Raw genomic sequence first — 46,860 nt, forward strand, 5'->3', positions numbered from 1 at the left:
GAGGCGGGCGAGCCGGCCTCGGCAACGGACACCGCCCGGGAGCAGGAGGACCGCTAGCCGGGCGGCCAACAAGGCGCAACAGCCTGTAAGGAGTGGATTGTGCGACTGACGACCAAGGGGCGTTACGCGGTAACGGCCATGGTGGACTTGGCCCTGCACGGCCAGGACGGCCCCGTGGCCCTCGCCGACATCGCCGAACGGCAGATGATCTCCCTGTCCTACCTGGAGCAGCTGTTCGGCCGCCTGCGCCGTACCGGCCTGGTGGAGAGTGTCCGGGGCCCCGGCGGCGGCTACCTGCTCGCCCGGCCCATGAACGAGACCACCGTCTCCGACATCATCCTGGCCGTGGACGAGCCCATCTCCGCCACCCAGTGCGGCGGCAACGAGGGCAAGATGTGCAAGGGCAACGAGCACTGCCTGACCCACTGGCTGTGGATGCGGCTGGGGGATCACATCTACGACTTCCTGGTGGCCGTGACCCTCGACCAGCTGGTGGAGGAGAATAAGGGGCGCACCAGCGTGGTGGAGGGGCCTGCCGGGACCCACATCAAGGCCCAGGCGCGGAGCTGAGTTGGGCGCCTACCTCGACCATAACGCCACCACCCCGCCCGACCCCGCCGTCCGGGAGGTGGTGGCCGACGGCCTTGCCGCGGGGTGGGGCAACCCCTCCTCCGTGCACGCTTGGGGCCGTCGGGCCCGCTCGCGCCTGGAGGAGGCCCGCGAGCGGGTGGCGGCGCTGGCGGGCTGCGCCCCCCGGGAGGTGACCTTCACCGGCGGGGCCACCGAGGCCAACAACGCGGTACTCAAGGGTTTCGCCGCGCGGGATCGCGGTGCCCGGACCCTGCTCGTGGGGGCCACTGAACACCCCTCCGTGCTGGAAACCGCCCGCTACCTCCGGGAGCAGGGCCAGCCGGTGGCCGAGGTCCCGGCGGACGGGGATGGCCGCATTACGCCCGAGGCCCTGCGGGACAGCCTGGAAGCGAACCAGCCGGTGGGCCTGGTCTCGGTGATGTGGGCCAACAACGAGACCGGTACCCTCCAGCCCATCCCCGAGCTGGCGGCGGCGTGCGCGGAGCACGGCGTACCCCTGCACACGGACGCCGTCCAGGCCGCCGGCAAGGCGCCGCTGGACTTCGCCGGCTCCGGGGCCGCCGCCATGAGCCTTTCGGCGCACAAGATCGGCGGCCCGCCCGGCGTGGGCGCCCTGGTACGGGATGCCCGCCGGCTGCCCCTCGATCCCCTCCTGCACGGCGGGGGACACGAGCGGGAGCGCCGCGCCGGCACCGAGAACCTGGCGGGGATCGCCGGTTTCGGCAAGGCCGCCGAACTCGCCCGGGAGCGGCTGGCGGGCTTCCCGGAGCACGCCCGGGGCCTGCGGGACCGCCTGGAGGCGGGCCTGCGCGAGTCCGGCGTCGCCGTGGAGGTGGTATCGGAAGCGGCGGAACGCCTGCCCAACACCAGCTGTCTTCTCTTGCCGGGGGTGGAGGCGGAGACCCTGCTCATGAACATGGACCTGGCGGGGTTCGCCGTCTCCAGCGGCTCCGCCTGCGCCAGCGGCAGCCTGAAGCCCTCGCCGGTGCTGCTGGCCATGGGCATCCCGCCGGAGCGGGCGCGCAGCTCGCTCCGGGTAAGCTGCGGCTGGACCACCAGCCAAGCCGAGTTGGAGGAGTTTCTGGAGGTCCTGGTGCCCCTGGTGCGGCGCCTCCAGGAGCGGACGACCCATCCCGCCTGAGGGCGGATGGCGAGCGGAGCTTGACCTAGCGGGGCGCAAGCCCCAAATCCTGATAGGCAGGGGGCCGCTTCCGGCCCCCGCGAGCCATGCAACCCAATTGGACGGAGGAGCTCCATGACCGCGTCCCTGACGATTACCGAGCGCGCCGCCGACCAGATCCAGAACCAGCTCGCCAAGCGCGGCAGCGGGATCGGGATCCGGGTCGGCGTCCGCAAGAGCGGCTGCTCCGGCTATATGTACAATCTGGAATACGTGGACGAGCCCAAGGCGGAGGATCTGCTCTACGAGGCCCACGGCGCCAAGGTCTTCGTGGATCCGGAGGTGGTATCCCTGATCGAGGGCACCGAGATGGACTACGTGAACGAGGGCCTGCAGGCCATGTTCCGCTTCAACAACCCCAACGTGACCGCCGAGTGCGGCTGCGGGGAGAGCTTCAGCGTCGGCTGAGGGCCCGGGGTCCGTCCTCGTCGGGAAAGGAGCGCGCCATGAAATGGACCGACACCCAGGATATCGCCGTGGAGCTGGCGGAGACCCAGCCCGATGTGGATCCCCAGTACATCACCTACGAGGAGCTTCGCGACCTGGTCACTCAGCTGGAGGGGTTCGACGACGATCCCAACCGGGTGGACGACCAGGAGCTCCAGGCCATCCAGCTCTCCTGGATCGACGAGGCGGCGCAGAACGAGCAGTGAGGAGGCGATCTTGAGCACAGCGGGCGCGCCATCCCGCGTGGTGGTGGCCATGTCCGGCGGCGTGGACTCCTCGGTAACCGCGGCCCTGCTCCTGGAGCAGGGCTTCGATGTTATCGGGGTGACCATGCGCCTGTGGGACGGCCCCGGCAACGAGGGCGGCTGCTGCAGCGTGGAGGACGCCGACGACGCGCGCCGGGTGGCCGACCGCCTGGGCATCCCGTTCTACGTCCTCAACTACGCCGAGCCCTTCCGCGAGAAGGTGGTGGACAACTTCGTGGACGAGTATCTGGCGGGCCGCACCCCCAACCCGTGCGCCCGCTGCAACCAGTTCATCAAGTTCGACCGGCTCCTCCAGCAGGTGCGCGACCTGGGCGCCGACTACTTGGCCACCGGCCACTACGCCCGCATCGACCGGGACGGCGAGCGCCCCCGGCTGCGCACCGGGCTCGACGGCGACAAGGACCAGTCCTACTTCCTCGCCGTGACCCCCGCCCCCGAGCTGGATTCCATCCTGTTCCCGGTGGGGGGGTACGATAAGCACCAGGTGCGCGAGCTCGCCGCCCGCTACGACCTGATCACCGCCGACAAGCCGGAGAGCCAGGACATCTGCTTCGTGTCCCGCTCGGCGGCCGAGTTCGTGGCCAGCCAGGGCGCCGGCCCCGGCCTGGAGCCGGGGGAGATCGTCGACCGGGCGGGCAATGTGCTCGGCGAGCACCGGGGCGCCGCCTACTACACGGTGGGCCAGCGCCGGGGCCTGCATCTGGCCGTGGGACGGCCCATGTACGTGGTGGAGGTGGACACGGCCGCCAACCGCGTGGTGGTGGGGGAGGCCGACGAGATCTTCCATGCCGCCATGGAGGTGGAGGGGCTGAATTGGTTCGGTGACCCCCTGCCCGAAGGGGGCCGGGAGGCGGAGGTGAAGGTCCGCTACGCCGGCAAGCCGGTGGCCGCCCGGGTGGAGCCCCTGGAGGGAGACCGGGCGCGGGTGACCTTCGCCGAGCCCGTGCGGGCCGTCACCCCGGGTCAGGTGGCCGCCTTCTACAGCGGCGACGAGGTGCTCGGGGGCGGCTGGATCGCGGAGGCAGCGGCGTGAGCGGCGAAAGCGCCCCCCTGACCTTCGTGCGCCCGTCCCCGGAGGACGCGGCGGAGCCCCGGCCCGGCACCGGCAACGTGCGCCGGGTGGCCACCTCCACCATGGGCTGCAAGGTGAACCAGTTCGAGACGGAGGCCATCCGCCAGGCCCTGCGCGGCGCGGACTACGAGCTGGTGCCCTTCGAGGCGGAGGCGGACCTCTACCTGGTGAACACCTGCACGGTCACCCGCGAGGCGGACCGCCAGGCCCGCCAGCTGGTGCGCCGCGCCCTGCGCCGCAACCCGGACGCCTTCATGGTGGTGGCGGGCTGCTACGCCCAGCGCGACCCCGAGGCGGTGGCCGCCATCCCCGGCGTGGACCTGGTGCTCGGCAACGGCGAGAAGGTGGACGCCCACGGCCTCATCCCCGACCTGGAGGCGGGGGACCTGCCGCAGGTGATGGTGGGTGACCCGGGCGACGGCGCCGCCGTGCCCGAGGGCCTGCTGACCCGCTTCGAGTCGCGCACCCGGGGCTTCCTGCAGGTGCAGCAGGGCTGTGACCAGTCCTGCACCTTCTGCATCATCTCCAGCGTGCGCGGCGGCAGCCGCTCGGTGCCGGTGCGCCACGTGGTGCGCCAGGTGGACCGCTGGGCCCAGGTGGGCACCCGGGAGTTCGTGGTCACCGGCGTGGACGTGGGCTCCTACGGCGCCGACCTGGAGGGCGGGGCGGACCTGGCGGGGCTGCTGGCGGCGGTCGCCGAGCGGGAGGGCGACTTCCGGCTGCGACTGTCCTCCCTGGACCCCAGCCACATCACCGACGAACTGATCGACCTGTTCCGTGAGGAGCCCAAGCTCTGCCCGCACGTGCACCTCTCCCTGCAGCACGGCGACGCCAAGGTGCTCAAGCAGATGAAGCGCCGCTACGGCCCGGATCTGGTGCGCGAGCGCATGGCCGCCCTGCGCGAGGCGGCGCCGGATCTGGTGCTGTCGGCGGACGTGCTGGTGGGCTTCCCCACCGAGACCGAGGCCGCCTTCGACAACGCCCTGGCGCTGGTGGAGGAGCTGGAGATCGCCTATCCGCACGTGTTCCCCTTCTCGCCGCGCCCCGAGACCCCCGGCGGGCGGATCCCGGAAAGCAAGCAGGTGCCGGCCCCGGAGCGCAAGGCGCGGGCCGCGCGCATGCGCGAGCTGGGGGCGGAGATCCGGACGCGCGTGCTGGCCCGGGCGGTGGGCCGGCCCCAGCGGGTTCTGGTGGAGGAGCCCGACCGCCACCATCCGGGATGGATGCGTGGCCGGGCCGCCACCTACCTGCCGGTGTTGCTTCCGGAAGGCCGGGCCGAGCCCGGGGAGCTCGTGGAGTGCGTGCCGGAAAGGGTGGAGGAGGAAACCCTGGTGGCCCCGGGTTGACCCTGCCGGGGCTCCGAATTGCCCACCCCCCGCGCCAGTGATAGTCTTGGCGCCTTCACCGAATACCCAGTTGATGCAACCGAAAAACCCGACGGGAGAAGGCATGGCCACCGAGCAGACCCTTTCCATCATCAAGCCGGACGCCGTAGGCAAGAACGTGATCGGGGAGATCCTCTCCCGCTTCGAGAGCAACGGCCTGCGCGTGAAGGCCATGAAGATGGTCCGCCTGACCACCGAGCAGGCCAAGGCCTTCTACGCCGTCCATGCCGACAAGCCCTTCTACAACGACTTGGTGGAGTTCATGATCTCCGGCCCGGTGGTGGTTTCCGTGCTGGAGGGCGACAACGCCATCGCCAAGAACCGCGAGCTGATGGGCGCCACCAACCCCAAGGAAGCGGACGCCGGAACCATCCGGGCGGACTACGCCACCAGCATCGACGCCAACGCGGTGCACGGCTCCGACAGCCCCGAGACGGCGGCCGAGGAAGTGGCTTTCTTCTTCAACCACCTGGAAGTGTTCGACCGCGACGCATGACCGCCACCGAGACCGTCAAGCAGGGCCCATCCCGGCGGCCGCCAACCGGCGGCCCGGTGGATCTCGTCGGCCTGGACCGCACTGGCCTGGAGGCCTTCTTCACCGAGTTGGGGGAGAAGCGCTTCCGGGCCCGGCAGGTGATGCAGTGGCTCCACCAGCGGGGCGTCTCGGACTTCGAGGCGATGACCGATCTCGGCAAGGGCCTGCGCGCCCGGCTGGGTGAGCAGGCCCGGGTGCTGGAGCCGGCGGTCCTGTCCGAGCAGCGCTCGGCCGACGGCACCATCAAGTGGCTGCTGGGCCTGGAGGACGGCAACGCGGTGGAGACCGTGTTCATCCCCGACGACGATCGCGGCACCCTGTGCATCTCCTCCCAGGCCGGCTGCCCGCTGGACTGCAAGTTCTGCGCAACGGGATACGGCGGTTTCCAGCGGAACCTGGCCCCGGGGGAGATCATCAGCCAGGTGCGCCATGCCCGGTCGGTAGTGGGCGACCGGCTCACCAACATCGTGTTCATGGGCATGGGCGAGCCGTTGCTCAACTACGACGCCGTTCTGCGTGCCATCCACCTGCTCATGGACGATTACGCCTACGGCCTGAGCCGCCGGCGCATCACGGTGTCCACGGTGGGGGTGGTGCCCAAGATCGCGGAGCTCGGCCGGGACACACCGGTGAACCTGGCCATTTCCCTGCACGCCGTCAGCGATGAGGTGCGGGACCGGATCGTGCCCATCAACCGCACCTATCCCCTGGAGCGCCTGCTCCAGGCGTGCCGGGACTATCCGCTTCCGGCGACCCGCCGGATCACCTTCGAGTACGTCATGCTCGACGGAGTCAACGACTCCCCCGCCGAGGCCCGCCGGCTGGTGGACCTGCTCGCCGGGATCCCCGCCAAGGTGAACCTCATCCCCTTCAATCCGTTCCCCCAGGCGGAGTTCCAGCGCTCTTCCCGGGAGGCCATCGACCGCTTCCGGGACATCCTTCTCGAGCGCGGCATGGTGGCGGTGACCCGCACCCCGCGCGGCGACGACATCGATGCCGCCTGCGGCCAGCTCCAGGGCCGGGACCGCGACGGTGGCGACTCCTCCCTGGGCGCCGAGGGGGCGTGAATTGATCCAGCTCGCCATGCGCGCTGCCCTCTACCCCACGGCCGTCGCCCTGCTTGCCCTGCTGCTTTCCGGTTGTGCCACCACCTCCTCGCGGGATTCAGGGCCGGAGGGGGAGCGCACCCGCAGCGAGATCTACCTGGAGCTGGGCATCGCCTACCTGCGGGACGGGCGGCCCCGTGACGCCCTGCGCAAGCTCGAGGACGCCCGCTCCCTGAACGACGACGACGCCCGCATCTATAACGGCCTAGCGCTGACCTACCAGAACCTCGGGTTCGACGACAAGGCCGAGGAGGCCTTCGAGGAGGCCGTCGACCTGGCTCCGGAGGACCCCCAGGTCCGCAACAACTACGGCGCCTTCCTGGCCCGCCTGGGGTCCTACGAACGGGCGGAGGAACAGTTCGAGGTGGCGCTCCAGGACCCTCTGTATTCCACGCCGGAAAACGCGTACTACAATCTCGGCTGGCTGGCCCGCGAGCAGGAGGATGCCGACCGGGCCGAGCGGATGCTGCGCACCGCCCTGCGCCTGCGGGCCGACTATCCGGCGGCCCGGATGGCTCTTGCGCGGCTGCTGCGGGAGCAGGGGGACCAAGAGCGAGCCCGGGAAGAGGTGGAGGAGCTCCTGGAACGGCGTCCCGAGCATCCCCGGGGCCACCTGCTGGCCGCCGAGCTGGCCCGGGAACGTGGCGACGAGGAACAGGCCGCGGAACACCTGAGGCGGGTGCTGGAGATCGCGCCGGATAGCGGCGTGGCCGAAGAGGCGCGCACCCGCCTCGAGCGTATGGGTGCCCTGGGCGACCGGGCCCGGGCTCGCTAAAAAAAGGGGGCAAGGAGGGGGAATGGCGAGCGAGGAGACGGAACAGGAAGCTTCGGGGTTCGGCGAGCAGCTCCGCCGGGCCCGGGAGACGGCGGGACGGACCCAGGCCGATATGGCCGAGGAGCTCCGCCTCACCGTGGAGCATATCCAGGCCCTGGAGGCGGAGGATTTCAGCCGCCTCCCGGGGGAAGCCTACATCCGTGGCTACCTGCGCAGCTACGCCGCCGTTGTGGGCCTGTCGCCCGACTCGGTGATCCAGGCCTTCGAGGCCCGTCAGGCCGGAGGGGACGCGCCCAGGGCGGAGAACGACACACCGATCATCCCGGAGCCCGAGCGGCCCATGATCGAGCACCCCTGGCGGGTGGTCTCCGTGAGCTTCCTGCTCCTGCTGCTGGTTGGGGGTACCACCTTCTGGTTCGTGGGGGACGGCATGGAGCCCGCCGAGGTCATGGACACCGACCCTGCGGAAGAGCAGGTGGCCGGAGCCGGGGAGGCCGCCTCCGGCCCGCCGGGGCCGCAAACCTCGGGCGAGGACGGCGAGGCGGAAACGCCCGCGGCGCAGGACCAGGCCGTGGCCGAGCGGGCCCCGGACGCCGCACCTCCTTCAAAGGAGGAGCTGCAGCGGGTGCTCGACGAGGAGGGATCCCGGGACTCCACCCCGGAAGGGCAAGGACCAGCCGAGGTCGCGAAGCCGGAGAGCGCTTCCGGCCCGCCGGAAGACTCCCGCTCCGCCGAGGTGGCCTCACGCGACGGGGATCCGCGCTTCCGGCGGTTGGACATGGAGGAGCCGGAGTCGCCGAGGCTGCCGCAGGACATGCAGCGGCTGCGGGTGCACACCTGGGCGGACAGCTGGATGGAGATCAAGGACGCCGAGGAGAACCTGCTCCTGCGGCGCCTGGTGGAGGCCGACGAAAACGTGCGTCTGTACGGCAAGGCGCCCTTCCAGTTAAAGGTGGGGAATGCGGCGGGGGTGCAGCTGTATTTCGACGGCGCCCCCCTGGCTCCCTTGGGCCGGCCGGGACAGGTGGTGACCACCCAGGTGGACGCCTCCTCGGCCACCATCCCCGAGTCCGAGGTGGGGCCGCCCCCGACCCTGGGAGAAGCGGATGACGGCGCGGGAACCGGTGGCCGGGGTGGCCCGGGCACCGGGAGCGGCGGGGCCGAGGCCCGGACATTCGCCGCTCCGGAGAATTAGCGGGGCCCGCCGGGATCGCGGGCCGGCCGGCGGAGTGGCCAGTAGCCCGGTCGGCCCCGGAATTTCGGGTTCATGGTGCATAAACAGCTCCGGACGGCCTGTCCGGAGAGGGAGCGTATAGGTATGTGGGGGATTCATCGCAGGAAGACGCGGCAGATCCACGTGGGCTCGGTGCCCATCGGCGGCGACGCGCCTATCGCGGTGCAGACTATGACCAACACCGACACCTGCGACGTGGAGGCCACCGTCGGCCAGATCGAGCAGGTGGCGGCCGCCGGTGCCGACATCGTCCGGGTCTCCGTGCCCGACAAGGACGCCGCCGAGGCCTTCGCCAAGATCCGCGCTCGTGTCCCCGATGTCCCCCTAATCGCCGACATCCACTTCGACTACCGGATCGCCCTCAAGGTGGCCGATATGGGGGTGGACTGCCTGCGCATCAATCCCGGCAACATCGGCAAGCGCGACCGGGTGGCGGCGGTGGTGGACGCCGCCAAGCACAACGGCATCCCCATCCGGGTGGGGGTCAATGCGGGGTCGCTGGAGAAGCATCTCCTGGAGAAGTACAGCGAGCCCAACGCCGACGCCATGGCGGAGTCGGCCCTGCGCCACCTGGAGATCCTGGAGTCCCACGACTTCCAGGACACCAAGATCAGCCTCAAGGCCTCGGACGTCTTCCTGGCCGTGGAGGCCTACCGCAAGCTCGCCACGCAAGTGGACTACCCCTTCCACCTGGGGATCACCGAGGCCGGCAGCCTGCGCATGGGCACGGTGCGGTCCTCGGTGGGGCTGGGCATGCTGCTGGCCGACGGCATCGGCGACACCCTGCGGGTGTCCCTGGCCGCCGACCCGGTGGAGGAAGTGAAGGTGGGCTTCGACATCCTCAAGAGCCTGCACCTGCGCCACCGCGGCGTGAACATCATCGCCTGCCCGAGCTGCTCGCGGCAGGAGTTCAACGTCATCGACACGGTGAACGAGCTGGAGGCCCGGCTGGAGGACGTCAACGAGAACCTCAACGTCTCCATCATCGGCTGCGTGGTGAACGGCGTGGGCGAGGCCAAGGAGGCCGACGTGGGCGTCACCGGCGGCGGCAAGAACCTGGTCTACATCGACGGCGAGCCCAGCTACAAGGTGGACAACGAGACCCTGGTGGACCGCGTGGAGCGCTCCGTGCGCGATTACGTGGCCAACCAGCGCCAGGAAGGTGAGGGCGAGGACGGCGCCTCCGCGTCGCCCGTGGAGGGCAGTGCCTAGTGGCCGAGAAGATCCGCCCCGTCCGGGGGATGAACGACATCCTTCCGGATGAAGCCGCCGCCTGGCAGCACCTGGAAACCGAGGCCCGCCGCGTCCTCGAGGCGTACGGCTACCGCGAGATCCGGTTCCCGCACGTGGAGCGGCTGGAGCTGTTCGCCCGTTCCATCGGTGAGGACACGGACATCGTCGAGAAGGAGATGTACACCTTCGAGGACACCGGCGGCGAGATCCTCGCGCTGCGGCCCGAGGGCACCGCTGGCTGCGTGCGCGCCGGGATCACCAACGGCCTGTTCCGCGGCCAGACCCACCGGCTCTATTACCTGGGCCCCATGTTCCGTCACGAGCGCCCGCAGAAGGGCCGCTACCGGCAGTTCCACCAGGTGGGCGTGGAGGCCTTCGGCCCGGCCACGCCCGACCTGGACGTGGAACAGATCCTCATGGCCCGTCGCCTGCTCCAGGACCTGGGCGTGGAAGGGCTTACCCTCCATCTCAACTCCCTGGGCAAGCCGGCGGACCGCCGTGTCTACCGGGAGGAGCTGGTGGGCTTCCTGGAGGCGCGCCGGGACAGCCTGTGCGAGACCTGCCAGGAGCGCATCCAGCGCAGCCCCATGCGGGTTCTGGACTGCAAGGTGCCCACCTGCCAGGAGGCGGTGGCCGAGGCCCCCGAGATCACCGATTTCCTGGGGGAGGAGAGCCGGGCCCACTTCGACCGGCTCCGCGCGCTGCTGGACGCGGCCGGGGTGCCCTACGAGCTCAATCCGCGCCTGGTGCGGGGCCTCGACTACTACACCGATACCGTCTACGAGTGGACCAGCGACCAGCTGGGCTCGCAGGCCACCGTGGTGGCCGGCGGCCGCTACGACGGTCTGGTGGAGGAGATCGGCGGACCCTCCACCCCGGCGGTGGGCTTCGCGCTCGGCATCGAGCGCCTGCTGGCGCTCGTGGCCCCCGAGCGGGTGCCGGAGCCCCATCCCTCCGTGTTCATCGCCCCCCTGGACGCCGCGGTGGAAACCGACGCCATGGCCCTGGCCGAGTCGCTGCGCGACCGGGGGGTCTCCGCCTGGTACCACTGCGGCGGGGGGAGCCTGAAGAGCCAGCTCAAGAAGGCCGACCGCTCCGGGGCCCGCCTGGCCCTGGTCCTGGGCGAGCAGGAGCAGGCCGAGGGCACCGTGCTGGTGCGCGATCTGGCCTCCGGGGAGCAGGAGGCCCTCGCCCGGCGCGAGGTGGAGGATCATGTCGTCCACCGCAGCAGCTAGTCGGGCCGCTAGCGGGGACCCGGTCCTGGCCCTCGACGGCCTGACCGTCAGCCTCGATTCCGCCGGGCGCCGCATCCCGGTGGACAACGTCTCCCTGGAGATGCGCCCCGGGGAGACCCTGTGCGTGGTCGGGGAGTCGGGCTGCGGCAAGTCCATGACGGCCCTGGCCTGCATGGGCCTGCTGCCGGAGGTGGCCCGGGTCCGGAGCGGGCACATCCGCTTCCAGGGCCGGGACCTGTCGGGGGCGGATGCCCGAACCTGGCGGCGCCTACGCGGCGACGCCATGGCCATGATCTTCCAGGAGCCCATGACCAGCCTGAATCCGGTTTTCCGGGTGGGTCGGCAGGTGGCCGAGCCCCTGCGGGTCCATCGTGGCCTGGGCAAGCGGGAGGCCCTGCGCCGCGCCGGGGACCTCCTCGAGCAGGTTGGGATCCCCGACCCGGGCGAGCGGCTGCGGGCGTACCCCGACGAGCTCTCCGGCGGCCAGCGCCAGCGGGTGATGATCGCCATGGCGCTGGCTTGCGACCCGAACCTGCTCATCGCCGACGAGCCCACCACCGCCCTGGACGTCACCATCCAGGCCCACATCCTCGAGCTGCTGGCCGACCTGCAGCGGGACCGGGGCATGGGGCTCATGTTCATCACCCACGACTTCGGGGTGGCGGAGGAGATCGCCGACCACATCGCCGTCATGTACGCCGGCCAGATCGTGGAGTACGGCCCCGCCGCTCAGGTGCTCAATAGCCCGCGCCACCCCTATACCGCCGGGCTCATGGAGGCCATCCCCGGACAGGAGGAGCCCCACGGGGCCCTGCCGGCCCTGGCCGGCAGGGTGCCCGAGCTGGGCCACTGGCCCCCCTACTGCCGCTTCGCGGAGCGGTGCCCGCTGGCCCGCGCGCGCTGCCGGGCCGGGCCCGTGACCCTGGAGGGCGGGGGCGGCCACCTCAGCCGCTGCCTGTTCTCCGACGAGGTCAGCCCGGAGATCTGGCATTGACGGGGCTTCTGGAGCTGGAGGGCCTGTCCAAGTCCTTCACCCAGCGCGGGCCCTGGGGTCGGGGTGGGACCACCTTCTGGGCCGTGCGCGACGTCCATCTCACCGTGGCTCCCGGCGAGACCGTGGGGCTGGTGGGGGAGTCGGGATGCGGCAAGTCCACCCTGGCGCGCATGGCCATGCGGCTCATGGAGCCCGATGGCGGCACCATCCGCTTCGCGGGCGAGGACATCACCCGCGCCGGGCGCAGCGGGCTGCAGCGCGCCCGGCGCGACCTGCAGATCGTCTTCCAGGACCCCTACGCCAGCCTCAACCCGCGCATGAGGGTGGGCCGGATCGTGGAGGAGGGCCTGAAGGTGCACGGCATCGGCGACGCCGCGGAACGGCGCCGTCGTGTGACCGAGGTGCTGGAGCGCTGCGGGCTCGGCGGGGAGGCCGCGGCCAAGTTCCCCCACCAGTTCTCCGGCGGCCAGCGCCAGCGCATCGGCATCGCCCGGGCGCTGGTCATGGAGCCGCGCCTGATGGTCTGCGACGAGCCGGTCTCCGCCCTGGACGTGTCCATCCAGGCGCAGATCCTCAATCTGCTCAAGGACCTGCAACGGGACTTCGGCCTCGCCTATCTGTTCATCAGCCACGACCTGCGGGTGGTGCGTTACCTGAGCGATCGGGTGGTGGTCATGTACGGAGGCCGGGTGGTGGAGGAGGGGCCCACCGAGACGCTGTTCGAACGCCCCGCCCACCCGTACACTCGGGGCCTGCTGGCGGCGATCCCCGGCGCCCACCGCGAACGGGAGCGCCGCATCCCCGCAGGGGCCGTGCGCGAGCAAGTCGGCGAGTGCCCCTTCTACAGCCGCTGCCCCGAAGCGCAGGACGCCTGCGCGGAATGGCCCTTCCAGGGCTACGACCTGGGGCAGGGGCAGGTGGCCGCCTGCCGGCGGGCCCGCTGAGACGACGGCGATACCGTACCGAACACCTCCGGGAGGAAGCGTTGGAAGAGAACCTGGATCTCGAGGAAGGGCGTCGCAAGGAGGCCCTCAAGGAGTTCGCCCACCGGCATCGGTGGGGGCTCATCGCCCTGGCCGTCGCCGTGGCCGTGGGGGTCGGTGCCGGGTACGGCTACTACCGGCACCAGAACGCCCAGCTCCTCGCGGCCTCGGAGACCTACGGCTCGGCCGTGGAGGCCCTGCGGGCCGGCCGGGAGGGGGATGCCCGCCAGGCCCTCGGCGACCTGATCGCCGAATACGGGGATACCCCCTACGCCGCTTTCGGTCGGGTGTACCGGGCCCGCCTCGAGCACCGGGACGGCCAGAGCGAACAGGCCCTGGCGACTCTGGCGCCCCTCGCGGAGTCCGGCGGTAAGCCCGCCGAGGTTCGGCAGGTCGCTGTGGAGGAGCGCGCCCGCATCCAGTGGGACCGGGGGAACCCCCAGGCGGCCCTCGACACCCTGGCCGCCCTGGAGGGGGAGGCCTTCCTGCCCAGCTATTTCCTCCTCAAGGGCGACCTGCTGGCCGCGCAGGGTGACCACGAGGCGGCCGCCCGGGCCTATCGCGAGGCCCGCCTGCGACCGGGATCCGGCCCCCTGGGGGAGACCATCCAGGGCCGGCTGGAGCAGCTGCCGGGCGCGGCCGGCGCCGCCGGGACGGAGGAGGAGGCCGGATGAGGGCAGCGCGCCTGTTCCCCGGGCTGGCCCTGGCCTTCGCACTGGCCCTGGCCCCGCCGACCGCATCGGGGCAGGAGCAGGAGGGGGCCGCCCCGACCGGCCTGACGCCCTACCGCTCCTGGGCCATGCCCCTGTTCAAGGACTGGAGCGTACGGCCCTACGCCGCCGCCCGGATGGCCGCGGCGGACGGCCTGGCCTTCATCGGCACCCGGGAGGGGCGCCTGTACGCGGTGGACGCCGAATCGGGCGGGATCCGCTGGGTGCGCGACCTCGGCGGCCGCGTCGCCGGCGGGACCACCCTGGGCGGGGACAACGAACGGGTGTACGTGGGCACCGACGAGGGCAAGGTCTGGGGGCTGCGCGCCGAGGACGGGGAAACCGTGTGGCGGACCGAGGTCTCCTCGGAGGTCATCACGGCCCCCCGGGTGGCCTCGGGGATGGTGTTCCTGCGCACCGCCGACGATTACCTGTGGGCCCTGCGCGCCGCGGACGGCGGCACGCGGTGGTCCTACAACGTGGAGGGCCGCAGCCTCGCCCTGCGCGGCGGGGCCCGCCCCGCCTACCGGGACGGGCTGGTCTTCACCGGCTTCTCCACCGGCGAGCTGGTGGCCCTGGAGGCCGGCGGGGGCCGGCCGAGCTGGCGGGAGCGCATCGCCACCTCCACCGGGCGCACGGAGCTGGAGCGCATGGTGGACGTGGATACGGCCCCGGTGGTGCGGGACGGCACGGTCTACACGGCCGCCTACCACGGCGCCGTGGTGGCCCTGGAGGCCGACAGCGGCCAGCAGCTCTGGCAGCGGAAGTTCTCCGTGTTCAACGACTTGGTGGTGGACGGCGAATCCGTGTTCATTACCACCGCCGATTCCAAGGTCCTGGCCCTGGACCGCACCAACGGCGGCACCCTCTGGACCCAGACGGACCTCCAGGACGCGGGCACGCTGTCGGCGCCGGTGCTGACTGAGCACGCCGTGGTGGTGGGGGACGCCCACGGGCGGGTCACTTGGTACCACCGGGACAGCGGGAAGGTACTCGCCCGGCGGGAGGTGGGCATCAGCGCGGTCAACAGCCCGCCCCTGCCCCTGGAGGGGGACGACCTGCTGGTGCTCACCGACCAGGGGACCCTCAATCGGCTGGAGCTGCGGTAGCCGGCCATGAAACCGATCGTCGCCCTCGTGGGCCGGCCCAACGTCGGCAAGTCCACCCTGTTCAACCGCCTGACCCGCACGCGGGACGCCCTGGTCTCCGACACCCCGGGCGTCACCCGGGACCGGATTTACGGCACCTGCGCCTACGGGGAGCGGGACTTCCTGCTGGTGGACACCGGCGGCCTGGAGACCGAGGCGGAGGGTGGCATCGAACTGCTCGCCGCCGAGCAGGCCCGGCAGGCCATCCGGGACGCCGAGCTGGTGGTCTTCCTGGTGGACGGACGCCTTGGCCTGCATCCCGAGGACGCGGCCATCGCCGAGGAGCTGCGCCGGATGCAGGTGCCGGTGCTGCTGGTGGTGAACAAGAGCGAGGACCTGGAGCCCACTACCGTGAGCGCGGAGTTCTACGCCCTCGGCCTCGGCGCCCCTCTGCCCGTGTCCGCCGCCGCCAACCAGGGCATGGGGCGCCTCGTGGACCTGGTGGAGGAGCGCCTGCCCCCCGCTCCCGAGGAGGAAGAGGAGCTCCCCGGCATCCGCATCGCCATGGTTGGGCGTCCCAACGTGGGCAAGTCCACCCTGGTCAACGCGCTGCTCGGCGAGCCGCGCATGATCACCTACGACCGCCCCGGAACCACCCGCGACGCCATCCACACGGTGCTGGAGCGCGACGGCCAGACCTACACCCTGATCGACACCGCCGGGGTGCGACGCCGCTCGCGCATCCACGAGACGCTGGAGAAGTTCTCCACCCTCAAGGCCATCCAGGCCATGGAGGCCGCCGACGTGGTCTTCCTGTTGGTGGATGCCCAGGAGGGCGTCACCGACCAGGACGCCCGCCTGGCGCGGCTGGTGCGCGACGCCGGGCGGGGCGTGGTGCTGGCGGTGAACAAATGGGACCACCTGGACGACCAGCAGAAGAAGCGCCTGCGCCGCACCCTGGACCTGAAGCTGGTGACCCCGCTGTACTACGCCCCCCTGCGCTACATCTCCGCCCTCTACGGCACCGGCGTGGGCCATCTCCTGGAGACGGCGGAGGCCATCTACGGCTCCTACACCAAGGAGCTGTCCACCGCCGAGCTGAACCGGGTTCTCAATGAGGCCACCGAGGCCCATCCACCGCCCGTGCGCGGCGGCTTCCGCCCCAAGCTGCGCTACGCCCACCAGGGCGCCAAGCGCCCCCCCACCGTGGTCATCCACGGTTCCCGCCCCAACACCCTGCCCGACAACTACCTCCGCTATCTGGAGCGCACCTTCCAGAAGCACTTCAAGCTGGAGGGCGTCCCTCTGCGCCTGCAGTTCCGCAAGCAGGAGAGCCCCTACAAGGGTCGGGCGCGCCACAAGGAGGCGCCCAAATCCGTTCGGAAGAAGAAGGCCCGGAAGGCCCGGAAGGGCTGAGCGCCCGGGAGGGTGATCGGGTATTCATCCCTCCGTGTCCGGGCTCCCGTTCAGGTGGCGCTCCTCCACCCGGCAATCCAGGCTGCCCTCGCCGAGCTGGACGTTGACCGTGTCGCCGGTCTCCGTCTCCTCCGCCCGGCGCAGGATCTGTCCGTCCCTGCGCGCCACGGCGTAGCCGCGGGCCAGGGTGCCCAGGGGGCTTACGGCCTCCAGCTCGCGGGCCAGGGACTGCAGGCGCTGGCGGCGGGCGGGCAAGGCGGTGTGGGTGGTGGCCCGGATCAGGCGCTGGCGGAGGTCGTCCGCCTGCTCGCGGTCGCGGGGCAGGCGGCGGGCCGGACCGGCGCGGTGGAGGCGGGCGACCAGGGCCTTCAGGTCGCGACGGCGCTCCCGCTGGCGGCGGGCCAGGGCCCGGGCCAGCCGCTGGCGGCCGGCGCGGTTGCGCTCGTGCAGGTCGCGCAGGCGGCGGCCCGGGTGGATCAAGCGCCGGCGCAGGTGGTCGAGGCCCTGGGCGCGGTCGCGCAGGCGGCGCTCCAGGGCGCGGGTGAGGCGCTCCCGCTCGGTGCCCAGCCCCCGCAGCAGGGCCGCGCGGTCCGGCGAGACCCGCTCGGCGGCGGCGGTGGGGGTGGGGGCGCGCAGGTCGGCGGCGAGGTCGGCGATGGTGTAGTCCACCTCGTGGCCCACGCCCACCACCACCGGGATGGCGCTGGCGCGGATGGCCCGGGCCACCTCCGGCTCGTTGAAGGACCACAGGTCCTCCAGGCTGCCGCCGCCGCGGGCGAGGATCAGCACGTCGCACTCGGCGCGCCGGTTGGCGGTGTCGAAGGCCTCCACAATGGCCGGGGCGGCCGCCTGACCCTGCACCGGGACGGGGTAGACCACTACCGGCAGGGCGGGGAAGCGGCGCCGCAGGGTGGTGAGTACGTCGCGGACCGCCGCGCCGCTGGCGGAGGTGATCACGCCCACCCGGCGCGGCAGGGCGGGCAGGGGCCGCTTGAGCTCGTCGGCGAACAGGCCCTCGGCGGACAGCTTGCGCTTGAGCTCTTCGAAGGCGCGCTGTAGGGCCCCCTCGCCGGCCTCCTCCATGTGTTCGACGATGAGCTGGAAGTCGCCGCGCGGGGCGTAGAGGCTGATCTGCGCCCGCACCAGCACGTGCATGCCGTCCTCGGGCCGGAACCGCAGCAGGCGGTTCTTGCCCTTGAACATGGCGCAGCGTACCTGCGCCTGCTCGTCCTTGAGGGTGAAGTACATGTGGCCGCTGGCCGGGCGGGCCACGTTGGAGAGCTCGCCCTCCACCCACAGCAGGGGGAAGTTCGCCTCCAGCAGGCCCCGGGCCTCGTGGTTGAGGCGGGTGACGGTGTAGACGGGGCGGTCCGACGCGGTCTCGGCGCCGTGCTGGGGTGCGTCCATGGAAGGTCCCTGACGGTGAGGAAAAAGGCCTAATGTAGCATGGGGAAACGCCCTAACGGCCAGATTGCCTGTAGCCCCTCTAGAAGCTAAAATAACTCGTTTCTCTCTACCCGCCGGTTGGATGGAGGCTGCCATGCGGCTCCGCGACGATACCGCCCTGACCTTTGACGACGTCCTGCTTCTGCCCGCCTACTCCGAAGTCCTGCCCCGCGACGTGGACCTGCGCTCCTCGGTGACCCGCGAGATCCGGCTCAACCTGCCCTTGGTCTCCGCGGCCATGGACACGGTTACCGAGGGGCGGGCGGCCATCGCCATCGCCCAGGAGGGCGGCATCGGCATCATCCATCGCAACATGACCGCCGCCGAGCAGGGCGCCGAGGTCCACAAGGTCAAGAAGTACGAAAGCGGGGTGATCAAGGATCCCATCACCATCGCGCCCGATGTGCCGCTCCACGAGGCGGTTCAAGTTATGCGCGAGCACCGGGTCTCCGGCATCCCGGTGACCCAGGGCGACCGCCTGGTGGGGATCCTCACCAACCGCGACCTGCGCTTCGAAGGCGGCCTGGACCGCCCGGTCTCCGAGCTGATGACCGGCGGCGAGGAGCTGGTGACCGTGCAGGAGGGCACCACCCTGGAGGAGGCCAAGCGCCTGCTCCACGAGCACCGCATCGAGAAGCTGCTGGTGGTCAACGGCGAGTTCCACCTGCGCGGCATGATCACCGTGAAGGACATCGAGAAGTCCACCGAGCACCCCCTGGCGGCCAAGGACGACCAGGGCCGCCTCCGCGCCGGCGCGGCGGTGGGCACGTCGCCCGAGACCGGCGAGCGGGTGGAGGCCCTGGTCTCCGCCGGGGTGGACCTGATCGTGGTGGACACCGCCCACGGCCATTCCAGCAAGGTCATGGAATGGGTCTCCTGGGTGAAGAAGCAGTATCCCCAGGTGCAGGTGGTAGCGGGCAACATCGCCACCGGCGACGCCGCCCGCGCCCTGGTGGAGGCCGGCGCCGACGGCGTCAAGGTGGGCATTGGCCCAGGCTCCATCTGCACCACCCGTGTGGTGGCGGGGGTGGGCGTCCCGCAGATCACCGCCATCTCCGAGGTGGCCAAGGCCCTGGAGGGCACCGACGTGCCCATGATCGCCGACGGCGGCATCCGCTTCTCCGGCGACGTGGCCAAGGCCGTCGCCGCCGGCGCCCATACCGTCATGGTGGGCAGCCTGCTGGCCGGCACCGAGGAGTCCCCCGGCGAGGTGGAGCTGTACCAGGGCCGCTCCTACAAGACCTACCGCGGCATGGGCTCCATCGGCGCCATGCAGGCGGGCTCCAAGGACCGCTACTTCCAGGGCGAGGTGGAGGACGCCAACAAGCTGGTTCCCGAGGGCGTGGAGGGCCGGGTGCCCTACAAGGGCCCCATGGTCAACGTCCTGCGCCAGCTGGTGGGCGGCCTGCGCTCCTCCATGGGCTACACCGGCTGCGCGGACATCCAGGAGATGCGGACCAAGCCGGAGTTCATCCAGATCACCGGCGCCGGCTTCCGGGAGGGCCACGTCCACGACGTGACCATCACCAAGGAATCGCCCAACTACCATACGGATTGAGGTAGGCCCAAAGCCGCCCGTAGGAGCGGCCGTCCCGGCCGCGACCATTCTGCCTTCGGGAATTGGCACGGGATTACCCGCCTTTGCGGCGGGTAATCCCGTGATCGCGACCGGGACGGTCGCTCCTACATTTCCGATTCGCGTCCTCCGGATCGCCCGGCGAAGCCGGGCTCCTACAACTCCTCGCCTGCAGGAAATCGAGCTTTCCGCCCATGACCGAGACCACCGACACCCTCCACCAGGAACGCATCCTCGTCCTGGACTTCGGCAGCCAGTACACCCAGCTCATCGCCCGCCGGGTGCGCGAGAGTCGGGTCTACTGCGAGATCCATCCTTTCAACGAGGGCCTCGAGGCCGTCCGCGCCTTCGCCCCCGCGGGGATCATCCTCTCCGGCGGGCCGGAGTCCGTTCTGGATTCCGACTCCCCCATGGTGGACGCCGGGATCTTCGAGCTGGGCGTGCCGGTGCTGGGGATCTGCTACGGCATGCAGCTCATGACCCACCTGCTGGGCGGCCGGGTGGAGGAGGCCGCCGAGCGCGAGTACGGCCGGGCCCTGCTGCACGTGGACGAGGCCATGGGGCCCCTCTCCGGCTTCGCGCCCGGGGAGGACACCGAGGTGTGGATGAGCCACGGCGACCGGATCGTGCAGCTGCCGGCGGGCTTCCGCAGCATCGGCCACACGGACAACTCGCCCTACGCCGCCATCGGCAATCCGGAGCGCGACCTGTACGCCCTGCAGTTCCACCCCGAGGTGGTGCACACCCCGCGCGGGGCGGAGGTGCTGGAGGGCTTCGTGCGCGGCGTGTGCGGCTGCCACGGCCAGTGGACCATGGGCTCCTTCATCGAGCTGGAGGCGGAGCGCATCCGGGAGCAGGTGGGGGCGGGCAAGGTGATCTCCGCCCTGTCCGGCGGTGTGGACTCGGCGGTGGCCTCGGTGCTCATCCATCGCGCCATCGGCGACCAGCTCACCTGCATCTTCGTCAACAACGGTCTGCTGCGGAAGGGCGAGGCGGAGCGGGTGCAGCGGGTGTTCCGCGAGTGGTACGAGATCCCGCTGCACTACGTGGACGCCTCCGACCGTTTCCTTGACCGCCTGGAGGGCGTCGAGGATCCGGAGGAGAAGCGCAAGATCATCGGCAACACCTTCATCGAGGTGTTCGAGGAGGAGCAGGCCAAGCTCGGCGGCGCCGACTTCCTCGCCCAGGGCACCCTGTATCCGGACGTGATCGAGTCCGTCTCCCCCAAGGGCGGGCCCAGCGCCACCATCAAGTCCCACCACAACGTGGGCGGTCTGCCGGAGCGCATGCAGCTGGAGCTGGTGGAGCCGCTGCGCGAGCTGTTCAAGGACGAGGTCCGCGAGCTGGGCCGCGAGCTCGGCATGCCGGAGGAGATGGTCAACCGCCAGCCCTTCCCGGGGCCGGGCCTGGCCATCCGCTGCCTGGGCGCCGTGGAGCGGGACAAGCTGGCGCCCCTGCGCGAGGCCGACGCCATCGTCCTGGAGGAGGTGAAGGAGGCCGGCCTCTACGAGCGCATCTGGCAGAGCTTCGCCGTGCTGCTTCCGGTGAAGAGCGTGGGAGTGATGGGCGACCAGCGTACCTACGAGAACGCCGTGTGCCTGCGGGCGGTGGAGTCCACCGACGGCATGACCGCGGACTGGGTGCAGCTGCCCTACGAGCTGCTCGGTCGCATCGCCAACCGCATCATCAACGAGGTGCCCGGCATCAACCGGGTGGTCTACGACGTCTCGTCCAAGCCGCCGGGGACCATCGAGTGGGAGTGATCCAACGCAAAAAGCCCCGCTGACCGGCGGGGCTTTTTTGCGGAAGATTGGGAAAAGAGGCTAGCGGGAGCGGATATTCGCCGCGACAGAGAGTGGGAGCCTCACCCGGTCGCGGCCGATGGCCGCTCCCACAAAGGGGCCCCGGCTAAGGGGCAACCTTTCGAAAGATCCATTGGAGCGGTGCTAGTTCAGGGTCTGCTGCACGGTGTAGCGTCCGTTCTCCATCTCGCCGACGAAGTAATCCATGGCCGGGTTATTCACCGGGACCTCGGAGTTGTCGTGGACCAGGCTCTGTTCCGGCACGTAGGCCATCTGCTCGGTATCGTCCACCAACAGGCTGTACCAGGGCTGGTGGCGCTGGGGCTCGGTGTCCTCCAGGCCTTCCAGCCAATCCTCCGCGCCCTGGAATTCCGGGTCCACATCGACGATGACGCCCCGGTATTGCGTGCCCTGGTTCCAGACGATCTGGCCGAGGGAGAACTTGGCTGCTTGCCCGATCATGGGTAGATCCTTCTAGGGACGTTTCCCTACCCATTTGGGGGCGCAAATCGGCATTTCAAGAGGGGGGTCCGAATTTCCCGGCGGGGCCGGCGAGCACCGCTCCGGACTCAGGCGGCGGGGATGGTGTCCAGCAGGCCCTCGGCGGCACGCAGGTAGCGGCCCCGGGCCAGCACCATCTGCCAGCGGCGCCCGCCAAGCTGCCGCCACAGCACCGCGGCGCGGATCCCGGCCAGAAGCAGCGCCCGCACCCGGGCCACGTTGCCGGGCTCGCGCAGCACCTGCTCGTCACCGCGCACCACGATCCGGGGGCCGAGGGTGCTGATGTGCTCGGCGTAGAGGTCGGCCAGGCGGCCGTGGACGTTGGCGTGGCCCGCGCCGAAGTGCTCGTAGGTGCGCCGGGCCTCCTCGATGTCCGCCCCCAGGGCCTCCAGGGCGCCGCGCTTCCGCGCGAGCTTGCGCTCGAGTACGGTCATGCCGATGACGTAGCGGGCGATCTCCATGTCCTGGCCCTGCTTGTTCTCCGCCCGCAATTGGTCGCGCATCGCTTCCAGGCCCAGACGCACGCCCAGCACGTCGCCGAACACCGCCTCCACCGATTCCGGGTCGGTGGCGAACACGCTGGCAACGTTGGCCTCGGCCGCGTGGGTGTGAACCAGTCCCCCCTCGCGGGCGATCTCCCGCACCAGGGCAGCCGCCTGAAACACGCCGGCCAGGGCCAGGGCCTGATTGGTCTGCCGATCTTCCACCTGCGTCGCTCCCCGTTGCTCGCCGTGCGTAGTCTACCCGAGGTTGGTGGGCAAAGAGAATGAGGGCTTTGAATCCGTGGGGACCGTCCCCAAATACGGGATCAGGAAGGCAGAATTCCCCCAAAGGAGACCCGCATGGCCGATTCCCTGCACATCCCCTGCCCGCAATGCGGCGCCGTGAACCGGATACCCGCCGACCGCCTGGGTCAGGGCCCGGTGTGCGGCCGCTGCAAGGCCGCCCTGGTTCCCGACAAACCGGTGGAGGTGACCGACGCCACCTTCCACCAGCAGGTGGAGCGCTGCGATCTGCCGGTGGTGGCGGACTTCTGGGCCGGCTGGTGCCAGCCCTGCCAGACCATGGCCCCGGTGGTGGACGCGGCGGCGCGCAACCTGCGCCCCGACGTGCGGGTGGTCAAGGTGGACACGGAGCGGAGCCAGCAGACCGCCGCACGCTTCGGCATCCGCAGCATCCCCACCATCATCCTGTTCCGCGGCGGCAAGGAGGTGGACCGGGTGTCGGGGGCCATGCAGGCCAACCAGTTCGAGCCCTGGATCCGGGAGCGGGTGGCCTAGTGACCGTACCGACCGACGATGCGGGGTGGATGGCGCGGTCCCTGGAGGAGGCGCGCGCCGCCGGGGCGCAGGGCGAGGTGCCGGTGGGGGCGGTGGTGGTCCGCGACGGGGAGCTTCTGGCGGCCGCCGGCAACGCCCCGGTGGGCAGCCGGGACCCCACCGGCCACGCCGAGACCCGCGCCCTTCGTGCGGCGGGAGCGGCGACGGATAACTACCGCCTGCCCGGCGCCACCCTCTACGTGACCCTGGAGCCGTGCCTGATGTGCGTGGGCGCCCTGGTCCACGCCCGTGTGGCGCGGGTGGTGTTCGGCGCCTTCGATCCCAAGAGCGGGGCCGCCGGAAGCGTGGTGGACGGCTTCGCGCTGCCGGGGCTAAACCACCGTCCGGAGGTATCCGGCGGCGTGCTGGAGGAGGAGTGCGGCGGACTGCTACGGGATTTCTTCCGGGCGCGGCGGGAAGGCTCCTAGAAGTGGCTTCCCGGTAGGAGCGCACTTCAGTGCGCGATTCCATCCGGGCCCGGATTGCTGCATTTAACGGGTCGCCCACTGAAGTGGGCTCCTACCGGCGGACGGTTACGGTCCGCTCTGCAGGCGGCCTCGATCCATGGCTTTACTCCCCGTGCTGGGTGGGGAGCCCCTTCCACCGCCCGAGTAGGCTGATGACCGCGCCCGCGATGATGACCCCGCCGAACATGGGCACGGGGGTCTTGGCCAGATCCTCCCCGAGCCACGCCCCCGCGGCCAGGAAGAGCAGGAAGGTCAGGCCCGCCGCCGCCACCAAGCCGCCCAGCAGAAGGGGAATGCGGATCATGCGGCGGGTGACCAGCAGGTACACCAGGTACAGGACGAAGTAGGGGACCACCGCGAAGCCGATCGCCATCCCCAGCAGATATCCAGCGTCATGGGCCATGCCGCACTCCTCCCCGCGCCAGGGACTCCCCCGCGGGAGCCCGACCAAAGGGGAACAAGGATACGGGGTTTGGTGGGCCAGGCCCAGGGTCCGCCACCCTCGCCTGATGGAACGGTGTCCCCGGGTGCCGTGTGGGAGCAGGTACCAGCCCCGACGTGCTGCAATGGGCTGTTCCGTCGCGGTCACTGACCGCTCCCACATGAGATGCCGGCTTGCGCTTATTGCCCGGGAATCCCCTCCGCCCGTTTCCGGGACGGGACGCTAGCGGTTCTCCCGCACGCCTTCGGTTGTTTCCATGATGTGCAATTCCCGGCCTGGCCCGGTCTAACGGGAAAGCGCCTTGAACGGCCTCCCGGGGCCGGAGTGGAGAAGCATCATGGGAAGCAACCTCGCCCGGAAGCTGATCGCCGACCACCTGGTGGACGGCACCATGAACCCCGGCGAGGAGATCGGCCTCGCCGTCGACCAGACCCTCACGCAGGACGCCACCGGGACCCTGGTCATGCTGGAGCTGGAGGCCATGGAGCTCGACCGGGCTCGCACGGAGCTGTCGGCCCAGTACGTGGACCACAACCTCCTGCAGACCGACTACCGGAATCCCGACGATCATCGCTTCCTGCGCAGCGCCTGCAACCGTTTCGGCGCTTGGTTCAGCCCGCCCGGAAACGGCGTCAGCCACCCAGTGCACATGGAGCGCTTCGGCGCGCCGGGCAAGAGCCTGCTGGGCTCCGACAGCCACACGCCCGCCGCCGGCTCCATGGGCATGCTGGCCATGGGCGCCGGCGGCCTGGAGGTTGCCCTGGCCATGGCCGGGCGTCCCTACTACACCCGCATGCCCAAGGTGGTGGGCGTGCGCCTAGAGGGGGTGCTGCCCGATTGGGTGAGCGCCAAGGACGTGGTCTTGGAGATGCTGCGCCGGTGGGGGGTGCGGGGTGGCCGGGGCCGGATCTTCGAGTACCACGGGCCCGGTCTGGCCGGCCTTTCCGCCATGGACCGCCACGTCATCGCCAACATGGGCACCGAGCTCGGCGCCACCACCACCGTCTTCCCCGCCGACGAGGCCGTGCGCGCCTTCCTGCACAGCCAGGGCCGCTCGGCGGACTTCCGGGAACTGCAGCCGGATCCGGACTGCACCTACGACGAGGAGGAGGTGATCGACCTCGGCGGGCTCGAGCCCCTGATCGCCTATCCGAGCAGTCCCGGCAACGTGGTGCGGGTGGCGGAAGTGGCCGGGGCGCCCATCTACCAGGCCATGATCGGCTCCTCCGCCAACCCTGGCCTGCGCGATTTCGCCGTGCCGGCCCTGATGGTGGACGGCCGGCACGTGGATCCGGGGGTGTCCTTCGACATCAACCCCACCTCCCGACAGATCACCGAGAACCTCATGGCCATGGGCCTGCTTGGCAAGCTCTTGCACGCCGGCGGGCGCATCCATCAGCCGGGCTGCAACGGCTGCATCGGCATGGGTCAGGCGCCCTCCACCCGGGGCATCAGCCTGCGCACGGTGCCGCGCAACTTCCCCGGCCGCTCCGGAACCGCCGACGACCGCGTCTACCTGTGCAGCCCGGAGACCGCCACGGCCTCGGCGCTCACCGGGCGCATCACCGACCCCCGGGAGCTGAACGCCACCTATCCGCCTTTCCGGGAGCCGGAGGGCCTCATCCTAAACACCTCCATGCTGGAGGCCCCGCCCGAGCAGACGGCGCCCTTTCCGCTGGTAAAGGGCCCCAACATCGCCTCTCTGCCGGAGCTGGAGCCGCTCCCGGATCCCCTGGAGGGACCGGTGCTGCTCAAGGTGGGGGATAACATCTCCACCGACGAGATCCTGCCCGCCGGCACCGAGGTGCTGCCGTACCGGAGCAACATCCCCGCCATCAGCAGCTTCGTCTTCCGGTACACGGATCCGGGGTACCCGGACCGGGCCTTTGGCTTCCGCCAGGAAGGGCATCCCCACTTCCTGGTGGCCGGGGAGAACTACGGCCAGGGCTCCAGCCGCGAGCACGCCGCCCTGGCCCCGCGCTACCTCGGTCTGCGGGCGGTGGTGGCCAAGAGCTTCGCCCGCATCCACGAGGAGAACCTGGCCAATTTCGGCATCCTCCCGCTGGTCTTCACCGACCCCGCGAACTACGACCGGATCCGGCAGGGGGACCTCCTGCGCCTGCAGGAGGCCCCCGAGGCCCTGGGGGGCGGTGAGGCGGTGGGTCTGGTGAACCGCACCCGGGACGAGTCCTACCGCCTACGCCACGACCTCAGCCCGCGCCAGGCGGACATGATCCAGCAGGGCAGCCTGATCAACCTGGTGCGGGAGGGAGAGCCGGGGCGGGGATGAAGGTGCCGGCACCCGCTTAGGGGCCCACGGCTACGGCTCGTCGCGGCTGATAGCCGCTCCCACAACAGGGCCGTTGGCTTCGATCGCTCCCTGGGGGAGCGGTCAGTGACCGCGACCCCGGAACCGCCAGGGGCAAGATCGGGAGAAGAGTCACTTCATCCGGCGGCGGTGTCCCCGATAAGGGCGATCAGGGGGGACGGGTAGACGCCCAGGAGTACGAGCAGAACCGCCAGCACTGCGACCACCATCCCACCCGCCCGGCTTCCCGCGGACACGGGGCGGGCCGCCTCCGCGGGCTCCAGGAACAGCACCCGTACCAGCCGCAGGTAGTAGAACAGCCCGATGGCGCTGCCCACCACCAGGGCGGCGAGCAGGCTCCACAGCGCGGCGCCCACCCCGGCAACGAACAGGTAGAATTTGCCGATGAAGCCCATGGTCAGCGGGATCCCGGCCAGGGAGAGCAGCATGAGGGTGAAGGCAAGGGCCAGGCCGGGTCGATGCCGGAACAGGCCGCGGAAGTCGTCGAAGGTCTCCAATGCCCGCCCTCCCACGCCCGCCGCGCCCACGGCGCCGAAGGCCCCGAGCATGGTGACGAAGTAGGCGGCCAGGTAGTAGGCGGTGGCCTCCACGCCCAGGTGGGTACCCGCCAGCAGGGCCACCAGCAGGTAGCCGAGGTGGGCGATGGAGGAATAGGCCAGCAGGCGGCGCACGTTGTCCTGGAGCAGGGCCAGCAGGTTGCCGGCCAGCATGGAGACGATGGCCAGCAGGGCCGCTGCCATCCAGGGCCCCTGCGCCTGGAAGACCCCGGTGGCCACCCCGTAGCGCAGCAGCACGGCGAACACCGCCCCCTTGGAGACGGTGGCCACGAAGCCCGCCACCGGGGCCGGCGCCCCCTGGTAGACGTCCGGGGTCCACAGGTGGAAGGGCACCAGGGACAGCTTGAAGGCCACACCGGCGACCACCAGCGCGGCGCCCGCCCCCCAGTAGAGGCCGTACTCCTCCGCCTCCCGGGCGAGGATGGCCAGGCTGGCGAAGCCCAGCGCCCCGGTGTCGGCATACAGCAGGGCCATGCCGAACAGCAGCACCGCCGAGGAGGCGCCCGACAGCACCAGGTACTTGAAGGCGGCCTCGATGGCCCGGGGCTGCCCCGTGGGGTAGGCGATCAAGGCGAACAGGGGCACCGACAGCAGCTCCAGGGCCAGGAAGAAGCTGGCGAAGTGGGTGCTGGCGGTGAGGGCGGTTCCGCCCAGGGTGCTCAGGAGCAGGAGCAGGTAAAGCTCCTCGGGGGGCTGGGGGCGGTCGCGCAGGTCCAGGTAGGCCAGGATCCCGGTAACCAGGGCCGCGGCCAGGATCAGCCCGGTGAAGAACAGGGCGAAGCCGTCCACCCGCAGGAGGGGGGTGACCGCGCCCGGTTCCGGCATGGCCGCCAGGGGCAGCACCGCCAGGGCGAGGAGCAGGGTCCCCAACGCGGACCAGGCGGCCAGGGCGTGGCTGCGGGCGAAAGCGGCGAGCACCATCGCCATCAGGCAGCCTCCGGCCAGCACCAGCCAGGGCAGCAGCAACAGCAGGTCCGTACCGCTCACGGCGCCGCCCCCAGGTTCAGGGTGGCCCCCGTGCCGGTCCCCTGCTGCAAGGAGGCCAGGGCCGGTCCGGCGAGGTCGAAGACCGGCTGCGGGGCCAGGCCCAGCCACACCAGCCCCGCCGCCAGGACCGCCAGGGTGCAGGTCTCGCGGACGGTTAGGTCGGCGCCGGGCCGCAGCGGGCCGGGCGGGCCGTGGAGCGCCTTCTGCACCAGGATCAGGGTGTAGAGCAGGGAGCCCACCAGGCCCAGGGCGGCCAGCACGGTGAAGACGGGATAGGCGCCGAAGGCGCCCAGCAGCACCAGGAGCTCGCCGACGAAATTGGCCAGCCCGGGCAGGCCCAGAGAGGCCACCACGAACAGCAGGGTGAAGGCGGACAGCCGGGGCACGGAGCCCCAGAGGCCGCCCATGCGCTCCATGCTGCGGGTGTGCAGCCGCTCCTGCAGGAGCCCGGCCACCAGGAACAGAGCCCCGGTGCTCAGCCCGTGCGCCACCATCTGCATGACCACCCCCTGCAACGCCCAGGTGTTCCAGGCGTACAGCCCCACCAGCACGAAGCCCATGTGGCTGATGCTGGAGTAGGCCACCAGGCGCTTGACGTCGTCCTGGGCGAAGGCCTGCACCGCGCCGTAGAGGATGCTCGCCACCCCCAGGCCGAGCGCCACCGGGGCGAAGGCCAGGGAGGCCTCCGGGAACAGCGGGATGGCGAAGCGCAGCAGGCCGTAGGCACCGGTCTTCAGCAGGATGCCCGCCAGTAGCACGCTGCCGGCGGTGGGGGCCTGGGTGTGGGCGTCGGGCAGCCAGGTGTGCACGGGCACCACGGGCAGCTTCACGGCGAAGGCGAGGAACAGGCCCAGCATGGCCCAGAAGGCGATGCCCGGATCCAGGGTCGTGTCGCGCAGGGCCAAGTAGTCGAAGGTCCAGGTGCCGGTGGCATCGTGGTGGAGGAAGACCAGCGCCAGGATGCCCAGCAGCAGAAGCAGGCCGCTGCCCTGGGTAAAGATGAAGAACTTCACCGCGGCGGGGCCCCGGTCCTCGTGGCCCCACAGGGCGATCACGAAGTACATGGGGACCAGCATCACCTCCCAGAGGAAGAAGAACAGGAACAGGTCCAGGGCCAGGAAGACCCCCACCACCCCGGCCACCGTCCACAGCAGGTGGAAGTGGAAAAAGCCTACCCGCTCGCGGATCTCCGTCCAGGAGGCCACCACTCCTACCAGACCGAGCACCAGGGTCAGGGCGATGAGCACCAGGCTCAGGCCGTCCAGCCCCAGGTGGAAGCGGATGCCGAAGCGCGGGATCCAGGCCCGGTCCAGCTCCGCCAGCCAGGCCCCGGTGGGCGGGAAGGCGGTGGATTGTCCCCCCCAGAGTACCGCCAGCAGCACCAGGGTGAGGGCCAGGGTGCCCAGGGCCACCCAGCGCACGGCCCGATCCGCGCCTTCCAGCCACCAGGTCAGCAGGCCGCCGAGCAGGGGAAGGCCAATCAGGAGGGCCAGCATCAGCCGAACCCGCCTACCGCCAGCACCACCACCAGGCCCGCGGCGATGCCGGCGGCGTACCAGCGCAGGTTGCCGGTCTGGGTGCGGCTCAGGAGTCCGTGCAGGGCGCGGCTGCCCGCCACCAGGGCGTCCACGCCCCGGTCCACCACGTCATGCCGATTGAACCGGGCCAGGGCGTAGATTGGTCGGACGAACAGGACGCCGTACAGGCCGTCGAAGCCCCAGCCCGCGAGCCAGAGATCGCGCAGGCGCCGGGCCGTCAGGCTGCGCTGCACCGGGGCCACCAGCTCCGGTGCCCGGAGATAGGCCCCATAGGCGAGAAGTATGCCGCCGATGGAGGCCAGGGCGCCCAGGCCCATCAGGATCCACACGGTAGTGGACCCGGGGTGGGGAGCCGAGGAGGTCCACGTGGGCGCCAGGAAGCCCGCGGGGTCCATCCAGCCGCCGGCGATGGACAGGACGGCTAGAATCCCCACCGGCACGGCCATGGCCAGGCCGGGCCGGTAGGCGGGCGCGGTGCGCTCGGGCCCGAAGAAGACCACGAACACCGCTCGGAAGATGTAGAAGGCGGTGAGCCAGGCGCCGAGCCACCCCGCCAGCCACAAGGCGGGGCTCGCCGCCCAGGTCTCGGCGAGGATCAGGTCCTTGCTGAAGAATCCGGCCGTCACCGCCGGAAAGGCGGCCAGGGCGGCGGCCCCCGCCAGGAAGCCGGCAAAGGTGACCGGCATCCGCCGCCACAGCCCGCCCATGCGGAAGATGTCGTGCTCGTGGTGCATGGCGGCGATGACGGCGCCGGCGGTGAGGAACAGCAGCGCCTTGAAGAAGGCATGGGTCATGAAGTGGAAGATGGCCGCCGACCAGGCCCCCACCCCCAGGGCCAGGAACATGTAGCCGATCTGGCTGATGGTGGAGTAGGCGAGGATGCGCTTGAGGTCGCGCTGCACCAGTGCGCTCAGGGCGGCGAGCAGCAGGGTGGCGGCGCCCACCGCCGCCACGGCCTCCATGACCGGCGGCGCGAGCACGAACAGGGGATGGGTCCGGGCGATCAGGTAGACCCCGGCGGTGACCATGGTGGCGGCGTGGATCAGCGCACTCACCGGCGTGGGGCCGGCCATGGCGTCGGGCAGCCAGCTCTGCAGCGGCAGCTGGGCGGATTTGCCCACCGCCCCGCCCAGCAGCAGCGCGGCGGCCGCCACCGCCACTGCGGAGCCGGCTGCCCAGTTCGCCTCCGCCGCGGCAAGCAGCGGCTGGATCTGCAGGGTGCCGAGCCGGTCGAGCAGCAGGAGCAGGCCCACCAGCAGGGCCACGTCCCCCACGCGGGTGATGACGAAGGCCTTGCGCGCGGCGCGGCCGTTCTCGGGCTCCGTGTACCAGAAGCCGATGAGCAGGTAGCTGCACACCCCCACTCCCTCCCAGCCCAGGTAGAGCAGGAGCAGGTTGTCGGCCAGGACCAGGGTGAGCATGGCCGCCACGAACAGGTTCAGGTAGGCGAAGTAGCGCCGGTAGCCGGGATCCTCCGCCATGTACTCGGCGGAGTAGAGGTGGATGAGCATGCCCACCCCGGTCACCACCAGGGTCATGACCAGGGCCAGGGGATCGAGGTAGAAGGCGATCGCCGGCTGCAGGTCCCCCACGGCCATCCACAGCCAGGCGGTGGCGGTGACGGCGTCCCCCGGCGGCGGCGCGCCGAGGAACTCGGCGCCCACCACCAGCGCCAGGGCGAAGGAGGCGGCCACCGAGCCCACCCCCACGGTGGCGATGCCGCCCCGGCCCAACTGCCCGCCCAGCAGGGCTAGGACCACGAACCCGGCCAGGGGCAGGGCGGGGATCCAGGGCAGCAGCGCGGCGATCATCCCCGCATCCTGCTGGCGGCGTCGGAATCCAGGGTGCCCAGGCGGTGGAAGAGCTGCAGCACCAGGGCGAGGCCCACCGCCACCTCCGCCGCGGCCAGGGCGAGGATGAGGATGAACATCACCTGGCCGTCCGGCTCCGACCAGCGCGCCCCCGCCACCACGAAGGCCAGGCCCGCTGCGTTGAGCATGACCTCCAGGCTGATGAGCATGAACAGCGCGTTGCGCCGCACCAGCACCCCGAGCAGGCCCAGGGCGAACAGGGCCCCGGCCAGGATCAGGCCGTGGTGCATGGGTATCTCAGCCATCCTCGTCCCCCTCCAGGGCCTCCTGGCGGCCCAGGTGGTAGGCGCCCACCAGACCGCCCAGTAACAGGAACGCCCCCAGCTCCACCGCGAGCAGGTAGGGCCCGTACAGGGCGATGCCCACCGCCTTGGGGGCCACCATGGCGCCGCCGGTGCTGTGCACCGCGCCGGTGAGGAGCAGGACCAGCTCGATGAACAGCAGGGCCGCCAGGAGCCCCGGCCCCCACCAGATGCCGGGCCGGAGCCAGCTGCGCTCCTGCTGCTCCGCCTCCTCGCCCAGGTTCAGCATCATCACCACGAACACGAACAGCACCACGATGGCCCCGGCGTAGATGATCACCTCCAGGGCGGCGGCGAAGGGCGCGCCCAGCACGAAGAACACCAGGGCCACGGCCAGCAGGGAGACCACCAGGTAGAGCAGGGCGTGCACCGCATTGGCCGCCGTCACCACCCGCAGGGTGGCGGCCAGGGCGATCAGGGCGGAGAGGTAGAAGGTGGCCTCCATGATGTTCGGCTCCTGAAATTATCTTTGCGGAGTCCCGGGCCCCTGTAGGAGCGAGCTCCAGCTCGCGACCGGGTTGGCCCGGGGGTTCGGGCGGGGCTTTCCGCCTGTGCGGCGGGAAACCCCCGCGTCGCGGCCTGTAGACCGCTCCTACAGGTGCCCTCCTCTCCGAGGTGCCCGTAGGAGCGACGGCCCCCGTCGCGACCACCAGGAACGGGGCCATTCGTCCTACCAGCCCCCTCACGGCAACAAATCCCTCGGATCGGCGGGCGGCTCCTCGTTCTCCGCCTCGCCCTTGTCCTTGCCGCCGATACTCATCCCGGCGACCCGGTAGTAGTTGTAGTCCGGGTACTTGCCGGGCCCGGCGATCAGCAGGTCCTCCTTCTCGTACACCATCTCCTGTCTGCGGTACTCGCTCATCTCGAAGTCGGGGATGAGCTGGATGGCGTAGGTGGGACAGGCCTCCTCGCAGAAGCCGCAGTAGATGCAGCGGGAGAAGTTGATGCGGAACCAGGCCGGGTACCAGCGCCCCGTCTCGTCCTCGGTCTTCTCCAGGGCGATGCAGTCCACCGGGCAGGCCACCGCGCACAGGTTGCAGGCCACGCAGCGCTCGCCGCCGTCGGGGTCGCGGCTCAGAATAATGCGCCCGCGGGTACGCGGCGGCAGATAGGGCTTCTCCTCCGGATACTGCACCGTCTCCCGCGGCCGGAAGGAATGCAGCAGAATCAACCAGAGGTTGCGGATCTCCGTGAGCATGGCGCGCTCCACTGACGATCAAACAACCGGAAAGGCCCTTGTAGGAGCGGTCCGTGACCGCGACCAGTCCGGTCTTGCCCAGCAAGTCGCGGTTGCGGACCGCTCCCACAGGGAGGGTTGCCGGTGGTTCAGGAAAGGTTTTGTCTGTGGCATCTGTGGGTGCGCCATTAAAGACTTTCCTTTCAGAATGAAGCCGACGGCTGCAAGGCCAGCACCCATCCCCCCGTAATCACCAGGTTCAAAAGCGCTATGGGCAGCATCACCTTCCAGCCGTAGGCCATGAGCTGGTCGTAGCGCGGCCGCGGCAGCGAGGCGCGGATCAGGATGAACAGCACCACGATCAGCGCCGTCTTCAGCACGAACCAGACGATGGCCGGCAGCAGCGGGCCGTGCCAGCCGCCCAGGAACAGGGTGGTGATCATGGCGGCGATGAGGAACACGCCCAGGTACTCGCCGACGAAGAACATGCCGAACTTCATGCCGGCGTATTCGGTGTGGTAGCCGGCCACCAGCTCGTTCTCCGCCTCCGGCAGGTCCATGGGCAGGCGGTGGGACTCGGCCAGCCCGGCTACCAGGAATACGACCAGGCCGAGGATCTGCGGGATGGCGAACCACAGCCCCTCCTGGGCCAGGACGATGCCGCGCAGGTCGAAGGTGCCCGCCTGGATGACCACGCCCATCACCGCCAGGCCCATGAACACCTCGTAGCTCACCAGCTGGGCGGCGGAGCGCAGGCCGCCCAGCAGGGCGTACTTGCTGTTCGAGGCCCAGCCGCCGAGCAGGACGCTGTACACGGCCACCGAGCTCATGCCCAGGAAGTAGAGCAGGCCGATGTTCAGGTCGATGATCCCCAGGGCCGGGGTCACGGGCACCACGGCGAAGGCGAGGAGCATGGAGACGGCAATGATGGCCGGCGCCAGGATGAACACCGGGCGGTCGGCGAAGGGCGGCACCCAGTCCTCCTTGGTGAGGATCTTGCCCATGTCCGCCACTGCTTGGAGAACGCCGAAGGGGCCCACCCGGTTGGGGCCGTAGCGGTCCTGCCACAGCCCCAGCAGCCGCCGCTCCACCCAGATCAGCAGGGCGGCCACCACCAGCAGTCCCGCGGCGGTGGCCGCCACGGCGATGGCCACCGCCAGCACCTCGATCATTGCCCGGTCTCCCGCAGCACGCCCCAGGCGGGCAGGCTCGCGGGGGACATGCCGGGCAGGCCCACCGGCAGGCCCGCCAGCCCGCGGGCGAGCGCCGGATCCCCGCGCAGGGGCAGGGAATAGGATTGCCCGTCCACCTCCAGGAGCCCCCAGGCCTCGCCGGACAGGTCCAGGCCGGCCTGCGCGGCGTCTTCCGGGTGCACGGCCAGATAGGGCTCCGGCATGCGCTCGGAGATCGCCTGGCCCTGGGCGCTCAGCTCCTCGCTGCCGAAGACGTGGTGCACGGGGACCACCAGCCATTGCCCGGGCCGGGGCGCGAAGGCCTCCGGGGCATTCCCGTAGTAATCGCCCTCCCCGGGGCCCGCGCCGTCCAGGAGGCGCACCCCCGCGGGGCCGCCCTGCAGGGCGCCGCCCACCTCCTCCTGGAACTTGTTCAGGGCCGCTACCGAATTCCATCCCGGGGTCCAGGCGAAGTGCAGCAGGGAGCCCGGCTGGTGGCCGTAGTGGCCTTCCATGGAATCGCTGAACGGGGAGTCGGGGTCGGCGATGGGCGAGGGCTCGTGGACGCTCTTGTGGGCGCGCATGGCGGTGCGGCCGCTGTAGCGGAAAGGCTGGTGGGCCAGGCGCCGGCCCTTGTGGCGGTAGTCGGAGCCCGGCGCGGCCTCGGGGATGGCCGCCAGCGCCGGCACCGCCTCGGCGCAGGCCCGGGTCACCACGTCCAGGTTGTCCCAGTCGAATTCGTCGTCCCGCCCCGCCCGGCGCCCGGCCTCGCGCAGCCAGCGCCAGGCCTCCTGGATCTCGGCGGTGGAGGTGTGGACCTGGAAGAAGCGCTGGGCGCGGCCCTCGTTGTTCACCAGCGTGCCGTCGCCCTCGGCGAAGGTGGCCGCTGGCAGGAGGGCGTCCGCGGCCTCGGCGGTGCCGTGTTGGAGGTGGTCGAGGACCACGATCCGTTCGGCGGCCTCCAGGGCCCCGGACACGGTCTCGTAGTCGGCCCGGATGAACAGGTCGTTCTCCGCCACCACCAGGGTGTCGGCCTCGCCCGCGCGGATGGCGTTCAGCGCCTCTTCCAGGGGCCGGCCACCGAGCAGGGCGGCGCCCATGCTGTTGCATTCCGGCACCGTGAGGTGGAGGCGGGCGGGCCGCTCCGCCCGGTGCAGTGCCCGGGCCGCGTTGGCCGCCGCCCGCAGCACCGCCGTGCTGCCCGCCCCGTAGCCGGAAACCACCAGGGGCCGCTCGGCATCGCGCAGCCAGGCCGCCGTCTCCCGCACGGCCTCCGCCATCTGCGGGTCCAGGTCCGCCACCGCCGGGGCCTCACCATCCAGTTCCTGGGCCACCGCCCGGCCGAAGCGGGCGATGTCGTCGGGGGCCAGGTGCAGGGTGCGGGAGGCGCAGTCATCCAGCCGCGTGGCGCCCGGGGTGGCCAGGGTCAATGGGCTGCACTCGTCCGGGGTGGCCTGGCGCACCGCGGCGTCCTGCCAGCGCGGGATGCCGAGCTGGTCCGCCCGGGCCAGGGCCCGGTGGCGGGTGGCCTGGCGCAGGGCCAGGGCCAGGCGCGGCGCGGTGTCCGGTATGTTGTCGCCCAGCACCAGCACCGCGTCCGCTTCCTCGGCCTCCGCCAGACTGGCGATGCGGGCGGGGGTGTGCCGGAGGACCGCCACTGTCTCGTTCAGCAGCGCTTCCTCGGCGGCGCCGATGCCCGGGGAGAAGTTGTCCGCCCCCACCATCTGGCGCAGGGCGAAATTCACCTCCAGCGAGGCACGCGGCGAGCCGATGCCCATGGTGCGGTGGGGCCGGGCGGCGGCCTCGTCGAGGAGCTCCAGGGCCTCCTCCGAATCCGCATGCGACTCGGCGGCGCGAGGCCGATGCTGGCGGGCCGGCTCCAGTATGCGGCGGGGGCTGTTGACGAACTGGTAGCCGAAGCGGCCCCGGTCGCACAGGAAGTAGCCGTTGATCTCGTCGTGGTAGCGGTTCTGGATGCGGCGCAGGCGGTCGTAGCGCTCGCCCGGGGCGGTGTTGCAGCCCAGGCCGCAGTGCACGCAGACGGAGGGGGCGGTGCGCAGGTCCCACTTGCGGATGTAGTGCTTGGAGAGGGTGCGGTCGGTGAACACCCCGGTGGGGCAGACCTCCACCAGGTTGCCGCTGAACTCGCTTTCCAGAGTGCCGTCGGTCTGGCGGCCGAAGTAGACGTGGTCGTGGGCGCCGAAGGCGTCCAGGTCGGCGCCGCCCGCGTAGTCGCGGTAGAAGCGCACGCAGCGGTAGCAGGTGATGCAGCGGTTCATCTCGTGGTTGATGAACGGCCCCAGGTCCTGGTTGCGGAAGGTGCGCTTGTCGAAGCGGTAGCGCCGGTAGGTGTGCCCGGTCATCTGCGTCATGTCCTGGAGGTGGCACTCGCCGCCCTCCTCGCAGGTGGGGCAGTCGTGGGGGTGGTTAATCATCAGCCACTCGATGACGCTGGCGCGGAAGTCGCGTGCCTCCGGGTCCTCGATGGCGATGCGGGTGCCGTCGGCGGCGGCGGTCATGCAGGCCATGACGATGCGGCCGGTGTCGTCGGTCTCGTCCTTGAACTGCTTGACTGCGCACTGGCGGCAGGCGCCCACCGAGCCCATGGCCGGGTGCCAGCAGAAGTAGGGCAGGTCCAGCCCCAGGGAGAGGCAGGTGTGGAGCAGGTTGTGCTCCGGGTTCGCCGGGTAGGTCCGGCCATCGACGATGATGCTGGCCATGGCCTACTCCCAGGGGCACCGCCGCTCGCGGATGTGGCGCTCGAAATCTTCCCGGAAATGCTTGAGCCCGCTCTCAAGGGGACCCACCGCGCCGGGCGCGTGGGCGCAGAAGGTGCGGCCCGGGCCCAGGTGGCGGCAGTGCAGCGCTAGGTTGTCCAGATCCCCTTCCCGCCCCTCGCCGCGGTCGATGGCGCGCAGGATGCGCTCGGTCCAGGGCAGGCCGTCCCGGCAGGGGGTGCACCAGCCGCAGGATTCCCGGGCGAAGAACCGCTCCAGGTTGGCCAGCATGCCCACCGGGCAGGTGCGCTCGTCCAGGGCGACGATGGCCCCCGTGCCCAGGCGGCTGCCCGCCTCGGCCACGTGGCCGAAGTCCAGGGGCAGGTCCAGGTGCTCGTCGGTGAGGAAGGGCGTGGAGGCGCCGCCCGGCAGCATCCCGCGCAGACGGTGGCCCGCGCGCATGCCGCCGGCGTGCTCCTCGACCACCTCGCGGGCGGTGGTGCCCATGGGCAACTCCCAGGCCCCGGGCCGGTTCACCTTGCCGCTAGCGCCGTAGAGCTTGGTGCCGGCGTCCTCAGTGCGGGACAGGCCCTGGAACCACGCCGCGCCGTGATTGACGATGTGTGGCACGTTGCACAGGGTCTCCACGTTGTTGACCACCGTGGGCCGGCCCCACAGGCCGCTTTGCTGGGGAAACGGCGGCTTGGCGCGGGGCAGGGGGCGGTGCCCTTCCAGGGCCGAGAGCAGGGCGGTCTCCTCTCCGCAGATGTAGCGCCCGGCGCTGGTGTGGAGCTGCAGGTCCAGGTGGTAGCCGCTGCCCAGGATGTCCTCGCCCAGGTAGCCGGCCTCATAGGCCTCGCCGATGGCCCGCTCCAGGGCGCGGGCGGCGGGCCGGTACTCTTCCCGCAGGAAGATGAAGGCGTAGCGGGCCTGGATGGCGTAGCCGCTCACCGCCATGGCTTCCACCATCTGGTGGGGATCGCCCTCCAGAAGGATGCGGTCCTTGAAGGTGCCCGGCTCCATCTCGTCGGCGTTGGCGACGATGCAGGTGGGCCGCTCGTCGTCGAGCGGGATGAAGCCCCACTTCATGCCGGTGGAGAAGCCCGCCCCGCCCCGGCCGCGGAGGCCGGAGTCCTTTACCATCTGGGTCACTTCGCCGGGTGCCATGTCCGCCAGCACCTTTCGCAGGGCGCCGTAGCCGCCCGTGGCCTCGTAGCCGGCCCGGTCGAGCCTCCCGTCCGGGCGGATGTTGGCGGTGAGCGGGGTTTCCATCATCGACCCCCCGAAGAGTGGCTGTAGGTCCCACCGGAGCCTCCTGTGGGAGCGGTCCGTGACCGCGACCAGCGGGTGGTTCCGCTCGGCAAGTCGCGGTCATGGACCGCTCCTACAAATGCTTCCACGGTCGCGGCGGGGACGCCTCTCGTGCACAGTGCCTTGCCCGACATCCGCCGAGGGACACCTGTAGGAGCGGCCAGTGGCCGCGACCGATGTGCCTCATTCGCCAAGTCGCGGTCTCGGACCGCTCCCACAGGGGGTTCCGCAAGCTGTCCGGTCATGGATACCGCTCCAGCAAGTCGTCCAGCCTTTCGGGGCTCACATCCCCCACCGGCTCGCCGTCGATGAGCAGCGCCGGGGCCCGCTCGCACCGGCCCAGGCAGCAGACGGGCAGCAGGGTGAAGCGGCCGTCCTCGGTGGTTTGGCCGGGGGCGATGCCGAGGCGCTGCTGCAGAGCCGCGTAGAGGGGTTCCTGACCCACCAGCCAGCAGCTTACGCTGTCGCAGACCAGGATCACGTGGCGGCCCACCGGCTTGCGGAAGATGAGGTTGTAGAAGGTGGCCACGCCGTCCAGCTCCGCCACGGGCATGCCCAGCACCTCGGCGGCCTCCGCCAGGGCCTCGTCGCTCACCCAGCCCTGGTGCTCCTGCACGGCCTTCAGGGCCTCCACGCCCGCCGCGCGGGGGTCGGCCCAGCGCTCGCGCTCCTCGGCGATAGCCTGGCGCTCCGCTTCGCTCAGCATGGTGCCGATACCTTCCAGATTGGCGGGCCCGGTGTAGGAGCGGCGGCCCCCGCCGCGACCTGCCGAATTTTGGCTCCAATCGCGGCCGGGACGGCCGCTCCTACAACGGACTCCACCCTGTTTACGGCCACCTTCCCAATCCCTGCGGATGTGCTCTCATTGGCTGTTTGCGACGTAGACAGCGCAACTATGACGGCATACCGGGGCCGGTAGGAGCGGCCGTCCCGGCCGCGACCACCCGGGGCTTTGCACTGGTCGCGACGGGGGCCGTCGCTCCTACAGTTGCCCGGTTTTGCCTTGTAGGAGCGGCCTCCAGGCCGCGACCTTCCGGGGCTGGGCATCAATCGCGGCTCGGATGCTGCTCTGACCAGGGACTCCGGCCCGGTCCCGCGCGCCGTGTTTGTTCCTGCCGCCGTGCCTTCATTGGCGGGTCGCGGCCGGGAGGCCGCTCCTACAGGGGGCTGTTTCCCGCTTATCCGGCTCATCGGTCCACGTCCGCCATGACGAAGTCGATGGAGCCCAGGATGGCGATCATGTCGGCCACCAGGTGGTGCCGGGCCAGCTCCGGAAGCACCTGCAGGTGCGGGAACGAGGGCGTGCGGATGCGGGTGCGGTAGCTGGCCGTTCCGCCGTCGCTGGTGAGGTAGTAGCTGTAGGCCCCCTTGGTGCCCTCGATGGGCACCTCCACCTCGCCGGCCGGCATCACCGGCCCCCAGCTCACGCCCAGGAAGTGGGAGATGAGGCTCTCGATGTCGTGCAGGGCGCGGTCCTTGGGCGGCGGGGTGGTGAGCGGGTGGTGGGCCTTGTGCGGGCCGGGCGGCATGTTTTCCAGGCATTGGCGGATGATGCGCAGGCTCTGGCGCATCTCCTCCACCCGCACCGCGCAGCGATCAAAACTGTCGCCGCCCTCCGCGGTGGGGATATCGAACTCGAACTGGTCGTAGCCGGAGTATGGCCGCTGCTTGCGGAAGTCCCACTCCACGCCGCTGGCGCGCAGGTTGGGACCGGTGACCCCCCAATCGATGGCCTCCGCGGCGGACAGGACACCGATGCCCTCGGTGCGCCTGCGGATGGTCCGGTTGCCCAGCACCAGTTTGTCGTATTCGTCGAGGCGGGCGGGCATGTAGTCCAGGAAGTCCCGCACCAGTCCGTCCCAGCCCCGGGGCAGGTCGGCCGCCAAGCCGCCGATGCGGAACCAGGCCGGGTGCATGCGGAAGCCGCACACCGCCTCGATGATGTCGTAGATTTTCTGGCGGTCGGAGAACATGTAGAAGATGGGCGACATCTCGCCGATGTCCTGGGCGTAGGTGCCATAGAACAGCAGGTGGCTGGAGATGCGGAACAGCTCGCAGAGCATGACCCGCACCACCTGGACCCGCTCCGGCACCTCGATGCCGGCCAGCTGCTCCAGGGCCATGACGTAGGGCAGGTTGTTCATCACCCCGCCCAGGTAGTCCACCCGGTCGGTGTAGGGGATGTAGGTGTGCCAGCTCTGGCGCTCCCCCATCTTCTCCGCGGCGCGGTGGTGGAAGCCGATATCCGGTACCGACTCCACGATCTCCTCGCCGTCGAGCTGCAGCACCACCCGGAACACCCCGTGGGCGCTGGGGTGGTTGGGGCCCAGGTTGAGGAACATGAAGTCGGTGTCGTCGTGGCGGCGCTGCATGCCCCAGTTTTCGGGGCGGAAGCGCATGGCCTCCTGCTCGTAGTCCTCGCCCTCGTCGTCCAGGTGGTAGTGGCCCATCTCCGTGGCCCGGGCCGGGTGGTCCTTGCGCAAGGGGTGGCCCTGCCAAGTGGGCGGCAGAAGGATCCGACTCAGGTGGGGGTGGCCGTCGAAGCGGATGCCGAAGAGGTCCCACACCTCCCGCTCGTACCAGTTGGCCGCGGGCCAGATGGCGGTGGCGGTGGGTACGGTAAGGTCCGGCTCGGCCAGGGCCACCTTGAGGCGGACATCGGCGTTGCGGTCCAGGGAGAGGAGGTGGTAGACCACGGTGAAATCGGCGGCCGGCATCCCCTCCCGGCGGTGGCGCTCGCGTTCGTCCACGGCCGTCAGGTCGTAGAGCATCAGGAAGGGGGCGGGGACCTCCCGCTTAAGGAAGCCGAGGGCCGGCAGCAGGAGGTGGCGGTCGAGCCAGAGGGTGGGGATCCCGTCGGCCGTGGGCTGGGCGGTGAAGGCCTCGGGGCCGTAGGCCCGGTCCAGTTCCTCCTCCACCGTGGCCAGGGCGCCCATGGCTAGACGCCGTCCGGCTTGCGGTAGGTGGTGGCCTGCATGCGCTTCGCTTGCTTGCGGGCGCGCTGGCTGGGCCGGTGTGCGGGATCCGGTGGGGTCTCGCCCACGGTGCGCTCCAGGGGCCGGCTCTCGCTGCCGATGGCCTGCTGGAGGAGGGTCAGGCCCTCCAGCACGGCCTCGGGCCGGGGCGGGCAGCCTGGGACGTAGACGTCCACGGGGAGGAACTTGTCCACGCCCTGCACCACGCTGTAGATGTCGTACATGCCCCCGGAGTTGGCGCAGGAGCCCATGGAGATCACCCAGCGAGGCTCCATCATCTCGCCGTGCAGCCGCCGGATCACCGGGGCCATCTTCCTGAACACGGTGCCGGAGATGATGATCAGGTCCGCCTGGCGGGGGGTGGCGCGAAAGACCTCCGAGCCGAAGCGGGCGATGTCGTGGGGGCTGGTGAAGGCGGTGGCCATCTCCACGTAGCAGCAGGACAGGCCGAAGTTGAAGGGCCACAGAGAGTTCTTGCGGCACCAGGCCACCAGCTCGTCGAGCCGGGAGAGCAGCATGTTGCGCTCCATGGCCTCCTCCACAGAGCCGTATCCTGGCGTCTCGCTCGTCGGCCCCGAGGACTCCCCGACCTTTGTCATCCACCAGCGCATCAGGGGCTCCTGTCCGGGCGCTCCCCCCGGATCGGCCGGCCGCGGCCCCGCGGCGCCCAGTCCAGCGCCCCCACCGCCCATTCGTAGGCCAGCGCCACCGCCAGCACCACCACGAAAAACACCAGGGCCACGTAGCCCGCCCAGCCAGCCTCCCGGGCCGCCACGGCCCAGGCGAAGATGAATACCGCCTCCATGTCGAAGATGACGAAGAACATGGCCACCACGTAGAACTGCACCGAGGTCCGGAAGCGGGCGAACCCCACCGGCACGATCCCGGACTCGAAAGGTTCGGTGCGGCCCCGGCCGGTGCGCTTCGGGCCGAGGAAATGGCCGAGGGCCAAGGCGGCGGCCACCAGGGCGATGGCCGAGAAGACGTACAGGACGAAGGGCCAATAGGCGAGGGCGGCTGCTGGATCGCTGGGCAAGGAGCCGGTCCTGTTCCGTTGGTGGGGATCCCTTCCTTTCACCTAATGCGGGCGGCGTGGCGGGGTAAAGGCGGGAGGGCCCTAACGGGTCCGGCGGACATATGGAAGGGCAGCCAACGTGGGGGAGGGCCTCTCGATGACTCGTCTTCGCTTGCGATGGAGAAGCCGGTAGGCGGGCCGGGTGATTGTTCCGGGTCCCTACTGGCCGAAAATGTAGCGGCGGCCCTCCTCCGTCCGGCGTTCCAGGGCCTCGGGATCCTCCCGGAACATCCGCGCCAGCTCCTGCTCGCCATGTTCCTCCAGGGTCTCCAGGAAGATCCCGTCCACCTTCTGCTGCCATTGCCGGCGGAGCTCCTCCCAGTTGCCGGGGCCCTCGCCGGGCAGCCAGGGCTCCCCGCGCTCGAGGCCATGCTCCTCCTCGATGGCCCGCATCCTCCGGCTCAGGTTACGGAGCTCGCCGTCGCCTTCCATGGCCTCGTGGGCCTTCTCCTCCGCCAGCGTTTCCAGGGCCCAGACCTTCAGGTAGAGCAGGGCTTCCTCCGGGAGGGCATGGGCCGTCTCCCCCTGGTTGATATCGGGCAGCCAGTGGTTCTCCAAGCGGTCCACCAGGTCCTCGTCCGGGTCCTGACGGAGAAGGTCCCGGAAGAGGTCCGGCCATTGCTCCGCGCCCCGGGCGAGGTCCTCGCGCCGCTTCGCCCGACCCGTTTCCTTGTCGTGCCGGCTGCGGAGCATCCGCGCCTCGCGCCTCCGTGCCATGGGTCGCCCTCCTTGGCCCACCGATCCTGAAAGGTTGTTACCCCCAGTAAATGCCCTAGCGAAGCCGCTGCCAACCGGGGGCTTCGCTCCCCCAGGCAGGGCCGCATTCCGGCACCGGCTGTATGCTCCCGGGATGTTCCGGCTTGCTTCGGCGGGCGAGGTAGGGGGCATTCTGGAAGGGGGACCCCGAATCAACGGGGAGGAATACGGAATGAGCCTCCAGCTGGAAAGCTTTGATATCCCCGCCATCGGCGGAGTGGTGAAGATCGACGACAAGCGCCTCGCCTGGGTGGACGTGGAGCTCCACTTCGAGAACCCGGAGCTGGATACCCACCCCAATGTCCACTTCCGCGTGAACGTGCCCTACGGCAACGACTGGACCGTGGACCAGATCCACGAGGCGGCCCTGGAAAAGGTGCGGGAGCTGACGGCCATGACGGAGAAGCAGCTGGAAGAGAAGAGCCTGGAGGAGCTGCGACAGTACTCTCTGGAGTTCTAGGCCGGCGCTTCCGAGGCACTCCCAAGGTCCGCGGGAGCGGCCCATGACCGTGACGGTTCGCCGGGGTAGGCCGCCTGGGCCTTCCCCGGAACCGGGGCCCGCATGCTTTCCACAGCCAGGCAAGACGGTGGGGACACCGGCCCGGCCGCGCCCGGGGATGGGTCCGCCGGACTTCCGATGCTAGAATTCCCGGGACAAAGCCCCGGTAGCTCAGCAGGATAGAGCAACGGCCTCCTAAGCCGTAGGTCACAGGTTCGAATCCTGTCCGGGGCGCCAGGAAAATCAAGCCTCTAGAAGCCGGCTGTGCCCTCCTTTCCCGCCGGCTGTGTCAGTTTTGTGCCAGCGCCACAACCTCGGCCGGGGCCGCCCCGGTGTCCCCCGCGGCCGGCTCCCCGTCCAGGACCGCCGCGGCGGCCGCCAGCCGGTCGGGGGCGAGGTGGGCGTAGCGCTCGGTCTGGGTGATCGAGCGGTGGCGCAGCAGGTCGCGCACCTCGTACAGGGGCACCCCCGACATCACCAGCCAGCTCGCGAAGGTGTGGCGCAAGTCGTGGATCCGGAAGTCCACGATCCCCGCCGCCTTGCAGGCCGAGGCGAAGCCGTTTTTCACGTCGCCGAGCGGCTCGCCATCCTTCTTGGCGAACACCCAGGGGCTGTCCGGGCAATGCTCCGCCACCCATTGGCGGCGGCTCACCAGGGCGGCCCGGGCGGTGGCGTTCAGGGGTACCGAGCCCCGGCGGCGGTTCTTCTGGTGGCCCGGATCCAGAAACACCAGCCCCTGCTGGAGGTCCACCCGCCGCCACTCCAGGCGGAACAGCTCCCCGCGGCGCATCCCGGTGTACAGCCCCAGGCGGATGAGGTCCGCCAGGTGCGGGGCGCGGGTCCGCCCCGCCGCCTCGATCAGGCGGGCCGCCTCCGCCTTGGTCAGCCAGCGCAGCCGGCCCTCCGGCTCGGGCAGCCGGCACCCGCTGGTGGGGTTGGGCAGCTCCCACCCCCACTCCAGCCGGGCGTGGTTGATCGCCTTCGACAGCAGCCCGATCTCCTTGTTGACCGTGCTCGCCGCGGCCCCCGCGCGCTGGCGCTGGCGGGCGTAGCGGCGGATCTCGGCGCTCGTCAGGCCGTGGAGGTCCCGGCCGGAGAAGGCGGGGTAGAGGTGGCGCAGACAGAGGTTGTCCCGCTTCGGATCCCGTTCCCCGGCGGTGTCCTCCAGAAAGGCCACCATGAGCTCGTCGAAGGTGCGGGCCGCCGGGACGGCGAAATGCCGCCCCAGGAAGGCGTCCTGCTCCCACTGCCTCAGGAGGGCGGCCGCTCGATCCCAATCCGTCTGGCCAGTCGAGCGGCGGCGTCGCCGTCCGTCGGCGTCGTAGTACTGCGCCCAGATCTTGCTGGATCCATTTCGGTAGAAGAGGCGTCCTTCCCGGTGGCCGCCTCGTTCGGGCTGGGGCATGCGTCTCCTCCTTTCTCCTCGGCCGCCAGCCCTGCCTCGTTCTCGGAGGCATCGTAGCCAGGCGCGGCCCGGGTTTCCACCCATTGCTTCAACGAATCCACCACCACGCGCCGGGAACGGCCCACGTGGACGGTTTGGATCTCGCCGGCGTCGGCGAGGCGCCGGATGGTCGACGCGCTTACATCTAGCAGCTCCCCGGCTTTGGCGAAGTCCAGTGCGAGCGGATCCATGCTCCTCCCTCGGTCTTGGGTTTGCTGGGCCGGACCGCCTCCCGGGAGGCGGCCGTCTGGCCCCCCTGGAGCAACCCCCGTGCCAGCTCCCCCTGCGGCCGGGCGAGGGCCCCGCCCCGGGGCCCGGAGGTGCCGGGCAACCGGGGCGTGAGGGCAAGGTGGCCCCGCTCGGCGGAGGGGAGGTTGGCCCGGCGGCGGGCGGCGGGGTTAAGGCCCTCGGACCGTCAAAAGTCCGACAACTGTCCAGAAGTTGACGGGGACGGACGGGGGGGCACCGACCGGGGATGGATGGCGCCGTCCGGCACCGAAGGGACCGGTTTGGCGCCATTCGGCGCTGGGAGCCACCGCTGCCGGGCTTTCCGGGACAAATGGCGCCACCCGGCGCCCCGCCGCTCCGTCGAGCTGTATCGTCCCGGCGCCGGACGGCGCCATCGGGGCCCCCTGTCATTCTTCGGGACAGGGAAGGGGCTCCCCCTTCCGTTACATTTCCCCGCGGCGCCCAATGGCTGTAACGGGGGGAGGAAGCACTGGGGGGAGGAGGAACCGCCCGTGTAACGGCCCCGGGGCGGACCGTACCGTCCGGGCGGAGGAGGCAGGGGGGTCGGGACCGCGGGCCGGGCGCGGAAGGCCGACGCCCGTCGTCCGGGCTCCGGGAGGGGCACGGCGCCCGGGCCCGGGGGAGTGGTGCGGGGGATCTCCCGAGGCGGCCCGGCGGTCGGCGGGGGCGCCGGTACCCCGGGGCCTGGCCCCGGGTCCTGGAAGGAGCGGGGGGAAGGATCCGGGGGTCCCGCGGCGGGGACACGGGGGATAGTATGTAGGTAGTAAATACAACCTACTACCTACAAGGAGGCCCCATGGCCCTGTCCGAGGAGCAGCGACAGCGCATCTTCGAGGCCGCGGACGCCCTGGCGGAGCGGGGGGAGCGGCCCACCCTGGCCGCCGTGCGTGACGAACTCGGCGGGGGCAGCTACACCACGATCAGCGAGGGGATGCAGGCTTGGCGGGCGGCCCGTCAGCCCCGGCCCGAGGAGGCCACCCTCCCTGGGGAGTTGGCGGAGCAGGCCCGGGCCCAGGCCGCGGAGCTGTGGCAGGCCGCCCGGAAGCTTGCCCGGGAGGAGGTGGAGGCGGAGCGGGCGGCTCTCCACCAGGACCGCGAGGCGATGGAGCAGGCCCAGCAGGAGGCCGCCCGGGCCGCGGACCGGGCTGTCGAGGAGGCCGAACGATTGCGGGGGGAGCGGGACCAGGCCGCCGCCGAGGCGGAGAGCCAACGCCGGCGCGCCGAGGAGGCCGCCGCCGAGACGGAACAAGAGCGCCGCCGTGCCGAGCAGGCGGAGGCCGAGCGGGACCGGCTCGCCCAGCAGGTAAGCGAACAGGGCGCGCACCTGGAGCGCATGATGGGAGCCCTGGAGCGGATGGCCGTTCCCGCTCCGGAAGTGCCCTACGCAGGATCGGAGACCGGCCCGGCGGAGGAAGGCACCCCCGATGAGCCAGGATAGGGGAGACCGATAGGGCCCTTACGGGTCCCGGATCCGCCGATCTTTGTGGCCGGCACCCCCAAAGGCTCCCGGCCAATAAGGCCCCTCTGACGTCGCGGCATTGGAGTTGCCCCGTTTCAGTGGACAGGTAACAGTTTGGTTTACGCGGCATCCCGCCAGGCCGCTTCATAGGCCTTCGGGGCCTGCTGGCCGAGGGCGGAATGGCGGCGACTCGGGTTGTACCAGCCCTCGATGAATTCGAAGATCGCCCGCTTGGCCTCCGCATGGTTTCCGAAGCACTGGCGGTCGATCAATTCGCATTCGAGGGTAGCGAAAAAGCTCTCGGCCAGGGCGTTGTCGTAGCAATCACCGACTGAGCCCATGGATTGGGCCACGCCGGCCTCCTGGCAGCGCTGGCCGAACGCCAGCGACGTGTACTGGCAGCCCTGGTCCGAATGATGAATTACCGACTCCGGCTGGCGACTCTGAATCGCCATATCCAGGGCGTTTAGTACCAGCTCGGTGCGCATGTGGCCGGCCATCGACCAGCCGACCACCCCGCGGCTGAAGACATCGAGCACCACGGCCAGGTACAGAAAACCGGCGTCCGTGGGTACATAGGTGATGTCCGAGACCCAGAGCGTATCCGGTGCCTCGGCCTGGAAGTCCCGCTCCACCCGG

Annotated in this window: 46 protein-coding genes and 1 tRNA gene (1 of these 47 only partly in view); 26 read left to right on the forward strand and 21 right to left on the reverse strand. The window is 70.7% G+C overall.

Going from position 1 to position 46,860, the window contains the following annotated elements; genetic code table 11:
- The 18 genes from cysE to der all read left to right on the forward strand — a co-directional run.
- Nucleotides 1-57: the final stretch of a serine O-acetyltransferase gene (cysE, locus tag AN478_RS06675; RefSeq protein ID WP_054965843.1), read on the forward strand. 735 nt of this gene lie to the left of the window's left edge; 57 of the gene's 792 nt are visible here — the last part of the coding sequence; its start codon lies off the left edge, out of view; it ends in the stop codon at nucleotides 55-57.
- A gap of 42 nt (nucleotides 58-99) precedes the next feature.
- Entirely contained in the window at nucleotides 100-570 is a 471-nt protein-coding gene (locus tag AN478_RS06680) for an Rrf2 family transcriptional regulator (protein WP_054965844.1), read from the forward strand.
- A gap of 1 nt (nucleotide 571) precedes the next feature.
- Nucleotides 572-1,732, forward strand: a complete 1,161-nt coding sequence (locus AN478_RS06685) for a cysteine desulfurase family protein (protein WP_054965845.1) — start codon at nucleotides 572-574, stop codon at nucleotides 1,730-1,732.
- 114 nt (nucleotides 1,733-1,846) lie between these two features.
- Nucleotides 1,847-2,179 carry a Fe-S cluster assembly scaffold SufA gene (gene sufA / locus AN478_RS06690; RefSeq protein WP_054965846.1) on the forward strand — a complete coding sequence of 111 codons (333 nt, stop codon included), beginning with the start codon at nucleotides 1,847-1,849 and terminating at the stop codon, nucleotides 2,177-2,179.
- Nucleotides 2,180-2,217: 38 nt separating this feature from the next.
- Nucleotides 2,218-2,424 carry a Fe-S cluster assembly protein IscX gene (gene iscX / locus AN478_RS06695; RefSeq protein WP_054965847.1) on the forward strand — a complete coding sequence of 69 codons (207 nt, stop codon included), beginning with the start codon at nucleotides 2,218-2,220 and terminating at the stop codon, nucleotides 2,422-2,424.
- Between the two features lie 10 nt (nucleotides 2,425-2,434).
- Nucleotides 2,435-3,517, forward strand: a complete 1,083-nt coding sequence (gene mnmA, locus AN478_RS06700; RefSeq protein WP_269434444.1) for a tRNA 2-thiouridine(34) synthase MnmA — start codon at nucleotides 2,435-2,437, stop codon at nucleotides 3,515-3,517.
- A complete protein-coding gene (gene mtaB, locus AN478_RS06705) occupies nucleotides 3,514-4,902 on the forward strand; it encodes a tRNA (N(6)-L-threonylcarbamoyladenosine(37)-C(2))-methylthiotransferase MtaB (RefSeq protein ID WP_054965848.1) in 1,389 nt (462 codons plus the stop codon). The genes mnmA and mtaB overlap by 4 nt, the downstream gene beginning before the upstream one ends.
- A gap of 103 nt (nucleotides 4,903-5,005) precedes the next feature.
- A complete protein-coding gene (ndk, locus tag AN478_RS06710; protein WP_054965849.1) occupies nucleotides 5,006-5,437 on the forward strand; it encodes a nucleoside-diphosphate kinase in 432 nt (143 codons plus the stop codon).
- Entirely contained in the window at nucleotides 5,434-6,543 is a 1,110-nt protein-coding gene (gene rlmN / locus AN478_RS06715) for a 23S rRNA (adenine(2503)-C(2))-methyltransferase RlmN (RefSeq protein WP_054965850.1), read from the forward strand. The genes ndk and rlmN overlap by 4 nt, the downstream gene beginning before the upstream one ends.
- A 1-nt stretch (nucleotide 6,544) precedes the next feature.
- Nucleotides 6,545-7,357: a type IV pilus biogenesis/stability protein PilW gene (gene pilW / locus AN478_RS06720; protein ID WP_054965851.1), complete on the forward strand. Its 813-nt coding sequence runs from the start codon at nucleotides 6,545-6,547 to the stop codon at nucleotides 7,355-7,357.
- 22 nt (nucleotides 7,358-7,379) lie between these two features.
- Nucleotides 7,380-8,552 carry a RodZ domain-containing protein gene (locus AN478_RS06725; protein WP_054965852.1) on the forward strand — a complete coding sequence of 391 codons (1,173 nt, stop codon included), beginning with the start codon at nucleotides 7,380-7,382 and terminating at the stop codon, nucleotides 8,550-8,552.
- Nucleotides 8,553-8,675: 123 nt separating this feature from the next.
- Nucleotides 8,676-9,803, forward strand: coding sequence for a flavodoxin-dependent (E)-4-hydroxy-3-methylbut-2-enyl-diphosphate synthase (gene ispG / locus AN478_RS06730; protein WP_054965853.1), 1,128 nt, complete (start codon nucleotides 8,676-8,678; stop codon nucleotides 9,801-9,803).
- Nucleotides 9,804-9,832: 29 nt separating this feature from the next.
- Nucleotides 9,833-11,059, forward strand: a complete 1,227-nt coding sequence (hisS, locus tag AN478_RS06735) for a histidine--tRNA ligase (RefSeq protein WP_054965889.1) — start codon at nucleotides 9,833-9,835, stop codon at nucleotides 11,057-11,059.
- On the forward strand, nucleotides 11,037-12,053 hold the full coding sequence (locus AN478_RS06740; RefSeq protein WP_054965854.1) for an ABC transporter ATP-binding protein: 1,017 nt from the start codon (nucleotides 11,037-11,039) through the stop codon (nucleotides 12,051-12,053). Before hisS ends, AN478_RS06740 begins: the two co-directional genes overlap by 23 nt.
- Nucleotides 12,050-12,997 carry an ABC transporter ATP-binding protein gene (locus AN478_RS06745; RefSeq protein WP_054965855.1) on the forward strand — a complete coding sequence of 316 codons (948 nt, stop codon included), beginning with the start codon at nucleotides 12,050-12,052 and terminating at the stop codon, nucleotides 12,995-12,997. The genes AN478_RS06740 and AN478_RS06745 overlap by 4 nt, the downstream gene beginning before the upstream one ends.
- A 41-nt stretch (nucleotides 12,998-13,038) precedes the next feature.
- Nucleotides 13,039-13,710, forward strand: coding sequence for a YfgM family protein (locus AN478_RS06750; protein WP_054965856.1), 672 nt, complete (start codon nucleotides 13,039-13,041; stop codon nucleotides 13,708-13,710).
- A complete protein-coding gene (gene bamB / locus AN478_RS06755) occupies nucleotides 13,707-14,855 on the forward strand; it encodes an outer membrane protein assembly factor BamB (protein WP_054965857.1) in 1,149 nt (382 codons plus the stop codon). The genes AN478_RS06750 and bamB overlap by 4 nt, the downstream gene beginning before the upstream one ends.
- A gap of 6 nt (nucleotides 14,856-14,861) precedes the next feature.
- On the forward strand, nucleotides 14,862-16,250 hold the full coding sequence (der, locus tag AN478_RS06760) for a ribosome biogenesis GTPase Der (RefSeq protein WP_054965858.1): 1,389 nt from the start codon (nucleotides 14,862-14,864) through the stop codon (nucleotides 16,248-16,250).
- 24 nt (nucleotides 16,251-16,274) lie between these two features.
- Here the strand turns inward: der and xseA are convergent, their stop codons facing one another.
- Nucleotides 16,275-17,657 carry an exodeoxyribonuclease VII large subunit gene (gene xseA, locus AN478_RS06765; RefSeq protein ID WP_054965859.1) on the reverse strand — a complete coding sequence of 461 codons (1,383 nt, stop codon included), beginning with the start codon at nucleotides 17,655-17,657 and terminating at the stop codon, nucleotides 16,275-16,277.
- Nucleotides 17,658-17,790: 133 nt separating this feature from the next.
- On the opposite strand from xseA, the gene guaB reads away from it, so the two are divergent.
- The gene (gene guaB, locus AN478_RS06770; protein WP_054965860.1) at nucleotides 17,791-19,254 is read left to right on the forward strand and encodes an IMP dehydrogenase; all 1,464 of its coding nucleotides are present in this window, start codon (nucleotides 17,791-17,793) and stop codon (nucleotides 19,252-19,254) included.
- Nucleotides 19,255-19,466: 212 nt separating this feature from the next.
- On the forward strand, nucleotides 19,467-21,035 hold the full coding sequence (gene guaA, locus AN478_RS06775; protein ID WP_054965861.1) for a glutamine-hydrolyzing GMP synthase: 1,569 nt from the start codon (nucleotides 19,467-19,469) through the stop codon (nucleotides 21,033-21,035).
- A gap of 183 nt (nucleotides 21,036-21,218) precedes the next feature.
- Here the strand turns inward: guaA and hspQ are convergent, their stop codons facing one another.
- Both hspQ and hflD read right to left on the reverse strand, forming a co-directional pair.
- Complete coding sequence (gene hspQ, locus AN478_RS06780) at nucleotides 21,219-21,536, reverse strand: heat shock protein HspQ (RefSeq protein ID WP_054965862.1); 318 nt, start codon at nucleotides 21,534-21,536, stop codon at nucleotides 21,219-21,221.
- Nucleotides 21,537-21,643: 107 nt separating this feature from the next.
- A complete protein-coding gene (gene hflD, locus AN478_RS06785) occupies nucleotides 21,644-22,282 on the reverse strand; it encodes a high frequency lysogenization protein HflD (protein WP_054965863.1) in 639 nt (212 codons plus the stop codon).
- A 135-nt stretch (nucleotides 22,283-22,417) separates the two neighbouring features.
- On the opposite strand from hflD, the gene trxC reads away from it, so the two are divergent.
- The gene (gene trxC / locus AN478_RS06790; protein WP_054965864.1) at nucleotides 22,418-22,855 is read left to right on the forward strand and encodes a thioredoxin TrxC; all 438 of its coding nucleotides are present in this window, start codon (nucleotides 22,418-22,420) and stop codon (nucleotides 22,853-22,855) included.
- On the forward strand, nucleotides 22,855-23,322 hold the full coding sequence (gene tadA / locus AN478_RS06795; protein ID WP_082432922.1) for a tRNA adenosine(34) deaminase TadA: 468 nt from the start codon (nucleotides 22,855-22,857) through the stop codon (nucleotides 23,320-23,322). The genes trxC and tadA overlap by 1 nt, the downstream gene beginning before the upstream one ends.
- A 142-nt stretch (nucleotides 23,323-23,464) precedes the next feature.
- Here tadA and AN478_RS06800 read toward each other — a convergent pair whose 3' ends face one another.
- Entirely contained in the window at nucleotides 23,465-23,764 is a 300-nt protein-coding gene (locus AN478_RS06800) for a hypothetical protein (protein ID WP_054965865.1), read from the reverse strand.
- Nucleotides 23,765-24,140: 376 nt separating this feature from the next.
- On the opposite strand from AN478_RS06800, the gene AN478_RS06805 reads away from it, so the two are divergent.
- Nucleotides 24,141-26,093: an aconitate hydratase gene (locus AN478_RS06805; protein WP_054965891.1), complete on the forward strand. Its 1,953-nt coding sequence runs from the start codon at nucleotides 24,141-24,143 to the stop codon at nucleotides 26,091-26,093.
- Between the two features lie 155 nt (nucleotides 26,094-26,248).
- On the opposite strand, the gene AN478_RS06810 is transcribed toward AN478_RS06805, so the two are convergent.
- The 14 genes from AN478_RS06810 to AN478_RS06875 form a co-directional block, all read right to left on the reverse strand.
- Nucleotides 26,249-27,676 carry an NADH-quinone oxidoreductase subunit N gene (locus AN478_RS06810; protein ID WP_054965866.1) on the reverse strand — a complete coding sequence of 476 codons (1,428 nt, stop codon included), beginning with the start codon at nucleotides 27,674-27,676 and terminating at the stop codon, nucleotides 26,249-26,251.
- Nucleotides 27,673-29,175: an NADH-quinone oxidoreductase subunit M gene (nuoM, locus tag AN478_RS06815; protein ID WP_054965867.1), complete on the reverse strand. Its 1,503-nt coding sequence runs from the start codon at nucleotides 29,173-29,175 to the stop codon at nucleotides 27,673-27,675. Before nuoM ends, AN478_RS06810 begins: the two co-directional genes overlap by 4 nt.
- Nucleotides 29,172-31,025: an NADH-quinone oxidoreductase subunit L gene (gene nuoL, locus AN478_RS06820; RefSeq protein ID WP_054965868.1), complete on the reverse strand. Its 1,854-nt coding sequence runs from the start codon at nucleotides 31,023-31,025 to the stop codon at nucleotides 29,172-29,174. The genes nuoM and nuoL overlap by 4 nt, the downstream gene beginning before the upstream one ends.
- Complete coding sequence (gene nuoK / locus AN478_RS06825) at nucleotides 31,022-31,330, reverse strand: NADH-quinone oxidoreductase subunit NuoK (RefSeq protein WP_054965869.1); 309 nt, start codon at nucleotides 31,328-31,330, stop codon at nucleotides 31,022-31,024. Before nuoK ends, nuoL begins: the two co-directional genes overlap by 4 nt.
- The gene (nuoJ, locus tag AN478_RS06830; RefSeq protein WP_054965870.1) at nucleotides 31,323-31,832 is read right to left on the reverse strand and encodes an NADH-quinone oxidoreductase subunit J; all 510 of its coding nucleotides are present in this window, start codon (nucleotides 31,830-31,832) and stop codon (nucleotides 31,323-31,325) included. The genes nuoK and nuoJ overlap by 8 nt, the downstream gene beginning before the upstream one ends.
- Nucleotides 31,833-32,069: 237 nt before the next feature.
- On the reverse strand, nucleotides 32,070-32,585 hold the full coding sequence (gene nuoI / locus AN478_RS06835) for an NADH-quinone oxidoreductase subunit NuoI (protein WP_054965871.1): 516 nt from the start codon (nucleotides 32,583-32,585) through the stop codon (nucleotides 32,070-32,072).
- A 182-nt stretch (nucleotides 32,586-32,767) separates the two neighbouring features.
- Entirely contained in the window at nucleotides 32,768-33,736 is a 969-nt protein-coding gene (gene nuoH, locus AN478_RS06840) for an NADH-quinone oxidoreductase subunit NuoH (protein WP_054965872.1), read from the reverse strand.
- The gene (gene nuoG / locus AN478_RS06845) at nucleotides 33,733-36,456 is read right to left on the reverse strand and encodes an NADH-quinone oxidoreductase subunit NuoG (protein ID WP_054965873.1); all 2,724 of its coding nucleotides are present in this window, start codon (nucleotides 36,454-36,456) and stop codon (nucleotides 33,733-33,735) included. The genes nuoH and nuoG overlap by 4 nt, the downstream gene beginning before the upstream one ends.
- 3 nt (nucleotides 36,457-36,459) lie before the next feature.
- Nucleotides 36,460-37,725 (reverse strand): NADH-quinone oxidoreductase subunit NuoF, encoded by a 1,266-nt coding sequence (gene nuoF / locus AN478_RS06850; protein ID WP_054965874.1) that lies wholly within the window; start codon nucleotides 37,723-37,725, stop codon nucleotides 36,460-36,462.
- A 280-nt stretch (nucleotides 37,726-38,005) separates the two neighbouring features.
- Complete coding sequence (nuoE, locus tag AN478_RS06855) at nucleotides 38,006-38,470, reverse strand: NADH-quinone oxidoreductase subunit NuoE (RefSeq protein ID WP_054965875.1); 465 nt, start codon at nucleotides 38,468-38,470, stop codon at nucleotides 38,006-38,008.
- A gap of 481 nt (nucleotides 38,471-38,951) precedes the next feature.
- On the reverse strand, nucleotides 38,952-40,700 hold the full coding sequence (nuoC, locus tag AN478_RS06860) for an NADH-quinone oxidoreductase subunit C/D (RefSeq protein ID WP_054965876.1): 1,749 nt from the start codon (nucleotides 40,698-40,700) through the stop codon (nucleotides 38,952-38,954).
- A gap of 2 nt (nucleotides 40,701-40,702) precedes the next feature.
- On the reverse strand, nucleotides 40,703-41,350 hold the full coding sequence (locus tag AN478_RS06865) for an NADH-quinone oxidoreductase subunit B (protein WP_054965877.1): 648 nt from the start codon (nucleotides 41,348-41,350) through the stop codon (nucleotides 40,703-40,705).
- Nucleotides 41,350-41,775 carry an NADH-quinone oxidoreductase subunit A gene (gene ndhC / locus AN478_RS06870; RefSeq protein WP_054965878.1) on the reverse strand — a complete coding sequence of 142 codons (426 nt, stop codon included), beginning with the start codon at nucleotides 41,773-41,775 and terminating at the stop codon, nucleotides 41,350-41,352. Before ndhC ends, AN478_RS06865 begins: the two co-directional genes overlap by 1 nt.
- Nucleotides 41,776-41,973: 198 nt before the next feature.
- Nucleotides 41,974-42,531: a hypothetical protein gene (locus tag AN478_RS06875; RefSeq protein ID WP_143004180.1), complete on the reverse strand. Its 558-nt coding sequence runs from the start codon at nucleotides 42,529-42,531 to the stop codon at nucleotides 41,974-41,976.
- A 211-nt stretch (nucleotides 42,532-42,742) separates the two neighbouring features.
- Between AN478_RS06875 and AN478_RS06880 the strand changes: the two genes are divergently transcribed.
- The gene (locus AN478_RS06880) at nucleotides 42,743-43,030 is read left to right on the forward strand and encodes a hypothetical protein (protein ID WP_054965880.1); all 288 of its coding nucleotides are present in this window, start codon (nucleotides 42,743-42,745) and stop codon (nucleotides 43,028-43,030) included.
- A 199-nt stretch (nucleotides 43,031-43,229) separates the two neighbouring features.
- Nucleotides 43,230-43,306: transfer RNA gene (locus AN478_RS06885), tRNA-Arg, on the forward strand.
- 52 nt (nucleotides 43,307-43,358) lie between these two features.
- On the opposite strand, the gene AN478_RS06890 is transcribed toward AN478_RS06885, so the two are convergent.
- Nucleotides 43,359-44,249: a site-specific integrase gene (locus AN478_RS06890; RefSeq protein ID WP_399353874.1), complete on the reverse strand. Its 891-nt coding sequence runs from the start codon at nucleotides 44,247-44,249 to the stop codon at nucleotides 43,359-43,361.
- 71 nt (nucleotides 44,250-44,320) lie between these two features.
- Nucleotides 44,321-44,704: a helix-turn-helix domain-containing protein gene (locus AN478_RS14835; RefSeq protein ID WP_074471461.1), complete on the reverse strand. Its 384-nt coding sequence runs from the start codon at nucleotides 44,702-44,704 to the stop codon at nucleotides 44,321-44,323.
- 854 nt (nucleotides 44,705-45,558) lie between these two features.
- Here AN478_RS14835 and AN478_RS06895 point away from each other — a divergent pair.
- Nucleotides 45,559-46,200, forward strand: coding sequence for a DNA-binding protein (locus tag AN478_RS06895; protein WP_054965882.1), 642 nt, complete (start codon nucleotides 45,559-45,561; stop codon nucleotides 46,198-46,200).
- A 140-nt stretch (nucleotides 46,201-46,340) separates the two neighbouring features.
- Here the strand turns inward: AN478_RS06895 and AN478_RS06900 are convergent.
- Nucleotides 46,341-46,860: IS3 family transposase (locus tag AN478_RS06900; RefSeq protein WP_156344079.1), on the reverse strand; the 520-nt coding region annotated here is incomplete at its 5' end.

Source organism: Thiohalorhabdus denitrificans (assembly GCF_001399755.1).
GTDB lineage: Bacteria > Pseudomonadota > Gammaproteobacteria > Thiohalorhabdales > Thiohalorhabdaceae > Thiohalorhabdus > Thiohalorhabdus denitrificans.

What these genes read in the sequence shown, in the direction of transcription:
- sufA (WP_054965846.1), top strand. Translation starts at nt 1,847, where the DNA reads ATGACCGCGTCCCTGACGATTACCGAGCGCGCCGCCGACCAGATCCAG.
- iscX (WP_054965847.1), top strand. Translation starts at nt 2,218, where the DNA reads ATGAAATGGACCGACACCCAGGATATCGCCGTGGAGCTGGCGGAGACC.
- ndk (WP_054965849.1), top strand. Translation starts at nt 5,006, where the DNA reads ATGGCCACCGAGCAGACCCTTTCCATCATCAAGCCGGACGCCGTAGGC.
- rlmN (WP_054965850.1), top strand. Translation starts at nt 5,434, where the DNA reads ATGACCGCCACCGAGACCGTCAAGCAGGGCCCATCCCGGCGGCCGCCA.
- AN478_RS06725 (WP_054965852.1), top strand. Translation starts at nt 7,380, where the DNA reads ATGGCGAGCGAGGAGACGGAACAGGAAGCTTCGGGGTTCGGCGAGCAG.
- ispG (WP_054965853.1), top strand. Translation starts at nt 8,676, where the DNA reads ATGTGGGGGATTCATCGCAGGAAGACGCGGCAGATCCACGTGGGCTCG.
- hisS (WP_054965889.1), top strand. Translation starts at nt 9,833, where the DNA reads ATGAACGACATCCTTCCGGATGAAGCCGCCGCCTGGCAGCACCTGGAA.
- AN478_RS06740 (WP_054965854.1), top strand. Translation starts at nt 11,037, where the DNA reads ATGTCGTCCACCGCAGCAGCTAGTCGGGCCGCTAGCGGGGACCCGGTC.
- bamB (WP_054965857.1), top strand. Translation starts at nt 13,707, where the DNA reads ATGAGGGCAGCGCGCCTGTTCCCCGGGCTGGCCCTGGCCTTCGCACTG.
- der (WP_054965858.1), top strand. Translation starts at nt 14,862, where the DNA reads ATGAAACCGATCGTCGCCCTCGTGGGCCGGCCCAACGTCGGCAAGTCC.
- xseA (WP_054965859.1), bottom strand. Translation starts at nt 17,657, where the DNA reads ATGGACGCACCCCAGCACGGCGCCGAGACCGCGTCGGACCGCCCCGTC.
- guaB (WP_054965860.1), top strand. Translation starts at nt 17,791, where the DNA reads ATGCGGCTCCGCGACGATACCGCCCTGACCTTTGACGACGTCCTGCTT.
- guaA (WP_054965861.1), top strand. Translation starts at nt 19,467, where the DNA reads ATGACCGAGACCACCGACACCCTCCACCAGGAACGCATCCTCGTCCTG.
- hspQ (WP_054965862.1), bottom strand. Translation starts at nt 21,536, where the DNA reads ATGATCGGGCAAGCAGCCAAGTTCTCCCTCGGCCAGATCGTCTGGAAC.
- trxC (WP_054965864.1), top strand. Translation starts at nt 22,418, where the DNA reads ATGGCCGATTCCCTGCACATCCCCTGCCCGCAATGCGGCGCCGTGAAC.
- AN478_RS06800 (WP_054965865.1), bottom strand. Translation starts at nt 23,764, where the DNA reads ATGGCCCATGACGCTGGATATCTGCTGGGGATGGCGATCGGCTTCGCG.
- AN478_RS06805 (WP_054965891.1), top strand. Translation starts at nt 24,141, where the DNA reads ATGGGAAGCAACCTCGCCCGGAAGCTGATCGCCGACCACCTGGTGGAC.
- nuoL (WP_054965868.1), bottom strand. Translation starts at nt 31,025, where the DNA reads ATGATCGCCGCGCTGCTGCCCTGGATCCCCGCCCTGCCCCTGGCCGGG.
- nuoK (WP_054965869.1), bottom strand. Translation starts at nt 31,330, where the DNA reads ATGGCTGAGATACCCATGCACCACGGCCTGATCCTGGCCGGGGCCCTG.
- nuoJ (WP_054965870.1), bottom strand. Translation starts at nt 31,832, where the DNA reads ATGGAGGCCACCTTCTACCTCTCCGCCCTGATCGCCCTGGCCGCCACC.
- nuoI (WP_054965871.1), bottom strand. Translation starts at nt 32,585, where the DNA reads ATGCTCACGGAGATCCGCAACCTCTGGTTGATTCTGCTGCATTCCTTC.
- nuoH (WP_054965872.1), bottom strand. Translation starts at nt 33,736, where the DNA reads ATGATCGAGGTGCTGGCGGTGGCCATCGCCGTGGCGGCCACCGCCGCG.
- nuoG (WP_054965873.1), bottom strand. Translation starts at nt 36,456, where the DNA reads ATGGCCAGCATCATCGTCGATGGCCGGACCTACCCGGCGAACCCGGAG.
- nuoF (WP_054965874.1), bottom strand. Translation starts at nt 37,725, where the DNA reads ATGGAAACCCCGCTCACCGCCAACATCCGCCCGGACGGGAGGCTCGAC.
- nuoE (WP_054965875.1), bottom strand. Translation starts at nt 38,470, where the DNA reads ATGCTGAGCGAAGCGGAGCGCCAGGCTATCGCCGAGGAGCGCGAGCGC.
- nuoC (WP_054965876.1), bottom strand. Translation starts at nt 40,700, where the DNA reads ATGGGCGCCCTGGCCACGGTGGAGGAGGAACTGGACCGGGCCTACGGC.
- AN478_RS06865 (WP_054965877.1), bottom strand. Translation starts at nt 41,350, where the DNA reads ATGCGCTGGTGGATGACAAAGGTCGGGGAGTCCTCGGGGCCGACGAGC.
- AN478_RS06875 (WP_143004180.1), bottom strand. Translation starts at nt 42,531, where the DNA reads ATGGCACGGAGGCGCGAGGCGCGGATGCTCCGCAGCCGGCACGACAAG.
- AN478_RS06880 (WP_054965880.1), top strand. Translation starts at nt 42,743, where the DNA reads ATGAGCCTCCAGCTGGAAAGCTTTGATATCCCCGCCATCGGCGGAGTG.
- AN478_RS06890 (WP_399353874.1), bottom strand. Translation starts at nt 44,249, where the DNA reads ATGGTGGCCTTTCTGGAGGACACCGCCGGGGAACGGGATCCGAAGCGG.
- AN478_RS14835 (WP_074471461.1), bottom strand. Translation starts at nt 44,704, where the DNA reads ATGGATCCGCTCGCACTGGACTTCGCCAAAGCCGGGGAGCTGCTAGAT.
- AN478_RS06895 (WP_054965882.1), top strand. Translation starts at nt 45,559, where the DNA reads ATGGCCCTGTCCGAGGAGCAGCGACAGCGCATCTTCGAGGCCGCGGAC.